Origin of the sequence: Alteromonas confluentis, from assembly GCF_001757105.1 — a bacterium.
GTDB classification, from domain to species: Bacteria; Pseudomonadota; Gammaproteobacteria; order Enterobacterales; family Alteromonadaceae; genus Alteromonas; species Alteromonas confluentis.
This window is the reverse complement of the sequence record NZ_MDHN01000010.1, coordinates 57,672-115,342: the sequence shown is the minus strand read 5'-3', so window position 1 is coordinate 115,342 and position 57,671 is coordinate 57,672. Positions and strand designations below refer to the sequence as shown.

The following is a 57,671-nucleotide window of genomic DNA, read 5'->3' as shown; positions in this document are numbered from 1 at the left end:
ATTATTTAGCTTAGCGAATATGTTCAAGCCGGGTGTGTTCGATATCGATAATCTGGAAACGTTCTCTACCCAAGGCGTGTCGCTGTTTATGATTTTGCCCATTGAAGGGGATGCCCATCAGGTCTTTAACATGATGCATAATGCAGCACGCAAAATTGCCGATGAATTTAACGCGCAAATTCTTGATGGACGGCGAAGTGTACTAACGAAACAAGGGTTACAGCAGTACATGGAGAAAATCCGCGAATTTGAACGTCGGCGAATGATTACCCGCACATGATTTACCCGCTGCCGCATTATTGCGGCAGCTTTTTTTGTAAGAGATCTTTATGTCTGAAAACCCATCTGTTGATAGTCGTATTGCCAGTCTTCGCGATACGATTAACGAATATAACACCCAATATTATGTGCAGGATGCGCCTTCAGTGCCTGACGCTGAATATGATCGCCTGTTCAAAGAATTAAAAGCCCTCGAAGCTGAACATCCCGATCTCATCACCCCGGATTCTCCCACCCAGAAGGTAGGAGGTGCACCGCTTTCTGCTTTCGATCAGGTCACTCATGAAGTGCCTATGCTGTCTTTGGATAACGCATTTGATGAGGCATCTTTAAACGCGTTCGAAAAGCGTATTGGCGATAGACTTAAAGACCATAAAACGCTGACTTATAGCTGTGAGCCAAAACTCGACGGCTTAGCGGTAAGCATATTGTATGAAGACGGCTTATTGGTGCAGGCCGCGACCCGTGGTGACGGGCAGGTGGGCGAGAACATTACCCAGAATGTTAAAACCATTGGAAACGTACCGCTGCGTCTGAAGGGGGATAATATCCCGGCTCGCATTGAGGTACGGGGTGAAGTGTTCATGCCTAAGGCGGGCTTTGATAAATTGAATGAGCGCCAGCGTGCCGAAGGGGGGAAGGTGTTTGCCAATCCGCGTAATGCCGCTGCCGGCAGCCTTCGTCAGCTTGATAGTCGCATTACTGCAAAACGCCCGCTCATGTTCTATTGCTATTCATTAGGTGTCGTGACGCCAGAGGATTTTGCCCTGGCAGAGCTGCATAGCGAACGATTGAAATCGCTGGGCGAGTGGGGGTTACCTTTGTGCCCGGAAGTGTCTGTGGCTGAGGGGGCATCGGGTTGTCTGGATTACTATCATCAGATCCTCGAAAAGCGTGACGCCTTACCTTACGACATCGACGGTGTGGTGTTTAAAGTTGACAACATTGAACTGCAACAAACACTGGGCTTTGTTGCCCGTGCACCGCGTTGGGCTATCGCCCAGAAGTTTCCTGCACAGGAAGAAATCACACGTTTAGTTGATGTGGAGTTTCAGGTAGGCAGAACTGGTGCAATTACGCCTGTTGCGCGTCTGGAGCCCGTTTTCGTTGGTGGGGTGACAGTATCAAACGCCACCTTGCATAATCAGGATGAGATTACCCGTCTCGGCGTGCGTATTGGTGACTTTGTTACCATTCGACGGGCTGGCGATGTGATCCCGCAGGTTGTGGCTGTGGTGGAAAATAAGCGCCCAGACGATACCCGGGAAGTGTCGTTCCCACAAACCTGTCCGGTGTGTGACTCACAGGTAGAAAAACTGGAAGATGAGGCCGTGGCGCGGTGTACTGGTGGTCTTGTTTGTGGTGCACAGCGAAAGCAAGCTCTGAAGCATTTTGCTTCACGTAAAGCGTTTGACGTTGATGGCTTAGGCGATAAGTTGGTAGATCAACTGGTTGATGCGGAACTGGTAAAAAGCCCCGCAGATTTTTTCAATCTTTCATTAGGCGAGTTGGTGGGCCTGGAGCGGATGGCGGAGAAATCTGCTTCAAACCTGCTGACCTCACTTGAAAAAGCGAAAACGACCACGCTCCCGCGTTTTCTCTATGCCTTAGGTATTCGTGAAGTGGGTGAAGCCACAGCGGCCAACCTTGCAAATCACTTCTACACGCTCGATAACCTATACGCTGCCGACATTGAGGCTCTCAAAGCGGTTTCAGATGTAGGGGAAGTGGTAGCAACCCATGTGTATAATTTTATTCATGAAGCGCATAACCGTGAAATTATCGATAACCTGTTAGCGGCGGGCATCAATTGGCCTGAGATTAAACAAGTGGATTCTGCAGAATTGCCATTTGACGGTCAGACTTGCGTGTTGACTGGCACAATGACGGCCATGGGGCGTAATGAAGCCAAAGCGCTACTGCAGCAACTAGGTGCTAAAGTGGCGGGTTCCGTATCGGCAAAAACAGACTTTCTTGTTGCTGGTGAAAAGGCCGGTTCTAAACTGACCAAAGCACAGGATTTAGGTGTTGCGGTTTGGGATGAAGAAAAATTACTCGCCGTATTATCAGAACACGGTTTGTATGAAGGTTAACCGCAATGGTTAACCTTTAAAACGAAGTACTCAGGAAGCGCGATGGCGTCGGGCTTCCTGCCTTGCCCGCCAGCTTTTCTTCACAGAAAAGCGCCAAAGGAAATTCAGGCCAACGTAGCCTAATAAGCCAAACACCACAGAGCAAATTCCACATCCCACCAGAAAAGCAGGACCAATGGTTTCAATGCTTTCTATGATCCATTTCCAACTGAACTGTAATTCAAAGTGTTGCGGTTGCGTGCCGAGTACGGTGGTACCCACTTTATACGCAGCATAAAAAATGGGTGGCATGGTGAATGGGTTTGTTATCCACACCGTTGCTACAGAAAGCGGCAAATTTGCCCGGAAGGGGATGGCTGTCGCAGCAGAAAGCCACATTTGAAATGGCACTGGCCAAAACGCGAAAAACAGGCCGATACCAAAAGCGTGGCTGGCTGAACGTCGGTTCAGGTGCCATAGGTTCGGCTCATGCAAGACGGTACCAAAGATCCGTAGCGCTCGGTTATGCTTTATTGTCTGATGATCTGGTAAAAAACGTCTTATAAATTTTTTTGGCATACATTCATTCAGTTAAAACAAGCACTTCTCAGATGTACCAATATCTCACCGTGTGGACCACGGGATTCAGTCTTTCTGCCATGTCTGCTCGATACTGGCCATTCCTGCCGGGCAAACGCTGGATTGTGCTAACAGCCTGTATTGTGATCATTATCCATATTGCGATACATCGCGATGTATTTAACAAGCACCTTGTCAGGCTAATCAAAAAAAATAGTCGTGTCGCTAATTGGTACGGGCAAACGGCGAAACTGTTTACTGTCGTCTCATTTATGATTAGCGGGATAATGTCAGGAATGATTTGGATGGCAAGTGTAGGGCATTGGTACTTGGCTTGGCAACTCCCTGAAAGCAAAATTCAACAAGATGTCATAGTTTCGGGGCGGATAACCCAGACCCGCGATATTGGGCACGATCAGCAATTGATTTTGGCTGTGCATCAATTCGGTGACAGGACGGTTTTCCCGTCTCCCTCATTGCTGCTTTTTGTAGAAAAGGCAATCGGACGATTCCAACTTCACCAGCACGTTACCCTGAGTGTCAAACTTAAACCTGTATCGGGTATGCTCAATCCCGGCGGCGATAAGCGTAGTTGGTATGTGAGCAAAGCCATTGTGGCTTCTGGTACGGTAAACGCGTCTTACGCCAATCGCATTACAGAACCTGCGTCTAGCTTTCATCACTTTGCTGCTGCAAGAAGCCGTCAGGCTGGTTACTCACGTTGGCTAGTCGCCCTGTTAACCGGCGACCGAAGAGGGCTACAGCAAGCGGATTGGCAGTTAATGCGAGAAACGGGAACGGGTCATCTGTTTTCAATTTCCGGGCTGCACGTTGGCATGGTAGCACTCTGGGCATCAGTATTAGCGAGCGCGATGTATGGCGTGATTTTTTGGTTATGGGGTCTACCGCACAATCGTTGCAATGTGCGTGGTTTTACCTTTATTGTTGTGGTGTTGCTCACCGCGCTTTACGCCACATTAGCCAATTGGCAGGTGCCGGTAGCGCGAGCCTGGTTGTTAGTGTTGATGGTAACCGGTTTGTTCTTTAGCCGGGCGGTCTGGTCGTGGCTGCAACGCTTCATATTAATGATTGCTGCGTGTATTTTACTTTTCCCGTTCGGGATTTTTGGCAGCAGCTTTTATTTAAGTGCAGGGGCGCTGGCGTTGCTGCTATTCATCGGCAGCCGGTTTTCGGTTACGGGCGAAAACAGGCTGAGCAAATTAAAAGTGCTCATCGTGTCGCAATGCGTACTGTCGTTTCTTTTGCTTCCGGTCACGGTGGGCTTTTTCGATGCTGCGTCTTTATTAACGGCGCCGGTTAATCTTCTTGCCATTCCTGTTGTTACTGTCATCGTACCTTTAGGAATGATGGGTCTGGTAATGAACTACTTTACTTTACAGCCAAACTGGCTGTTAGATGTCGCCGATTTCGTGATGAGTATGTTGGTGAGAGGCCTTACTTTCGTAGAACCCTGGATGATTTCAGTGAACCAGCTCAACATTCAGCCTATGGTCGCCATCTTGACCCTATGTGCCATGCTGTTATTGCTTATGCCGCCGTTCCGCTTTCGATGGCTATGTATTGTATTATTTAGCATGCCACTAAGTCTGTCTTTTCTAAAACAGAATCCGGCCCCGTGGATAGTGCATGTTTTTGATGTGGGTCACGGTTCCGCTATCGCTATTGCCCGTGGAGAGAGGGCGGTGCTAATCGATTCAGGTCCTTCTTTTGAACAGGGCAATATGTTGCGCACAGTTGTCGTTCCCACACTTAGGCATCTGAATATTAAGCGCGTCGACCACGTTATCTTCACCCATGGCGACGATGACCATGCGGGCGGTAGAAAGGATATTGGTTTGCTGTCGCAATTAAGTCATGAACCCGTAGCCACTGACGTTCGAGATAACCTGAATGGTTGTCAGCGAGGCGATGCCTGGCAATGGCAGAACATCTCATTTTCGGTGCTATGGCCCAGGCCGGGCAATACCTTAGATAACAACGCCCAATCCTGTGTACTTCGTATAAGCGAAACCGGGCGCTCATTACTTATTGCTGGCGACATCCCCAAATCGTCTGAATATGATTTGCTGTATTTACTCGAAAAAGAAACGGGCATGAAGGTGCAATCTGATTTACTTATCGCCCCTCATCATGGCAGCGACACGTCGTCGTCTCGCGCTTTTGTCAATGCCGTCTCACCCAAAGTAACGGTGTTTACTACCGGCGCATTTCACCGATGGCAATTGCCCGATGAGCAGGTGCAGGCGCGATATCTGGATGTGGGAAGCGAAGTGTACGACACCGGACAGCACGGATACGTGCGGCTCACCATGACTACGGGCAATGTAATCGCACAGCCTTTTAATCGAGCAATCAGTCCACGTTGGTACGATAATCGTGGGCAACATCAAGATTGAATTTACACTGCTTCAGACCCATTTCCAAATGCTGATGAAATAATGCATCGCTCCGCACTATTGGCTAAAACAGCGTCATCATTGGGAATTCTTCCATTTCCAGTTACAATAGCGCCGAGCGATAATTAAGTGATGAGAATACATGCAAAATCCCGATCCAGCGGCAAGTAATCAACGCCGTTTCTTCAGCTATCTGCAACCCTACAAACTGGCCTTTTTTGTTGCAGTCATCGGCATGATTGGCTATTCCGCGGTAGATACTTTTGTCATCTCAAATACGAAAACCCTGATTGATGAATCCCTGGGTGCCGGAGACAGTGATTTCCTGCGTCTTGCTGCTATTTGCATCGTGCCGCTTTTCATTTTACGAGGGTTGTTTAATTTTCTCGGTACTTACACGCTAAGCTGGATTGGCTCCCGGGTGGTCATGACCATGCGACAGCAATTATTTGAAAAGTACATGCATTTGCCGGTGTCATTTCATGATCAGCAAGCGGTGGGCACCCTTATTAGTAAAGTGACCTATGATACCGAGCAGGTTGCTAACGCTGCCAGTAAAGCATTACTTACCATTGTACGTGAAGGCGCGTTCATCATTGGCGTACTTGGCTTTATGCTGTATTACTCCTGGCAGCTGTCGGCGATATTTCTGGTTATTGGCCCGGTGGTTGCTGTTATAGCGTCTTTTGTCAGTAAGCGTTTTCGCAAGGTCAGCCGCAGTATTCAAAAATCCATGGGGAGTGTTACTGAATCCGTGGAGCAGGCCGTGAAGGGCCATAAAGTGATTTTGATGTTCGGCGGCCAGGACTTCGAACGTGAACGCTTTGCAAAGAAAAACAATCATAACCGCCAGCAGACCATGAAGCTGGCGGTAACCCAAATCCTGAGTGTTTCCTCTATTCAGGTTATTGCCTCCATTGCACTTGCCGTGGTGTTATTTATGGCCAGTTTGCCGGAAATTCTTGATGAACTTACTCCCGGTACTTTTATTAATGTGGTGATTTACATGGTGATGTTGCTTAAACCACTTAAGCAACTGACCACCGTAAACAATGAATATCAACGGGGCATGGCCGCCTGCAACAGTATATTTGAAACCCTCGATGAAGAAATTGAAGTCAATACGGGTACAAAAGTGATCGACAGGGCCGAAGGTAATATCGCTTTTGATGAGGTTACGTTCTGCTATCCGGGGAAAGAACGTCCAGCGTTAACCAACATCAGTTTTCAGGCTAAGCCCGGTGAAACTATCGCGCTGGTGGGTAAATCTGGTAGCGGTAAATCAACCATTTCTTCTCTGTTGACCCGATTTTATATTCCGCAGCAGGGCCGGGTGCTGCTTGATGGTGAAAACATCAATAATATTGAATTGCGTGCCCTTCGAAAGCAGTTTGCTTCGGTGTCGCAACATGTCACGTTGTTTAACGATACTATTGCAAATAACATCGCCTATGGGGTAACCGAAAAAGTCAGTCGTGACGAAATTGAACAAGCGGCTGCTATGGCCCATGTTACCGAGTTTGTCGGCATGCTGGGTGATGGCCTCGATACAGTTATTGGTGAAAACGGTCTGATGTTGTCGGGCGGACAACGCCAGCGTATTGCTATAGCCCGGGCTATTCTGACCAAAGCGCCGGTACTCATTCTCGATGAAGCCACCTCTGCACTGGATACCGAATCAGAAAAACTCATTCAGGATGCTCTGGAGAAACTGCAGAAATCCTGTACGTCCTTAGTGGTGGCGCATCGCTTGTCTACCATCGAGAAAGCGGACCAAATCATCGTTGTGGATCAAGGGCGGATTCTCGAGCAAGGCCGTCACGACGAACTGCTGGCGAAAAAAGGCCATTATGCACAACTCCATGCATTGCAGTTTGGTGAGACCCAAAAGTGAACGCTGTGCAGGATCTTTGGTACAAGAAGTCACTAGTAGCTTGGCTGCTGTGGCCGTTGTCTGTTTTATTTTGTTTGATAAGTGGCGTTCGTCGAAGCCTGTTTCGTGCTGGTATCAAAACCAGTTCTAAACCCGATGCGTTTATTATCGTGGTGGGTAATATCACGGTAGGGGGCAACGGAAAAACACCGGTCGTATTGGCAGTGGTCGAGCATTTTAAAACCCAAGGTGTGCTGGTTGGTGTTCTCAGTCGCGGTTACGGGGGCACAATGACAGCGCATCCTCACCTTGTTTCACCAAACGACGAGGCCAGTGTAGTTGGCGATGAACCGAGTTTGATCGCCCGTAGGGCCGGTGTGCCTGTGGTGATCGATCCGATTCGAGCCCGTGGCGCGGCGAAACTCGCCAATGAACTGGGTTGCAAAGTGATTGTCTGTGACGATGGTTTACAGCACTATGCGCTAAAACGTGATCTCGAACTTGTGGTTATGGATAAGCGTTTGCTAGGGAACGGTCATTTGTTACCCATGGGCCCCTTAAGAGAGAAACCCAATCGACTTGCTTCTGCTGACGCGCTGATTCTGAATGGTGATGTTGATTTAACAGCACTGAAGCAAACCGTGAATCTTCCACAAGACTTTGGTTTTACGCTAATTGGTAATGGATTCGTCAATGTACGTAACCATGAGTTGAAACGCGTTAGCACGGATTTTACCGGTAAAAGGGTCTCTGCTTTGGCAGGAATAGGCCATCCGCAACGATTCTTTAAACAGCTTTCCGACATGGGGGTTGATACCGCTCGTTGTCGTGCGTTCGCTGATCACCATCATTTTCAGCCTGAAGATCTGCCTGATGGCACCGTGCTGATGACCGAGAAAGACGCGGTTAAAGTCCGTGAATTTGCTCACGAAGATTGTTGGTATTTGCCTGTTAAGGCAAGTTTTCCGACAACGTTCTATGCATTTCTCCATCGGCATTATGTTAATTACAGTAAGGAAAAATAATGAGCTTCGATGTTAAATTATTAGATGTACTGGCTTGCCCGGTATGTAAAGGCAAGCTGGCAGTGGCTCAGGATAAAAAAGCGTTGCGGTGTCGTTTTGATCGCCTCAGTTATCCTGTTATCGATGGTATTCCGGTGCTGATTGAGGCTAAGGCGAGCCAGTTGTCCTCTGATGAGTTGGAAGCGGCAAGATGAACGACTTTACCGTCATTATTCCCGCTCGTTTTGGTTCTTCCCGCTTTCCGGGAAAACCTCTCGCTGATATCAACGGTAAACCCATGATTCAGCATGTAGTGGAGCGTGCAGAAGAAGCCGGTGCATCCTCCGTTATCGTCGCGACTGACGACCAGCGTATTGCTGATGTTGCTTCTGCGTTCAGTAAGGTGGTGATGACGTCGCCCGATCACGAATCTGGTACCGAACGGCTTTCTGAAGTTATTCGATTACAGGGGATCTCTGACGATACCTTAATTGTAAACGTGCAGGGTGATGAACCCTTTGTGCCAGCCGCCAATATTCGCCAGGTGGTAGAGAACCTTTCCCGTCGCGAAGATGTGGCAATAACCACGCTCGCCACAGAAATGCAGTCATCTGAAGATGTGCTTAACCCCAATATGGTTAAAGTGGTTCGTAACGCAAAGGGAGAAGCGTTATATTTCTCTCGATCAGCCATTCCCTTCGCGCGAGGTTCGATGCTGAGCAATCCGCTAAATAATGATCCTGCGGGCTTCCTTCGCCATATTGGCTTATATGCTTATCGTGCCGGTTACGTGTGTCAGTATGTGGATTACACGCCCAGTGCGCTCGAGCACATTGAATCATTAGAGCAGCTACGGGCACTATGGTACGGCGATAAAATACATGTAGATGTGGCAGTTGAACCACCCCCTGTAGGTATCGATACGCCGGAAGATCTCGACCGATTACTTGCTCACCTGAACCAAGGAAGCTAAATATGACCTTTAAAGGTCTCGTTGCCCGAATTACGCTGACATTCATTGGTGTGACAGGGGGAAGTGGCGCATTTTCACATGCCCATGCGACAAGTGAATTTCATTGGTCCTTGGGGCCGTCATTGCCTTTATCGGTACAGGAAATTTATCCAGCCGTCCATAATAACCAGATTTATGTGGCTGGTGGGCTAACTGCCGGTAAAGATAAATTCTCGGTTTCTGACCAGGTTTTCAGAATTAGCGCCGATGCCGATGGTTGGCAGACGTTGCCGTCTTTTCCTGCGCCAACGCACCATGCTATGTTGGCTTCTGCTGGTGGCAGCTTGTGGGCGTTTGGTGGTTTTACCGAAAGTGAAGACGGGCAGTGGAACAATTCTTCCGCCGTTTATCAGTTTGATGAAAAGCAAGCAGAATGGGTTAAACGAAACCCTATGCCGGTGCGGCTTTCAGAAAGTATCTCTGCGGTTATCAATGGCAAGGTTCACCTCGCTGGTGGACGCACTTCAAAAGATGACAATTACCGCTGGCAACATCATCTCGACTCCGATTGGCACGGAATTTTCGATCCTGACTCGAAAGTTTGGCAGACAGGAGCCCCTTTACCTACGCCTAGAAACAGTGCTTGCAGTGTTGTGTACGACAACAAATGGCATGTCATTGGTGGGCGAACTGTAGAGGGCGGAAATACCAATGTGCATGAAGTTTTCGATGTGAGCACTGATCAATGGAAAACTGAAAAACCGATGCCTGAAGCGGCAGCAGGGATTGCTTGTGCTGTTCTCGATGACAGCATTTTTGTGTTTGGCGGTGAGTACTTTGACGACCAGGGCGGCGGTGTTTTTTACAAAGTATGGCGCTATGAACTAAAGAGAAAACGTTGGTCGGAAGCTGCGGTTATGCCAGTTCCGAGGCATGGCTTAGGTGCGGTGACGTTAGACAATGCTATTTGGTTAATAGGTGGCGCTGCAGAGGCGGGACCGCATGATACCCGCCATACTGTTAGTAAATTTACCTTGATGAAGGCTACGCAGTAGTCTCATCATCCAACGCTTCATCGTCTTCTGGGCTGATAACCCCCCAAACGTCATGCTGATCAGCGTGAATGATTTCTGCCCATACCCGATCACCCGGCTTCACATCGTGGACACCATTCAAATGCACCACGCCGTCAACTTCTGGCGCATCTGCATAAGTACGGCCAACCGCACCTTCGGCGTCTACACTGTCGATGACCACCAGGTATTCTTTACCTATGCGCTGTTTAAGGCGCGCAGCGCTGATTTCACTTTGCACTTCCATAAAACGTGCTAAGCGTTCTTGTTTAATATGTTCAGGCACTGGATCGGGTAAGTCGTTCGCTTTTGCGCCTTCTACCGGGCTGTAAGCAAAGCAGCCAACGCGATCGAGTTGCGCTTCACGAATAAAATCGAGTAACTCTTCAAACTCTTCTTCGGTTTCACCAGGGAAACCCACAATGAACGTCGAGCGGATGATGAGTTCCGGACATGCCTCCCGCCAAGCTTTTACCCGTTCAATGGTACGCTCGGCGCTGCCAGGACGCTTCATTAAACGCAGTATGCGTTTGTTGGCATGTTGGAATGGAATATCTAGGTATGGCAGAACGCGACCTTCATTCATTAGCGGGATAAGATCATCGACGTGAGGGTAGGGATACACATAGTGCAGACGAACCCACATATCCAGCTCGCCCAACTTCTCGCAAAGTTGCTGCATGTGAGCTTTAACCGGCATGCCGTTCCAGAATCCGGTACGGTGTTTAACATCTACACCGTAAGCACTGGTATCTTGTGAAATCACCAGTAGCTCACTTACGCCTGCTGCTTTGAGTCGTTTCGCTTCGTCAAGTACTTCACCCACGGGACGACTAACTAAATCACCACGCATGGAAGGAATAATACAGAACGTGCAACGGTGGTTGCAGCCTTCGGAAATTTTTAAATACGCGTAGTGACGAGGCGTCAGCTTTATGCCGTGATCGGGCACTAAGTGTTCGAAAGGATTATGAACTGGCTTAGGAAGATGCTCGTGCACTCGCTCAACCACAGATTCATATGCGTGAGGGCCTGTGATAGCTAAAACGTTCGGGTGAACTTCGCGAATTTCATCTTCTTTAATGCCCAAACAACCGGTAACGATAACTTTGCCGTTTTCAGCCAGTGCTTCACCAATGGTGTCGAGAGATTCCTGCACTGCGGAGTCAATAAAACCGCAGGTGTTAACAATGACTAATTCGGCATCGTTATAGGTTGGAACAACATCGTAACCTTCAGTGCGTAACTGGGTAAGAATGCGTTCAGAATCCACCAGGTTTTTTGGACAGCCAAGGCTGACAAAGCCTATTTTCGCTGCGGGATTTGAAGAGGTATTTTCGCCAGCCTGCTGACGGCCAGCTTCAAGGACTTTTACCGGTGTTTCCAGCGTGGTGGTCTGGTTCGGTATAAACTTTTCTACGGTCATTTTTTCACATCACAAAACACAATGCAGGGATTATATCATTTTTACAGCGCAGCGCCGTTAAAAACGGCAGCCTGGTTTAAAAACCTGTCTTTGCTACACCGGCAACTGATAGACTAGGTTTCTTTTTTAACGCAACACACTTAAACAAACATTCCATGCTTCTTCCACTTCACTGCTATGACGAAGCGGGCAGGGTAAAACCCCCGCTCTGGCTTTATTGGATGCTAATTCTGTTGTGTTCAGATTGGCTGGCCCTGGTATTCTCGTTGCTTACTTTTGGCAAAACCTCGGAATTGCTGTCTTTATTCTATCCTGACCGTTCGCAATTAGGCATGCGATTACTGGCTACGCTGCCTTTTGTTGTTACCTTGTTACTGCTTGGCAATCGAGAGCGATTATGGAAACGAGGGTGGACGGAATGGAGGAAACTAATTTACCCATTGCTGATGATGGGTGTGGTGATGAGCATACTGGCGCAAGTGCTACCCATGGGGCAAGATCACTGGGCTTTTCACTGGACGCCGGCCGCATTCTTACTGGCTAATCTTATTTTGGCGTTAACCGCATTGCAGAGCATTCATCTAAAAACACTGTATGCTGACTGGCGATATCGGGAGCCAGAATCCGCGAAACTGGCTCAAGCCGATGTTACTGAACCTGCTGGCCAAGGGCCTGTTCAAAATAGAGCGCAGCGCTGATATTGCTGTTATTCACTAGACGTTCATAGCAAATACCTGCGAAAGCATAAGAGCGATCAGCCACATCTAGCACCACGAAAGGGGCTTCAGGGTCGGTGTCGTCATAGCGCCAGTGCCCACCTGCAAGCTTTCTGTAGCATTCACCCAAGTATGCGCCGTAAATGTTGCAAATAGTGAAGACGGCAGAATCTTCCAGGGCGCGATCCTGATATTTATCCAGAAAGGAAAGCAGAATGTCGTCTACTTTGCTGACACTTTCTTTGCTGAAATCCAGCGTAACGTCAAATTCTTGCTCAGCAGTTCGCACAGCATCAACGGAACATTCTTCCATCAGTGTGGCAAGTTCGGCCTGTTTCATTGTGTTCTCCTTTTTCTTTATTGTGCGCGTTATCTGGCGATCTGTCTATTTTGATGTCAAACGATTGATAACAGAAGCAGCTGCAAACATACCAAATGTTGCGGTAACGGTGACAACCGCACCAAATCCGCCGGCGCAATCGAGTCTGGTACCGCCCTCTAAAGCGGATTTGTTATGGCATACAGAGCCATCCGGTTGTGGGTAGCGCAGCTGTTCAGTTGAGTAAATGCATTCCACACCGAAGCGGCGTTTAGGATTTTTGCTGAAATTATAAAATCGGCGTAAATCGCTTCTCACTTTAGCCGCTAACGGGTCCTGAATGGTTTTCGCGAGGTCGCCGCGGGTAATTTGTGTTGGGTCAATCTGCCCACCGGCACCGCCAACGGTCACCACATGGATTTTGTTTCGTTTACAGTGCGCGATGATGGCAGCCTTGGCTTTCACGCTGTCGGTGGCTTCAATCACACTGTGCATATTGGCTGTGAATAATTCTCTTACGTTCTCTGCGGTCACGAAATCTTCAATGGCATTAACGCGACATTCAGGGTTTATTAAAGCTATACGCTGCGCCAGTACCTCAACTTTTGGCTGGCCGACTGTGTTATCGAGAGCGTGAATTTGGCGGTTAATATTGGTTGTACAGACATCATCCAGATCAATCAGGGTGATTTCACCCACCCCTGAGCGAGCGAGTGCTTCAGCGCTCCAGGCACCAACCCCACCAACGCCGATAACACAGACGTGGGCATTGGTTAAAGCGTGAAGTCCATCATTGCCATATAGCCGGGTGATACCACCGAAACGTTGTTTTTCGCTCATAACTTGCCATTTATTTTTGTCAAAAAAACAGCAACGCAGACTGCGCCGCTGCAGGGGGCGCATAGTACCTTTTCTTGGTGTTATTTGCAGTAGTTGCGCTGCAACAATGCTATTTATTCCATCATTGTCCTATTAAAACGAATAATGAATCCGTCATTTGCCAAAATACGTTCAATAACAGGTGTGGTCTAATGCATCTAAGATAAAGTTTAAGGAGTGTCAGATGGGATTACTGGTAGACGGTAAGTGGCAAGATAAGTGGTATGACACCGACAGTAACGACGGTAAATTTCAGCGTCAGAAGTCAGTGTTCAGACATTGGGTAAAAGATGAAGCGGATGCTGATTTTGCACCAGAGAGTGGGCGCTATCATTTATATGTGTCCTTGGCGTGTCCATGGGCGCATCGCACCCTTATTTTTCGCGAATTGAAAGGCTTAACCGATCACATCGATGTATCGGTGGTATCGCCTGAAATGCTGAGTAATGGATGGACGTTCGATGAACAATCCGGCAGCACCGGTGATCACTTGTACGGCTTTAAATTCATGCATCAACTGTATACCAAAGTGGACGATGGGATCACGTCCCGTGTAACAGTGCCTGTTTTATGGGACAAAAAAATGGAGACCATCGTCAGTAATGAATCGGCAGACATCATTCGTATGTTTAATTCTGCTTTTAATGTACTAACGAATAATACACTGGATCTCTACCCGGAAACCTTACATGCAAAAATCGATGAGATTAATGCATTGGTTTACGACAATATTAACAACGGCGTATATAAGTGCGGGTTTGCTACCAGTCAGAAAGCCTATGAAGAGGAGTTTAGCAAACTGGTGAATGCCCTCGACATTGTTGAAGAGATGCTAAGTAAGCAACGTTATCTTTGCGGTGAAACGTTAACCGAATCTGATTGGCGCTTGTTTACCACGCTGATCCGTTTTGACCCGGTGTATTACGGCCACTTCAAATGCAATCACAAACGCATTGTCGACTATCCGAACCTTTATGATTACATGCGAGAGCTCTATCAGTATCCCGGCGTAGCTGAAACAACTGATTTTTCCCATATTAAGCGGCATTACTATTTTAGCCATACGATGATCAATCCTACTCAGGTGGTACCTGTTGGGCCGTTTCAGGATTTATCAGCACCACACACAAGAGATAAAAATTATGAGTAATCGCACCGTTGTGACCCTGCATCAGGGCAAAGCCACTCAAGACGGGGCCGGGGTTTCGTTAACCCGGATTATTGGTCAGCCTACATTGCCGCGACTAGATCCGTTTCTGATGTTGGATTTCTTCGGTTCAGATAACCCCGGAGAATACATAGCGGGCTTTCCACCTCATCCGCATCGCGGCTTTCAAACCGTGACTTACATGTTGGCGGGCAAAATGCGCCATCGTGATTCCGTTGGTAACGAAGGTGTCATTGATGCAGGTGGAATTCAGTGGATGAACGCGGGACGCGGGCTGATCCATGAAGAGATGCCAGAGCAGGAATCGGGTTTACTACAGGGTTTTCAACTGTGGGTAAATCTACCCGCGGCTGACAAGATGTCAGCGCCAGACTACGAAGACATTAAGCCAGACCAGGTGCCATCTGTTGCGATTGGGCAACACAGTATTGCCAAGATATTGGCCGGTGAGCTGAAGGGGCAAAGCGGACCCGTAAAAAGTCATGCCGTTGCGCCGCGATTCCTTGACCTACAAAGCCAAGAGGCCGACCTTGTTAGCATAGAATGCGAGTCTGAACACAATGCTTTTCTGTATTGCTATCAGGGTGGCGCAGAGATTGCTGGTACTTATATTGAAGCAGGAAAGTTAGCCGTGCTGAGTCAAGGTGACAATATTGATATTTCGCTGGATGCGAATTCAAAGTGCATCTTGGTCTCTGGGCAGCCGATAAACGAGCCTATCGCACAGTACGGGCCATTTGTAATGAATACTGAGGCCGAGATCCATCAGGCGATCCAAGATTATCAACGCGGTGAACTCGCCTGATAAATAGGCACTTTTGCGGGGTTTTGTTTCATTTCTGTTAAAAAAGCCCGTTTTATCCACTTTCCTGCATCCTGTAATTGAACCAAAAAAGGTCCTGCCTTAGTATGAGCTAAGGCAGGAAAAAGAATCTAGCTGTAAAACAAACAGGAAAGTCAATGAAACCAGTTATCTTAGCCGGTGGGACAGGAAGCCGTTTATGGCCGAAGTCACGTGCCGCACTTCCAAAACAATTTCTCGCGTTAACTTCTGAGCAGACCATGTTACAAGAAACGGTAACTCGGCTGAAAGGCACGGACTCAGAGGCACCCGTTTTCATTTGTAATGAAGCTCACCGGTTTCTGGTTGCAGAACAGTTACGTGTTCAGAACATAGCGCACGACGGTATTTTACTCGAACCTGTGGGCCGAAACACGGCACCGGCTATTGCCCTGGCGGCGCTGCATGCGACTCAGGGCGGGGAAGACCCAGTCTTACTGGTGCTGGCTGCTGACCACCTGATTAAAGATACCCATGCTTTCCACACCGCCATTGATAAAGCAGAAAAGCTGGCGAAAGCCGGTAAGTTGGTCACGTTTGGTATTGTACCGGACCAGCCACATACCGGTTACGGTTACATTAAAGCCGGCGACGGCATCGACAACGGCTACGTGGTAGATGAGTTTGTTGAAAAGCCTAATATGGATACCGCTGAAAAGTATGTCGCCTCAGGCAAGTATTTCTGGAACAGCGGCATGTTTATGTTTAAAGCCAGCCGTTATCTGGAAGAGCTGGAAAAATACAATCCTGAGATTCTTGCTGTGTGTAAACAGGCCATTGAAACGGAATCACCGGATTTAGATTTTATTCGTGTTGACGCCGACGTATTTGCCGGTTGCCCTGACGATTCTATCGATTATGCCGTGATGGAGAAAACCGACAGTGCTGCCATGGTGCCACTGGATGCAGGTTGGTCCGATGTAGGGAGCTGGTCATCGCTGTGGGAAACCGCTGAAAAAGACACCCGCGGTAACGTGGTAGTGGGTGATGCCATTTTAGAAGGCGTGAACAACAGCTACATCAACGCCGAACAGCGTTTGATTTCCGTTATTGGCCTGGATGACGTGGTGGTGGTCGAAACCAAAGACGCCATCATGGTTGCGCACAAAGACAAAGTGCAGGATATCAAAAACGTGGTTAACCGCCTGAAAGCGGAACAACGTCCTGAATTTGAATTCCACCGCGAAGTATTCCGTCCGTGGGGCAGTTACGATTCCATCGATAATGGTGCCCGTTTCCAGGTGAAACGCATTACGGTGAAGCCAGGTGAAAAACTGTCGGTGCAGATGCACCACCACCGCGCTGAACATTGGATTGTGGTAAGCGGTAGCGCCAATGTTACCATTGGTGAAGAAACCCATTTTGTTACCGAAAACCAGTCTAAGTATATTCCAATTGGTGAAGTTCACGCATTGGAAAACCCGGGTAAAATTCCATTAGAGCTGATTGAAGTACAATCTGGTGGGTATTTGGGTGAAGACGATATCGTCCGCTTCTCCGACCGTTATGGCCGTACTGAGAACAAAGGTGGCAAAGCGTGAGTCAGCCGATTACCTGTTTTAAAGCCTATGATATTCGTGGTGAGCTGAATACCCAGCTCTCCGAGGAAGTCGCTTACCGTATTGGTCGTGGGTTCGCCACCGAACTGAATGCAAAAACCGTGGTTGTAGGGGGCGATGTGCGTCTTACCTCCACGCCATTGAAACTGGCCTTAGCGGCTGGCCTCATTGATGGTGGCGCCACGGTGTTGGATTTGGGTGATACGGGTACCGAAGAGATTTACTTTGCCACTAAGCATCTTGGTGTCGATGGCGGTATTGAAGTAACGGCAAGCCATAACCCGATTAACTACAATGGCATGAAAATGGTGAAAGCCGGTTCTGTGCCCATCAGTGGTGATACGGGCTTAAACGCCATCAAAGACGCCGCGGAAGCGCTGGATGATAGCCTTGTCGCCGAACGACTGGCGTTTTACTGCAACGGCGAAACCATTGATGCTGATGCCTTCTTTAATGGTAAGGCCCATGTTTCAACAGACAAGCTTAACGCCAGTGGTCAGTACGAATTAAAAGACTGCCTCACTGACTATGCTGAACATGTGGTGTCTTACATCGACACAGCAAACCTGACGCCGCTTAAAATAGTGGCAAACTCCGGTAATGGCGCGGCAGGTAAAGCGCTGGATGCCATCGAAGCGGTGTTTAAAGCGAAAGGGGTGCCGGTAGAATTTATCAAAGTACATCATCAGCCCGATGGCACTTTCCCCAATGGCATTCCTAATCCACTGTTACCAGAAAACCGCGATGATACTGCGCAAGCCGTCATCGACAGCAAAGCCGATTTCGGTATTGCCTGGGACGGCGACTTCGACCGTTGCTTCCTGTTTGATGCAAACGGGGTATTTATCGAAGGCTATTACATTGTGGGCTTGCTCGCACAGGCGTTTATCGATAAAGAAGCGGATGCAAAAATCATCTACGACCCGCGGGTGTTCTGGAATACCGAAGATATCGTGAAGTCAGCAGGTGGTATTCCGATTAAATCGAAAACTGGCCATGCGTTCATTAAAGAAAGAATGCGCAAAGAAGATGCGGTGTACGGCGGCGAAATGAGCGCACACCATTACTTCCGTGATTTTGCCTACTGTGATTCAGGGATGATTCCGTGGTTGCTGGTGGCAGAATTGCTGTGTACCAAGCAAATCAGCCTGGCAGATATGGTAAAAGCCCGTATTGAAGCGTTCCCGTCGTCGGGTGAAATCAACAGCAAACTGAAAGATGCTGATGCGGCACTGGCACGTATTAAACAGAAATACGAAGCCGACGCCCTGGTGATTGATGATACCGACGGTATTGGCTATGAATTTGCTGAATGGCGATTCAATTTGCGTAAATCCAATACAGAGCCGGTTATCAGGCTGAATGTGGAATCGAAAGGTGACATTCCACTGATGGAAGCAAAAACTGAAGAATTGATTACGCTTATACGAAGTGAGTAATTGATATATTCAATGGATATAAGCCTCGCCTGTTTGCGAGGCTTTTTTGTTAATTAAAGAATAAAAATCATCCAGCCGTGGCAAAGCACCACAACTGTTGTCAGTATCATTCTTAGCGATATGTAGCTGACGATGGCTTCTTTATCCAGGCTCAACGACTGTTTGTCATACATCAACACCGCCAAGTAGGTAACAGATAATACGCTTAGTATCATGCTTGAACCTGCAAAAACCAGGCATAACCATCCAATAATGGTTGGCAACATTGCAATGTAAACTTGCGGGCCAAAATCTTTTTTAGACAGCGCATCCCACCAGTAAATCCCACCAAAAAAGGAAAGCAGTACGGCTGAATACTGCGTGAAATAGCGTGCACCTTCCGGTAACGGAAGAAGATTCATCACTACAGCTAGCGGTAGCAGCATAAAGGGGAGTAAGCCTGCTGCTCCCAATATAACAACGGAATAGGGCATAGCGGTCCTTATTTCAGATAAAAAAATAGCGCCTTAAGGCGCTATTTTAGTAACAAGCGGTCTTACTTTTCCAGCGGGTTATATTTGCGCTGGCTATAACCGGTATAAAGCTGACGAGGACGACCAATTTTCTGACCTTTGTCGCTCATCATTTCATGCCAGTGTGAGATCCAGCCTACTGTACGAGACAGGGCGAAAATACACGTGAACATGTTGGTAGGAATACCAATTGCTTTCAGTACGATACCTGAATAGAAATCTACGTTAGGGAAGAGTTTCTTCTCTGCGAAGTACGGGTCGCTCAGTGCAATACGCTCAAGTTCCATTGCAACATCAAGCAGTGGATCTTGTACGTTCAGCTCTTTAAGCACTTCGTGACAACTTTCACGCATTACTGTTGCACGAGGATCGTAGTTCTTGTATACGCGGTGACCGAAGCCCATCAGACGGAACGGGTCGTTCTTGTCTTTAGCGCGTTCGATAAACTCAGGAATACGATCTACGCTGCCAATTTCTTCCAGCATGTTCAAACACGCTTCGTTTGCACCGCCGTGAGCAGGTCCCCACAGTGATGCAACACCAGCAGCAATACATGCATAAGGGTTGGCACCAGAAGAACCAGCCAAACGTACAGTAGACGTAGAAGCGTTTTGCTCGTGGTCTGCGTGCAGTGTGAAAATGCGGTCCATTGCGCGTTCAACTGCAGGGCTGATTTTGTATTCTTCAGCAGGTACTGAGAACATCATGTTCAGGAAGTTACCTGCGTAGCTCAGGTCGTTACGTGGATAAACGAACGGCTGACCAACGTTGTACTTGTAGCACATTGCAACCAGAGTAGGCATCTTCGCAATCAAGCGATGTGCACTGCGCATGCGCTCTTCAGGGTTAGATACGTCCAGGTCACTGTGATAGAAAGAAGACATCGCACCTACAGTACCGCACAGCATCGCCATAGGGTGGGCGTCGTTGCGGAAACCATGGAAGAACATGTTAATTTGCTCATGAACCATGGTGTGACGGGTGATAGTTGCACTGAAATCGTCGTACTGTTCTGCGTCTGGTGCTTCACCGTTCAGCAGCATGTAACATACTTCGAGGTATGAAGCATCGCGTGCAAGCTCTTCGATAGGATAACCGCGGTGTAACAATACACCCTTTGCGCCGTCGATATACGTGATGGATGACTCGCAAGAGCCAGTAGCCATGAAGCCAGGGTCAAACGTAAAGTAACCGTTTGCGCCCAGTGAACGTACATCAATTACATCTTGACCTTCGGTTCCGGATAAAATCGGTAGCTCGATTTCTTTATCACCGGCTTTCAGAATGGCCTTCTGATCTGCCATAAATGCTCTCCTCAGAATGGTTCTTTGGCAACGTACTCGCTTAAGAATTAAACGAGTTGGTTGGAAAAAGTGGCGTATTTGTACTTTATTATGCAGCTAAAAGTCAATTTAATTGCAAATTTGTATAATAAATATTCCAACTTATTAAAACTTATATCGAAATTGTATTACAACTTTAATGCTAGTTAAAAGTGCCACCAATGCTGATAAACCACCTGTTAAAAGAGAAAGCGTTAATTAACATGTTTATCAAAAGAATAAATTGAACAGATAATTACATCTGTGTCATCTCTGCATACTGTACTTATGAATGTGGTATATTTTGATGTGACGTTAAAGACTTTAACCGGCACACAGCAAAAAGTATATGGCGATGTGTAATGACTGACGTTAGCCTATCATATATCTCATCGCGCTGTGTTCAGAAGTTATACGACTAAAGTCCTAATAGGGTACAAAAAATTGTAATTGTACAATGCCGTCGATATACTCAGGCGTGCTTGAAAACGAGGCCATAGTGCATTGTTAATAAAGCAATAAACACTTCACAAATTGTTAACAACTCAACGGATGAGACAATTAACAGGTAAATAACCGAATTACTCAGTCAGGACATAAAAACAACGAGTAATTCATATCCCTACGGATTAAACAGGCATAAATTGTGAAAAAGCAAAGACCAGTAAATTTAGATCTCAATACAATTAAATTTCCTCCCTCTGCTGTTTCTTCAATTCTCCACCGCGTCACCGGCGTCGCCATGTTCTTTGCACTCTTATTTGTTATCTGGGCATGGGCCGTTTCCGTGTCGTCTCCAGATGGCTTTGCCAGCGTGCAGTCAATCATGGATGGAGTAATTGGAAAACTGATTGCTATCGGTACAGCTTCAGCGCTGACCTACCACATTCTCGGTGGCGTGCGTCACGTCATTATGGATATGGGTCACCTGGAAGAACTGGAATCTGGTAACAACAGCGCTCGCGCTATCATCGCGCTTTGGGTTGTTCTTACTGTCGTATTGGGAGTTGCACTATGGTAACTAATCACGCATCCATCAAGCGCAATGGTGTTCAAGACTTCGTAACACTGCGCACTACCGCTGCTATTATTACAGCATTTTCTTTGTTCATGGCTTGGTTCTTCATCACCACCGACGAACTGACTTATGAAGTATGGCGTGGCCTATTTACTGGTCTGGGCATGAAAGTGTTCACCTTTGCTACTCTAGTAGCAATTATGTTTCACGTGCGTGTTGGCCTCTGGCAGGTTCTGACAGACTACGTTAAAGCAACCGGTCTACGCGCTGTGATCCAGTTTGTACTGAACCTTGTTGCGTTCGTATACGTTCTGGTTGGTCTGTTTGTTTTGTGGGGTATTTAATATGAGTTTACCAGTTCATGAATTTGACGCCGTCGTAATTGGCGCCGGTGGTGCAGGTATGCGCGCAGCCCTGCAGATTTCTCAATCTGGCAAATCTTGCGCACTATTATCAAAAGTATTTCCTACCCGTTCTCACACTGTATCTGCGCAGGGCGGTATTACCGTAGCGCTGGGTAACTCACACGAAGATAACTGGGAATGGCACATGTACGATACCGTTAAAGGTTCCGATTACATCGGTGACCAAGACGCTATCGAATATATGTGTAAAACAGGTCCTGAAGCCATTATTGAAATGGAAAATATGGGTCTGCCTTTCTCACGTTTTGAGAATGGTAAAATTTATCAGCGTCCTTTCGGTGGCCAGTCAAGAAACTTCGGTGGCGAGCAGGGTGCTCGTACTGCTGCTGCAGCCGACCGTACCGGCCACGCGCTGCTTCACCTTCTGTATCAACAGAACGTGAAAAACAAAACTAAAGTCTTCTCTGAGTGGTACGCACTTGATCTGGTTAAGAACCAAGATGGCGATGTAGTAGGTTGTACTGCTATCGATATCGAAACCGGTGAAGTGGTTTACTTTAAATCACGCGCGGTTGTGCTGGCGACCGGTGGTGCAGGCCGTATTTACGCGTCTACGACTAACGCGCACATCAACACTGGTGATGGTGTTGGTATGGCACTGCGTGCAGGCGTTTCTGTACAAGATATGGAAATGTGGCAATTCCACCCAACAGGTATTGCAGGTGCCGGTACGCTAGTAACGGAAGGTTGTCGTGGTGAGGGTGGTTACCTGCTCAATAAAGACGGCGAACGTTTCATGGAACGTTATGCACCAAACGCGAAAGACCTTGCTGGTCGTGACGTTGTTGCCCGTTCAATGATGACTGAAATCCGTGAAGGGCGTGGTTGTGAAGGCCCTTGGGGTACGCACATTAAACTGAAACTTGATCACCTGGGTAAAGACGTACTCGAGTCTCGTCTGCCTGGTATCCTAGAGCTGTCACGTACATTTGCTCACGTTGATCCAGTTAAAGAACCTATTCCGGTTATTCCAACCTGTCACTACATGATGGGTGGTATTCCTACTAACGTTCACGGTCAGTGTTTGACTGTAGACGAAAACGGTAACGACTCTGTGGTTAACGGTCTGTTCGCCTGTGGTGAGATTGCCTGTGTATCTGTACACGGTGCGAACCGTCTGGGTGGTAACTCGCTGCTTGACCTGGTGGTATTCGGTCGTGCGACCGGTCTGCACCTGGGTGAAAAACTGGCTGAAATCGCGCCTACTCGCGATGCCTCTGAATCTGACCTTGAAGCGGCAATGTCGCGCTTCAACCGTTGGGAATCTTCAGAGAAAGGCAAGGGTGAAGATCCGGTTCAAATTAAAAAGGACCTGCAGCAATGTATGCAGCTTAACTTCTCGGTATTTCGTGAAGGTGATGCAATGGCTGAAGGTTTACAACAACTTAAAGAAATTAGAGAACGCCTGCAATACGCACGTCTTGATGATAAGAGTTCTGACTTCAATACGCAGCGTATTGAGTGTCTGGAACTTGATAACCTCATGGAGACAGCTTTCAGCACTGCGGTGGCTGCGAACTTCCGTACGGAAAGTCGTGGTGCACACAGCCGTTTCGACTTCCCAGATCGTGACGATGAGAACTGGTTATGCCACAGCATCTACCGTCCACAAACTGAGTCTATGTTGAAACGTGACGTCAATATGGCGCCTAAGTTACGGGAAGCATTCCCGCCTAAAGTGCGTTCGTATTAAGAGAGGCAAGTATAATGAAAGTTAATTTTTCAATTTATCGCTACAACCCAGAAGTAGACGACGCGCCTAAAATGCAAGACTACTCACTGGAAGTGGAAGAAGGCCGTGACATGATGGTGCTGGATGCGCTGCTGCTGATTAAAGAGCAGGATCCAACATTGTCTCTGCGTCGCTCATGCCGTGAAGGTGTGTGTGGTTCAGATGGTATGAACATGAACGGCAAGAATGGCCTGGCATGTATTACACCGCTGTCTTCTCTGGGTAAAGGTAAAATCGTTATTCGCCCACTACCCGGTCTTCCTGTAGTGCGTGACCTGGTTGTAGACATGACCCAGTTCTATAATCAGTACGAAAAGATTAAACCGTTCCTGATTAACGACAGTAAGCAACCCCCAGCACGTGAACATCTGCAATCTCCTGAAGATCGCGCGAAGCTTGATGGCCTGTACGAATGTATACTTTGTGCATGTTGTTCAACGTCTTGCCCGTCTTTCTGGTGGAACCCAGACAAGTTTATCGGCCCAGCTGGTCTGCTTCATGCTTACCGTTTCCTTATCGACAGTCGTGACACTGCTACAGAAGAACGACTCAGCGATTTGGATGATGCATTCAGCGTCTTCCGTTGTCACGGTATCATGAACTGTGTCAGTGTATGTCCTAAAGGGTTGAACCCGACGAAAGCTATCGGCCAGATTAAGTCGATGCTTCTGCAGCGGGCTGTTTAGTACTAAAATTTGTCGCTTTTTTAAGCAGCAAGTTCTATTAAGCTAGATAGCCATCCCAAAAGGATGGCTATTTTTTTATCAATACGGGATAAATGGTTGGTTTTTATTCACAATATGATCATAACTATTGGTTCTTATGAAAATAACCGTCATAATATAACACCGTGTTAAAAAATATTTCCTAAACGTAGCAAGGCACAATAATGCAAGAAAGCGTGATGAAAGCGTGGTGGGACTCCTCGCATATGGCAGGCGCCAATGCTGCCTATGTGGAAGAGCAGTACGAGATGTACCTCGACAACCCACAAAGCGTTTCCGATTCATGGCGTCAGGTCTTCGAAACCTTACCGAAAGTTGACGGCGTAGAACTGGAAACTAACCATACAGCTATTCGTAACCAATTCCGACAGCTTGCCGCTCTCGGTCCTACAGCTAGAATGTCCTCATCGGCCGGCAAGGATGGCGCAGCGCCTTCTGATGACCGCCAGGTAAAAGTTCTGCAGTTAATCAACGCTTACCGTTTCCGTGGACACCAGAATGCTAATCTTGATCCGCTGGGTCTCTGGAAACAGCCAAAAGCCCGCGATTTAGATTTATCTCACCATAGTCTTACCGAATCTGACATGGACGCTGTGTTTAACGTTGGCTCTTACGCCATCGGTCAGGACACAATGTCTCTTCGTGACCTGTTCAAATCACTCAACCGCACCTACTGTGAATCTGTTGGTGCCGAGTATATGCACATCACTGATACTGAACAGAAGCGCTGGTTACAACAACGTATTGAGTCAGTAGAAGCTAGTCCGCAAATCTCTAAAGAAGAGAAAGTGTCTATCTTAAAAGCACTGACTGCGGCAGACGGCATGGAAAAGTATCTGGGCGCAAAATTCCCGGGTGCTAAACGCTTCTCACTAGAAGGTGGCGATGCGCTTATTCCTATGCTGAAAGGTCTGATTACAGAAGCTGGCACGGTAGGCACTAAAGAAGTGGTTATCGGTATGGCTCACCGTGGTCGTCTGAATGTACTGATAAACGTACTGGGTAAAAACCCGTCAGTGCTGTTTGACGAATTCTCTGGTAAGCATGACAACACGCTGGGTTCTGGTGACGTTAAGTACCATGCTGGTTTTTCTTCAGACTTTGCGACACCAGGTGGCAATGTTCACCTTGCATTGGCATTTAATCCGTCTCACCTTGAAATTGTTAATCCGGTAGTGATGGGTTCTGTGCGTGCTCGTATCGATCGCCGTAATGACGATTTCAATAAAGTACTGCCAATTACTATTCACGGTGACTCTGCGATTGCAGGTCAGGGCGTTGTGCAGGAAACATTTAACATGTCTCAAACCCGCGGCTTTGCAGTGGGTGGTACAGTACGTATCGTAATCAACAACCAGGTTGGTTTCACAACGTCTAAGACAGAAGATACACGTTCAACACAATACTGTACTGACATCGCTAAGATGGTTCAGGCACCTATCTTCCACGTTAATTCTGATGATCCTGAAGCGGTTATGTTTGTGACTAAACTGGCGCTTGAGTATCGTAATAAGTTCAAGAAAGACGTGGTTATCGATTTGGTTTGCTATCGTCGTCATGGACACAACGAATCTGACGAGCCAAATGCAACGCAGCCGTTGATGTACCAAAAAATCAAAAAGCACCCTGTTCCTCGCCAACTGTATGCTGACCAATTGGTTGCAGAAGGCAGTTTGGAACAACGCGACGCAGACCGCTTTATCGAAGAATATCGTGCGGCGCTGGATCACGGCGCGTGTGTTGTTGAAGAATGGCGTCCAATGACAGAGCACTCTGTTGACTGGTCTCCTTTCATTGGCCACGATTGGGACACGCCTTACGATGGCGCAATTGCCATTGATAAGCTGAAACAACTGGCAGAGTCTGTAAGTAGCTATCCTGAAGAATTCAAACTTCATTCTCGCGTTAATAAAGTTTATCAAGATCGAAAAGCCATGGCTGCCGGTGAGAAATTACTCGACTGGGGTATGGCTGAGAACCTCGCGTATGCGTCTATCGTAGATAGCGGTAGCAGCATCCGTATGACTGGTCAGGATTCAGGTCGTGGTACCTTCTTCCACCGTCATGCTGTTCTGCACAACCAAACTGATGCAAGCACGTTTATGCCGCTTCAAAACATCAGCAAAGATCAGGGCGAAATTGAAATTTTTGACTCTGTATTGTCTGAAGAAGCGGTAATGGCGTTTGAATACGGTTTCGCAACAGCGGAACCTACTACCATGACAATCTGGGAAGCTCAGTTCGGTGACTTTGCTAACGGTGCACAGGTGGTGTTCGACCAGTTCTTAAGTTCTGGTGAAGCTAAGTGGGGCCGACTGTGTGGTCTGACTGTACTGTTACCACACGGTTACGAAGGACAGGGCCCAGAGCACAGTTCAGCCCGTCTTGAGCGTTTCCTGCAGCTTTGTGCAGACCACAACTGGCAAGTGTGCGTACCTTCTACACCTGCGCAGGTGTTCAACATGCTGCGTCGTCAGATGGTCCGCCCAATGCGTAAGCCACTCATTGTAATGTCTCCGAAGTCATTGCTGCGTCACCCGCTAGCGGTTTCTTCGTTAGAAGAACTGTCTGAAGGTGTGTTTAAAAACGTAATCGGTGAGGTTGACGAAATCGATCCAGCCGGCGTTAAACGCGTTGTAATGTGTTCAGGCAAGGTATATTACGACCTGCTTGACCAGCGTCGTAAGAATGAACAGACCGATGTGGCAATTATCCGTCTTGAGCAGTTGTATCCGTTCCCTCAGGAAGAAGCAGCGAAAATCGTTGCCGAGTACAGCCATGTGAAAGACTGGGTTTGGTGTCAGGAAGAGCCTCAAAATCAGGGCGCCTGGTACAGCAGTCAGCATCACTTCTGGCAAGCCATTCCCGATGGCGCAAAATTAACATATGCTGGACGTGAAGCATCGGCTTCGCCTGCAGTAGGCTATCTATCCGTTCACAACCAGCAACAGAAAGCACTGGTTGAAGACGCACTCACGATTAAATAAAGGAACAGTGATGACAATTGAGATAAAAGTTCCGGTTCTGCCTGAATCAGTTGCCGATGCGACCATTGCAACTTGGCATGTAAAAGCCGGTGATGCAGTTAAGCGCGATCAAAACCTGGTTGATATTGAAACCGATAAAGTCGTTCTGGAAGTGGTAGCACCTGCTGACGGTGTTATTGGCGAAATCCTGAATGAAGAAGGCGCAACTGTATTAGGTGAGCAAGTAATTGCGAAGCTGAGCGAAGGCGGTGAAGCCCCAGCTAAATCAGAAAGCAAATCTTCTGAAGCGAAAGCAGAATCTAAAGATGCAGCGCCAGCTGCTTCGGGCAAATCAAGCGACGTTAAAGTACCTGTACTGCCAGAATCAGTTGCAGACGCAACCATCGCTACCTGGCACGTTGCTGTAGGCGAGCAAGTAAGCCGCGATCAGAATCTGGTTGATATTGAAACCGATAAAGTGGTTCTGGAAGTAGTAGCGCCGGCTGACGGTTCTCTGGCAGAAATTCTGGCAGAAGAAGGTGCAACGGTAACAGCTGAAGAAGTGATTGCTAAGTTTGTTGAAGGTGCGTCATCAGGTGCATCTGCGCCAGCGGCGGCTGAAGAAGCTGACGACAGTGATGATGGCGATGCATTAAGCCCGTCTGTTCGTCGTTTACTTGCTGAAAAAGGCGTTGATGCGTCTAAAGTAAAAGGTACCGGCAAAAACGGTCGTATCACCAAAGAAGATGTTGAACAGTATCTGAAAGGTGGTAGTGCGGCACCTAAAGCAGCACCTGCAGCTTCAGAGCCTGCGGCAAATCTGCCTACCGGCGACCGCAGCGAAAAACGTGTTCCTATGACCCGCCTGCGTAAAACTATCGCAACGCGTCTGCTGGAAGCGAAAAACTCGACTGCCATGCTGACTACGTTCAACGAAGTGAACATGAAGCCAATCATGGACCTGCGTAAGCAATACCAAGAAGGCTTCGAGAAGCGTCACGGTATTCGTCTTGGTTTCATGTCTTTCTACGTGAAAGCGGTTACCGAAGCGCTGAAACGTTTCCCTGAAGTAAATGCATCACTTGATGGCGATGACATTTGCTACCACAACTATTTTGATATCTCTATCGCGGTTTCTACGCCGCGTGGTCTGGTGACGCCAGTGCTGAAAGACACTGACAACCTGGGCATGGCAGGTATCGAGAAAGGCATCAAAGAACTGGCTCTGAAAGGTCGTGACGGTAAACTGTCTATGGCTGACCTGCAGGGTGGTAACTTCACTATCACTAACGGTGGTGTGTTCGGTTCTCTGCTGTCTACGCCAATTATCAACCCGCCACAAAGCGCGATTTTGGGTATGCATAAAATCCAGGAACGCCCAATGGCAGTGAATGGCAAAGTAGAAATTCTTCCTATGATGTACCTGGCCCTGTCTTACGACCACCGTATTATCGATGGTAAAGAGTCAGTTGGCTTCCTGGTTACTGTGAAGGAAATGCTTGAAGATCCAACACGTCTGTTACTGGACGTTTAAGTTTTCAGGTAGTCATTGTGTGCAGGTAACAATTCGTTGTTGCCTGTCACAGCGCTGGTTTCGAAGAATGAGGCCGGTCATACTAATCAAGTCGCATAAGCGACTTTTGTCTTACTAAAAATCGGATAGAAACACCATGAATTTGCATGAATACCAAGGTAAGCAGCTATTCAAAGAATACGGTTTACCTGTTTCTGAAGGATACGCATCAGACACACCAGAAGGTGCTGTAGAAGCGGCCGACCGCATCGGCGGTGACGAGTGGGTTGTGAAATGTCAGGTACATGCCGGTGGTCGCGGTAAAGCGGGCGGCGTTAAACTTGTAAAAGATAAAGAAGACATTCGCGCATTTGCAGAGAAGTGGCTTGGCAAGAACCTGGTAACTTTCCAAACTGATGAGAAAGGTCAGCCAGTAAGTAAAATCTTAGTTGAATCTTGCACTGATATCGCAAACGAATTGTACTTAGGCGCGGTTGTTGACCGTGGTACACGTCGCGTTGTTTTCATGGCATCAACTGAAGGCGGTGTTGAAATTGAAACCGTTGCAGAAGAAACGCCTGAGAAAATCCTGAAAGCTGAAATCGACCCAATTGTTGGTCCTCAGCCTTATCAGGCACGTGAAATGGCATTTAAACTGGGTCTGGAAGGCGTACAAGTAAAACAGTTTACGCAAATCTTCCTGGGTCTGGCGAAGATGTTCGAAGATCTTGACCTGGCGCTGATCGAAATCAACCCGCTGGTAATCAAAACTGACGGTAACCTGCACTGCCTTGACGCTAAATTGGGCGTAGACGGCAACGCACTGTATCGTCAGAAGAAAGTTAAAGAGATGCACGATCCTTCACAGGAAGATGCCCGTGAAGCTCACGCTGCTTCTTTCGAGCTGAACTACGTTGCACTTGACGGTAACGTTGGCTGTATGGTTAACGGTGCAGGCCTGGCCATGGGTACCATGGACATCGTAAACCTGCACGGCGGTAAGCCTGCAAACTTCCTGGATGTTGGTGGTGGCGCGACGAAAGAGCGTGTTGCTGAAGCATTCAAAATCATTCTGTCTGACAGCAATGTTAAAGCAGTACTGGTTAACATCTTCGGTGGTATCGTGCGTTGTGACATGATCGCTGAAGGTATCATCGGCGCAGTAAAAGAAGTAGGCGTTGAAGTACCAGTTGTTGTACGTCTTGAAGGTACAAATGCTGATCTTGGCCGTGACGTTCTGGCGAACTCAGGTCTGGATATCATCGCTGCTGAATCGCTGACTGATGCAGCAGAAAAAGTTGTTGCTGCAGCGGAGGGCAAATAATGTCAGTTTTAATTAATAAAGATACCAAAGTAATCTGTCAGGGTTTCACTGGTGGTCAGGGTACTTTCCACTCTGAACAGGCAATCGCTTACGGTACGCAAATGGTTGGCGGTGTAACGCCAGGCAAAGGCGGTACTGAGCACTTAGGTCTGCCAGTATTCAACACTGTACGTGACGCGGTAGAAGCGACAGGCGCAACGGCATCTGTTATCTACGTACCAGCCCCTTTCTGTAAAGATTCAATCGTTGAAGCGGCTGATGCTGGCATCGAGCTGATCGTTTGTATCACTGAAGGTATCCCTACGCTTGATATGCTTTACGTTAAAGAGTACGTAAATGCAAAAGGCGTTCGTATGATTGGTCCTAACTGTCCGGGTGTTATCACTCCGGGTGAATGTAAGATTGGTATCATGCCTGGTCACATCCACAAGCCTGGTAAAGTAGGTATTGTTTCTCGCTCTGGTACACTGACGTACGAAGCGGTTAAACAAACTACAGACGAAGGTTTCGGCCAGTCTACCTGTGTTGGTATCGGTGGTGACCCAATCCCAGGTTCTAACTTCATCGACATCCTGAAAATGTTCCAGGACGACCCACAGACTGAAGCGATTGTTATGATCGGTGAAATCGGTGGTACTGCTGAAGAAGAAGCGGCTGCGTTTATCAAAGAAAACGTAACTAAGCCGGTTGTTTCTTATATCGCAGGTGTTACTGCTCCTCCAGGTAAGCGCATGGGCCACGCCGGTGCAATTATCGCAGGTGGTAAAGGTACTGCTGACGATAAATTTGCAGCCCTTGAAGCAGCAGGCGTTAAGACTGTTCGTTCACTGGCTGACATCGGTAAAGCACTGCGCGAGCAGACTGGCTGGTAAGCCTCGCTTTTCGATAATTATAAAGCCCGCTAATAGCGGGCTTTTTTATTCGAAATTATTGTTTTTACGCGTAATCCTGTTTAGTGAACTATAGTTAATTGCAGACTGTTCCTAATACTAAATCATAAAGGATTACGAATGTTCTTTGGCAAGAAAAAAGTCCGGGCCGAAAGTCCAATCACAGATCGGTTAACACTCTCCAAAAGCATATCAAGCAGTCAGATTTCCACTGAGAATCTGGCAGAGATGAACTTCTCATCCGGTACGGCACTGGTCATCGCGTTCGTATCACCTCACCTAGATTTTAATCGCATTAGCCAACAACTTACCGCCGCCATTCCTTATTGTAAGCATATTATTTCCATTATGACGTCAGGCGAACTAGGGGGTCAGGTAAACCTTTATCATCCTACATCAGAGAGTTGGGATAATATCGTTATCCATGCTTTTTCAGCTGCCATGATTAAAGATGTGTCGGTGTCTGCAGTCCCCTTGTTTAGCGAAGACATAAAAAGTGGTTCACCCAAACTTTCGCCGGAAGAGCGGGTAAACAGGATTTCCCGTGAGCTTGAAAACGTTCGAGTGCCTTTTGATATCGGTAGCCGAGATACTTTTGCGCTAACTTACTTTGATGGAATAACGGCGAGCGAGGATTTCTTTACTCAAGCATTATACAAAGCGAAGAAATTTCCTTGTTTCTTTGTCGGCGGGAGTGCTGGCGGAAAGTTAGATTTTCAACGGGCAGATGTGGCCTATAATGGTGAAGTAAAATCTAATCAGGTTTTGCTGGCATTCTGCAAAATGGATCGTCGCTATCGTTATGGATTACTCAAAAGCCATAACTTTGTTGCCACGGGTACGGGGTTCACCGTGGCGAAATTCGATCCGCTTTCCCGTACGCTTCATTCTGTATTAAACAGCAATATGGAATTGGAAACGCCGGTGTCTGCATTAAGCCGACATTTTAATTGTCAGCCCTCCGAACTTGAACAAAAACTCACCAGTCATTCATTCGGTATCACCATAGAAGGCAGTATTTACGTGCGCTCTGTGGCTGCCATCAATGATGATGGTACCATTCGTTTTTTCAGCGACATGTCATTTGGTGAATACCTTGAACTGGTTAAAGCGACGGATTTCAAACAGTCACTTCAACGCGATTTCGATGCTTTCCTCAGAGGGAAATCCGGTAAGCCAGTGGCACTCATTGCCAATGACTGCATATTGCGGCGTTTGAACAATCCTAACAGTCTTAGTGGGATCGGTACCTTCGATAATGTGATGGTGTCGGGGTTTTCAACCTTTGGGGAGTACCTCGGTCTTCATCAAAATCAAACTGTTACCGCAATAGGTTTTTTTGAGCATGATGACAAGCAATCCTATCACGATGAGTATGTGACCAATTTCCCATTTCATCTGGCATCATTTACCAATTACCATCTGCAAGCGAAGCTCATTAGTATGGGTAATATTAAAGAGCTGCAAAGTCGGTTAATAGAACAAACTGAGAAGTTTCATCCCTTGCTTAAAGAATCTACTGAGCAGTTGAAATATGTGGCATCGCAAGCCAGTGATTCTGCGGGTCGACAAATTGATTTGGGCAAGCAATTTGAGTCATTCCTTCAACAAATCGCGCGTCAGGAAAAGCAAAGAGGGGAATTGTCTGACGGCATGATGCGGTTAAAAGAAAGTGCAGAGCGTATTGTCAGTATCATACAGTCTATCAGCGGTATTGCTGAGCAAACCAATTTGCTGGCCTTAAATGCCGCGATTGAGGCTGCGAGAGCAGGGGAAGCCGGTAGAGGTTTTGCCGTCGTCGCTGACGAGGTGAGGGCTCTCAGTCAACGCACGCAATCGAGTTTGCAGGAAACCGGTGACACAATTAACGAAGTATCGGCATCCATTGATGGAATTTCTTCTGCCATCGACAGTATTAATGGCCTACTGCAAGAAATCGAATCGGGTTCGGTAAGCTTGAGCGCTGAGCTTAGCGAATTATCTACTGCCTCTAGCGATGCCAGTCAGCGGGCTGAGCAGGGCATTAGTCGAGCCGATCATGCTTTTGTTCAGATGCAGGAAATCGAGAAAGAAACCTTGATCATAGAAAAGCTCAATCAACTCGCTAAATCTTGAGTAATTCCAACATGCTGGTAGTGTTTTGCTACCAGCATCAATTCCTTTTCTCGCCACTTTTTCGCCATTTGGCTATTTAACAGTTTATTAAATTTCCTTCTTATTCTTTGTTAACTTAGCGTTACTTTTACGCGTGTCACTTCTTTGATTTTCTTGACGAAACTCCAGCCAGGGCTTGTTGAATAACAAGTTTAAAGCAAAGCGGATTTGCTCCTGCGTGTTAACTGATTGTTTTATTTGTTTTATGAATACGTATGCAGATCATTGAGCAAATTTTACCAACTGGTTAGGATGCTCGCGACGATAAACATTGTCATTAAACAGCAATAAAAATATTGATGACAACTCATCAAAGCTGCCTCTGGATGCGCCCCATTTCAGCAAACCGATTAGTCCCATTCTTCGGTGCGCACCATCCAGAGGAGCAGCTTCTCGGTTCACATTAGGGAATATTAATGACACATTTCAAACCGAACTTAATCAAGATGGCTTTTATCGCGACAGGATTTGCCATCACCGCTGTACCCGCTTTCGCACAATCCGATGAAACTGAATCTGCAGACGACGTTGAAGTTATTCAAGTCTCCGGTATTCGAGGTAGTTTGCAACGGGCACAAGCCATTAAGATGGATAGCACGTCCATCGTTGAGGCGTTGTCTGCAGAAGACATCGGAAAATTACCCGACACCAGTATTGCAGAATCACTTTCCCGTCTTCCAGGTCTGGCCGGTGAGCGACGAAATGGCCGTACGAGCGGTATTTCTGTTCGCGGATTTAACGAAAACTACGTAGGCACCACGCTGAACGGCCGTGAATTGCTCGGTATGGGTGACAACCGCGGCGTCGAATTCGACTTATATCCAACGGAAATTATCTCTAATATTCTGGTTTACAAAACGCCTGAAGCTGGCATGACCACACAGAACATTGGTGGCTCTATTGATTTGCAAACAGTGAAACCACTGACTGCGGAATCTACCATGACCATCAATGGTACGCTGGAAAAAAACAAAGAAGATGCGGCCAACCCTGATTTTGACAATCAAGGGCATCGTCTTTCGTTCAACTTTGTCGATCAATTTCTTGACGACACCTTAGGGGTTGCGTTGACCGTTGCAACCATGGAATCGCCACGTCAGGAAAATCAATTCCGCGGTTGGGGTTATGCTACAGCAAATCCTGACAACGCTGCTGAAGGTGTGACGGTTCCTGAAGATACACTGATCCTGGGTGGTCACGACTCATTCGCCCGTTCAGCAATGATGAACCGGGATTCAGTGGCCGCGGTTGTTCAGTGGGCACCCACAGATACGCTGAATTTGCAATTCGATGCGCTTTATATCGACTTCCTTGAAGATGATGCCCGACGCGGTGTTGAAGAAGGTGGTGCTGAATGGGGTACTGGCGACTACACGATTACCGGCGTAGAAGATGGCCTGGTAACGTCGGGATACTATGACGGCTTTTATAGCGTGGTACGCAATGACGTTCGCCGTCAGGATGCAGAACTGAAAACATTTGGCTTGAACGTAGAATACATCCTTAACAATGACTGGAGCGTTACGGCTGACGTTTCAACCGGTAAAGTGGATAAAACCATCACCGATATTGAAAGTTACTCAGGTGTTGGCCGAGCCGGCACAGATGGTCGCCCGTTGACAGCACGTTCATGGGAAATGACCTCTACCGGCGCGATTTACACATCGCATCCGTCTATGGCCGATGTGGATCTTACTGATCCAAGTCTGATTCGTCTTGCTGGGCCGCAAACATGGGGAGCGCCTATCGTTGGTGGTGATGCACAAGACGGTTTCGTAAACCAACCCATCTTTGAAGAAAGTCTCGATTCATTCCGTTTGCAGACGGAAGGATTTATTGAATGGGGCGTATTCAGTGGTGTAGAAATTGGTGTTATTTACTCCGATCGCGAAAAGAGCAAAATCAATAATGGTGCTTATCTGACTGCACCGACTTATCCTGGTGATGATGCGATTCCTGACGTGCTTGGTGTTGTACCGTTGGACTTTGTGGGTATTGGTGGTGTACTGGCTTACGATGCCCTTGGACTTTATAACAGTGGGTACTATCAGGCTACCGACGCACAGTTGGTTGATGCTGGACGCTTAGGCGATACCTATGTAGTAAACGAAAAGCTGACGACCCTATACGGAAAACTCGACATAGATACCGCCATTGATGATATCTACATTCGCGGTAATCTGGGTCTGCAAGTGGTACATGCTGATCAAAGTTCAACCGGTTTTAGCACTGCCATGACCTCTGATGGTTTTGTTGAGGCAATTCCTGTGGCCGGTGGTACAGATTACACTGATGTGCTGCCCACTCTGAACCTGAGTGCGGAGTTTGCCGAAGGCCAATTTTTCCGCCTTGGTTTAAGCAAAGTGCTGAGCCGTCCACGTATGGATGATATGCGCCCGAATAATCAGGTCACGTTCTCATTTAACAATACCAACATTCTTTCGAACAGCTTGGAAAATGGCCCATGGGGTGGAAGCTCAGGTAACCCTGACTTGAAACCTTATGAAGCGAATCAACTGGACTTGGCTTATGAAAATTATTTTGCTGATACCGGTTACATTGCGCTGTCTTACTTCTTTAAAGACATTAAGAACTGGCACCGTGAAAATGGCTTGTTAGCTGACTTTACACCATACTACTTGCCAGAAATTCACCATACTCAAGATGATGCTGCATTACCACCAGTGTTGTTCGAAGGGTATAACACGGCGCCACAAGATGGATTCGAAGGATTTGTTCGCGGTTACGAAATTCAAGCGAGTTTGCCTGGTGAACTGATCGCTGACGCGCTGCAAGGTTTCGGTGTGTTTGCAAGCGCGACCTTCATGGACGGCAGCGCTGATGCAGCTGCAGAGGGCGGAGAAACGCGTATTCCAGGTCTTTCTGATGAAAACTACAGCTTGACTGTGTTCTATGAAAGTCATGGTTTTGAAATTCGTATTGCTGGTACTAAGCGTTCTTCATACCTTACCGAGGCGCGTGGCCTGAGTCTGGCATTATCTGATACCACCAACCAAGGCGGCACCTTCTGGGACGCACAACTTGGTTATGACTTCAGTGAGTCCGGTATCGACTATCTCGAAGGACTTCGCGTAACACTGCAAGCACAGAATATTACCGACCAAGACGATGTACAAACCTCTGGCACCGATAGCCGTCAGGTATTGCTCTATCAATCTTACGGCGCAAACTATCTGCTTGGCTTTAATTACGCATTCTAATAGCGTCAAGCAAATCAGTAGTTGAAAGGTAAAATTTTCATTAGCCTGTAAAAACCGCCCTAGTGCAGGACGCGCTGGGGCGGTTTTTTATGCACTAAGCACTATCATTGTGCTTATTTTTCACATGAACACTCGTCCTTATCCCGCGTTTATCGCGGTCTACATTGCCTTTACCGTTAAATCGTAGCTCTGCCACACTGCCATTTCATTTTGGTACAAATCATGCTGGTCTTACCAGAGAAAAGTTAGAACAGGCAACGTTAAGGACAGGCGATATGAAATCTGCGTTGGTAGTTGAGGGCGGTGCAATGCGAGGTATTTTTGCCGCCGGTGTGTTAGATAAATTTATGGAAGAGGACTATTACCCCTTCGATTTCGCTATTGGCGTATCTGCAGGCGCAACAAATTTATCGACGTACGTTTGTGGGGCCCATGGTTTGAGCAAAACCATCATTACTGATTTTGCGACCCGTAGCGAATTTTTCAGCCCGCTGCGGTTTATCAAGGGTGGGCATATGACAGATGTGCATTGGTTGTGGCATCAGGCAAAGGCAATTCTGAAGGCACCTGACGCGAGTATTCCTTTGTATGTTGGCATTACGAACACACAAACTGGTGACAGTGAGTACCATCGCGTTACCCGAGATACGGTTGACCAATTAATGGTCGCATCCTGTGCGATCCCTACAGCTTATCGAACACAGCCTGTCATTAATGGTGTGCCTTATGTTGATGGTGGAGTAGGGGATTCTATTCCTGTTCGCCAAGCTTATGAGATGGGGGCGCGTGATATTACTGTGATTCTTTCCCAGGCCCGTGGCTTTACAAAACCAGAATTGAAAAGTAACTGGCTATTACACAGAATGTACGGTCAACAGCCTGGTTTATTAAATGCCATGCTTCGTCGGGCGGCGACTTACAACCAAACGTTGGAATTCTTGAACTCACCGCCTTCTGATTGCAAGTTAACGGTGATTGCACCCGATCAGGCGTTCTGTGTTAAACGTCTCACTATGGACAAATACAAGTTACTTAAAGGGTATGCGCAAGGGCGAAGGATGGCACGGCGTGCGCTTTATGCAAATGCGGCATAATCTGCAGAAAGGATTTGGCTATTAATTTCAGATTTGCGATACTGCCGCCCCTTTTTTAAGCAGCAGTAGAAGTACACTCGTAAAATGGTATACACGCAATCAGCAATAGGTTTAGTTAACCCTAAAAACCCCGTTAACGTTGCATCTGTTTTGCGCGCCGCGGGATGCTACCAGGCATCTGCAGTATTCTATACTGGCGAGCGCTACGAGCGAGCGAAGGAATTTTATGCAGACACCAAAGCAATGCATAAAGTGATTAACACGTCTGCTGTTACCGATTTGCAACAGGCTGTGCCGGACGGCGCTAAAACCGTTGTTATTGAACTCGTTGAAGGGGCGATACCCTTGCCGGATTTCGTTCATCCGGACAATGCTTTTTATGTGTTTGGTCCAGAGGACGGGTCTGTACCGGCATCAGTGCTGGCGTGGGCTGACGAGGTTGTATATATTCCAACCAAAGGTTGTATGAATCTTGCTGCTACAGTAAATGTGGTGCTTTACGATCGACTGGCGAAAGGGGATTTTGATCGCAGTGATGATGTGATTAGGGCTTCCCGAGACACCAATAATCAGCATCGTATACCTAAAAATAACAGCTCGTCTTAGACCTGTTCCTGTTTTGCAACACCATTACTAAGAATAGTAAAAAAGTGTCAGGATATTTTACGATCTAATCGTTTGATCTGATCGATCGAGAGTAGTGATCATAAAAATTTTCCAATTAATTTGAAAAACCGGTAAAAACTGCTAGCGATATTTTTACCAACATATCATGCAGTTAGCATGAATAATATACAGTTTTGCAGCTGTTAAATTCACTTTAAATCAATAGGTTATAATTTTAATACGTTAAATGACGTATTTTTTATCGTAAATTTTTAGTAATTCTTCAACTTTCATAAAGCAATACTTCATTTTATATTTTTAAATATCTTTAGATCCGCACAAAGTTGGTCTGAATATTGTTTAATATTTCTGGGAAAAGTACGTTTAGTATAAAAATAAATTGTAGTAACGCTGTAAGAATGCATTTGAGTTGTGGCATTTATTTAAATCCGTTATTCAAACTGATCTCGCAGGGTGACCCCCGCATCGCAAGGTGTGGGCTGTTTGGGAAGTCACGGAAGCACCAAGTAAGACTTATTAATAGAATAAAAAATCCTCTTTCGAATCGTTGGGAGTCAGAGTGAAACGTCGCTTGTTAAATGCTTTTAAAAAAGTCCATCAGGTCCCTGGTGTTAAGCACATCGTAAAACCGCTAGTAAAGCGGAAAATGAACAAAGCCATTGATGCGGCTGCCAGTCATTTCTTCGAACACTTTACGCTTGTTGTCGCCCACGAAGAGAGAGACCAACGTGCGTGTTTCCGAACCCGACATCAAGTATATTGTGAAGAGATGGCCTTCGAAGACACAAGGCCAAACAAAATGGAAGTCGATGAATTCGACGAGTATGCAATCAGTTGTTATATAAAGCACAAAGCCACAGGTGACTGTGCAGGCACCATCCGCGTGGTTATGCCGCAACATAATGGTCAAATGCTTCCCATCGAGCAAAATTGTGCAGAGGCTATCCGTATGGATGAAAACAGCCCGGCGCGACTTCCTCGACATTCTGTTTGTGAAATTTCCCGTCTTGCCATACCCAAACGCTTTCGCCGTCGCGAAACAGATACAAACCTTTCTCCAGTGACTGGCAAATCACTCGACAAAGGTTTCAAGAAAACCAAACCAGACCGAAATTTCCCGTATCTCACATTAGCGCTCTATTTCTTTGCGGCAACGATCTGCGTATTGCGCGATGTAGAAAATGTCTACGTGATGATGGAGCCTAAGCTCGCCAGAAGCCTACGGATGCTCGGTATTGAATTTAACCAGTTAGGGCAGGTGATTGATTATCATGGTAAGCGTGCTGCTTATCAGCTGTCTCCAGAAGAGTTCTTCCAACAAATATCACCTTCTCTGCACCGTTTTTACCGCAAGATCATGAAAGAACTGGAAGATGTGCCTAATTTTGGCTCAATTCACAAGCCGAATCCGTCAATGCTAACAACAAAAGATCAGAAAACACGCGCAGCATAGCACTGAATACGTATGTTTATTGTTTAAAGGAACCGAGCCTGTATGCTCGGTTTTTTTATAACAAAAATAATCAACGGAAGGTCTATGCTTACCAGGCAAATACACCGCATCGTATCCCTCACTATCACGGTAGTGATGGTTATGGGATGTCAGCAATCACCGGAGCAGAATGTGACAACGCCTACTCGTGATGCAGAACAAAACGCGCAGCAGAATAAGGTGATTATTTATCAAGTGTTCACCCGTCTGTTTGGCAACACCAATACAACCAATAAGCCTTGGGGCACCATTGAAGAGAATGGTGTGGGTAAGTTTGCAGATTTTTCGCCAAAAGCATTGAATGAAATCCGCAAATTGGGGGTATCGCATGTGTGGTATACCGGTGTACCTCATCATGCTTCCGTCACAGACTATAGTGCGTTTGGTATTCAGCCTGACGATCCTGATGTGGTAAAGGGGCGTGCAGGTTCACCTTATGCAGTACGAGACTATTATAATGTTGACCCAGACTTAGCCGTAGATCCTACTCGTCGATTGGCGGAATTTGAGGCACTTATTCAACGTACTCATGATGCTGGCCTGAAAGTGATCATTGACATTGTGCCAAATCACGTTGCCCGCCGGTACGAGTCTCTTACCCGTCCGGAAACGACGTTTGGGATACATGACGACACTACGGTAACCTACCACAAGAACAATAATTTCTATTACCTGCCGGGTGAAAAATTTGAAATCCCCGACTTTACTTCACAAACCGAGCCCTTAGGTGGTGAAGCCCATCCGCTTGTTGATGGTGAATTCGATGAATTTCCCGCACGTTGGACGGGTAACGGTGCGAGCAAGGCTAAGCCTGACGTTAACGATTGGTATGAGACCGTAAAAATAAATTATGGCGTTTCACCCGGTAGCGTAAACGCATTTCCCGCGTTTCCCGACTCACTTTCTTCTGACGCCACATTGCAGCAGCACGCCAATTTCTGGCGTGGAAAAACAGTGCCTGATTCGTGGATTAAGTTTCGCGATATTGCGCTGTACTGGCTGGACAAAGGCGTAGATGGCTTCCGATACGATATGGCTGAGATGGTGCCTGTGGCCTTCTGGTCTTATCTTAATAGCGCGATAAAACAGGTAAATCCAGACGCATTGCTGTTGGCAGAAGTCTATCAACCTGCGCTGTACCGAGATTACATTCACTTGGGCAAAATGGACTATTTGTATGACAAGGTAGATTTTTATGATTCATTAAAACGCATCATGCAGGGAAACGGGAATGTATCTGCACTTGATAATATTCAGCAGCAGTATGCCGATATTGCTCCTCACATGTTGCACTTTCTTGAGAACCACGATGAACAGCGTATTGCTAGTCAAAACTTTGCTGGCGACCCGTTGAAAGGGAAGCCGGCTTTGGTGGTATCAGCGCTTATTAGCGCATCGCCCATGCTTATTTATTTTGGTCAGGAAGTCGGCGAAGATGGCAGTGAAGCGCTAGGTTTTGGGCAGCCAACCCGAACTTCTATTTTCGATTACGGTGGTGTGCCCGCCCATCAGCGTTGGATGAACAATGGGGCATTTGATGGCGGCGCGTTGTCTGAAGATGAAGCCGCATTGCGAGACTACTATTTCCGCGTATTGAATATCGCGAGAACACATCCTGTGGCCAGCTCGGGTGAATATCGTTCATTGCAATGTACTATGTTGGTTGATGGTATGAGCGACGACCCATTTGTTTTTGCTTTTCAGCGCCACACAGAATCAGCGCAGCTAATAAGTGTCAGTAATTTTTACAGTGAAAAGGCTGTCGAGGTTACGCTTACCGTTCCTGACATCACGCAGTTAGATGACAGCCAACGCGGGGCTGCCATCTTTACGGATTTATTGTCTGACACCACTCACGCATCACATAAAATTGGTGGCAAACGGATAATCCAACTAAAACTCGAACCACTTCAATCGGTTATATTGTCCCGGTAATAAGCGCCATAAGGTTATGCGTAACCAAGTTGGGTGATTTACTACTGTTTCGATTCGGCGGAAAGTGCAGCAAAATGCAAGGCTGCGCCACCGCCGGGTTGTAGTTTTAGTAATACGCTTTCGCCACCAACAATCTCGGTGGTTGTTATTCGGTAACTGGCCGGATTGCGCTCCCAGTGTGCATTTCCCACAATATCCCCATGTATTTACCGGGTTTGATATAGCTGATGTCGATGTTTTCCTCAGCAGGCGCGTTAAGATTAAGCATGATATCGCTATTGAGGAGATCGACGGCTGAGGTTCCTGCCTGAATGACACGCCAGGGACTAATAAACGGCGTATTGATATACGCTTTATCACCGTTCGCCCAGGGCACCAGATCTGCAGTAAAGATGATCTGATTATCGTTAATACTTTTCAGCGTCATTGATGGGTAGTCCAACAACGCGGCTTCGTGCACCGCCATGATAATGCCGTCGTCTTCTAAGGTGATTGGCGTATGGGCGATATCGACACTGCTTAATGCCGAATTTGCATATTGATACTCATAGCGTTGGTTTTTATATGCGGGGATCCACCATGCCTGAAAATTTCGGTTAAAGGAAAAGCGAGTGAGTTCTTCGGTAACCGTCAGTCTGTTGAGCTCAGGTTGTTGTGGAATGGCATAACGAAATGCGATGCCGTCATTATAAGCCCGAAATATTAGCGAAAAACGACGGTGCTGTGTTGTGGTTTCCTGCAAATCGATTTGGAGCTGCTCGTAGTTGTCGACAACCGTTTTTCGCTCTCCCCATACGGTGTCCCAGGAATCACGATGATGCTTCTGGCGAGTATTTGTTACTTCAAGATTGTTTGATAGTGGCTCTTGGTGTTTAAATCGAAAACCCAGCGCGGAAGGGCGAATAAGCAGCTTGTCACCCAAACTGACCGAATAGGTTGGACTGCCGTCATTGACTACAAAGGTGACGGACAAATTACCATCAGGAGAATGGAGTACGTGTTTTTAAGCCCGGCTATTCGTATCCATTGCTTGTGCGTCTATGGCGCCGCAAAGCAACAAAAGAAAAACTACCGTTAAAAGAGTTGAATTGCGCATGTGTTACATCCAGAGATATTACCGTTGTAGGTAATCTTGTTGAGTAGGAAAATTAAGTAAACAGCCACGGAAAAACGCATCGAGATCTTTCTCTACGAATAAATCGCCTAATCCAGGTTGATTCTTGGCTAGCGGGGGAAAGCAACCGTAGCCGGCAAGCAAACAGTGCCATGATGTGGTGCCGAAATGGTGATGCAGATTTTGCCGTTGGATCTCGGCGGGCAAATCTCCCTTTCGATACCACACATCAAGGAGTTGAAGCAGCGACTCCGACAGCGCCATGTTGTTACGGTTCTCTCGCCAATAGTCAGTATCGTCTCGGGTATTCAGTTTGTAGTGGGCCACAATATAGTCGCGAACCCGATTAAATCGCTCGCTAATGTGAGCGTTGAAGGTGTCTTGGTGAGCTGAACCGAAATGACCTTTCTCATAATGTTCAATGAAGAATTCTGTGGAAAGTTGTACCAGGTGAAGCGCAGTGGCTTCCAGGGGCTCGATGAATCCCTGCGCCAGGCCTAGTGCAAGACAATTTCGATGCCAGTGCTTGTGAGCCTGTCCGACTTTCATAGAAAGAAAGCGGGCCTCACCGTCATTATCAGCTAAACCAAGGTGCTGTCGTAGTTCTGTTTCAGCCTGATCGTGACTGATATGCGCTGACGAAAAGACATAGCCATTTCCGGTGCGGTGGCTAAGCGGAATAGACCAGGCCCAGCCTGCGGATAACGCTGTTGAAACGGTTTCAACAGGTAGCTGCCCAGCAGCAGGTGTAGGCAACACAACGGCGCTGTCATTAAATAAATTGTCACTGAAAGACGTAAACCCTACCTCGAGCGCCTGTTGTAATAAAAGAGAGCGGAAGCCGGTGCAGTCGATAAAAAAGTCACCTTCCACAAAACTGCCGTCTGCCATTTGAAGCCCGCGAATATCGCCATTGGCATGTTTTAGAACCTGCGCAATATTTCCTTCTTTACGCATGACTCCCAGCGTAGTTGCATGCTTTGTAAGAAAGCGGCCGAGCAGGGCGGAATCAAAGTGATATCCATACTCGATTCTAAAAGGAAAATTAGGCGGTGTTTTAGGGGCTCGGTGCGCTTTTGCAAGCCAGCCGTTGAGCAGAAAGTCGTCTGGCTGGGTGTTTACATCAAGACCTAATCGGCGAGTATGGCAGTTCACATGAAATGCCCGTTCTGTGAATGTATCAGGCTGACTAATGAACGGGTGTGAATATTCTTTAATGCCTGAACCTGGACTCCAATTGCGAAAGCGAATATTGACTTTATAGGTCGCATTGCAGGCTGGCATCCAGTCTTGCTCTGCAATACCGAGATCACTGAAAAAGCGTTTTAATGTAGGGGTCGACCCTTCACCCACACCCACGGTAGGAATATCAGCGGATTCAACCAGGGTGACCGAAACGGGTTTATCCCGCCAGGCATGTGCGATGAGATTGGCGGCCATCCAACCTGCCGTACCACCTCCTGCGATAACGATGTTATGCAAACGCATCAGTTCGCCGTGATCTTGCGAAGAAAATCATCATGTGCCACAAGACTGCCCAAAGGCTGCAGTTTGGCGGCTTCTATTTTCTGCATGATCGCGAGGATCTCTTGATCAGAGAAGTTATTGGCAGAAGGATGGTAGCTTTGCGGCATTATCCCTTGGCCGAGCATCACCTCAACCCATGAAGCATCGCGAAATATATCGTTCTGTTCATTATGCAGCGTCGCGGTGTCGCGAAAGGCATCTATTTTGGTGGCAAGTCTTTCAGGAAGTGCGAGTTTTTGCATGTCTCGCCAAAACTCAGAGTCATCACGTTCAGTCACGTTATAGTGCAAAATGATAAAGTCTCGAATCGTTTCAAATTCTTCTTTTGATTCGGCGTTGTACAGCGCTTCCATGCTGGGGGTGATGGCATGATTTGGAAACATTTTAAGCAAGCGGACAATACCACTTTGAATAAGATGTATGCTGGTGGATTCCAGGGGTTCCAGAAATCCGCTGGAAAGCCCGATTCCAATGACATTCTTGTGCCATTGTTTAACGGTACGTCCGGTTCGAAAGGTGATCTTTCGCGGCGTATCTAAGGGGGCGGTGTCCAGATTAGACATCAGGGTTTGTTCAGCGGTGTCGTCATCCATATAACGGGAACTGTAAACCAGCCCATTGCCATTTCGATGTGTTAGCGGAATTCGCCACTGCCACCCACTCTCGTGGGCGATGCTGCGAGTGAACGGAGCGGTTTTCTCATGGCGCTGGGAAGGTACGGCAAGGGCTGAATCTGCACACAACCACTTTGACCAGTCTTCGTATTCGACGCCGAGTGTTTTTTGTAGCAGTAGACCACGCATACCGGTGCAGTCGAGAAACAGGTCGCCGTGGATTTGTTTACCGCTGGTAAGTTGCAACGCCTCCACAAACCCGGTTTCTGGGTTTGTTTTTACATGTTCAATTTTACCTTCGGTTCTCACCACGCCTGATTTTTCAGCCAATCGTCTTAAAAACTGACCATACAAAGTGGCATCAAAATGGTAAGCGTAGGGGAGTTGATATACTGGATTGTCGGTTTGGATTTTATTGAATGTACCTGCTTTACACGCCAAATAATTGAGGTCGTAATCCCAGAATGATTTGTTCAGGCCCGCTTTCATTGCCCGTAACCAATAATGCTGGAAGCCAACAAAGCCGACCGTCGCACCCGGGGCACCGAAAGTGTGGTAATAGCTGCTGCCTTTTTGTTTCCAGTTTTCGAAGCGGATAGCGAGTTTGATTGACGCGTTGGTTTCGCTCAGGAAAGCTTTTTCATCTAACCCAAGGAATTGGTTGTATGTTTGAATAGGTGGGATGGTGGCTTCACCTACGCCAACGATGCCAATATCTTGAGATTCAACCAGCTCGATTTCCAGGTGACCAAGTACTTTTTTTAGCAGTGCGGCTGCCATCCAGCCAGCGGTGCCGCCGCCAGCGACAACAAGTTTGCGAATGTGAGCGCTCATACGCGAATCCATTTATTAGCTATGTAAAAAAGTATATTAAGAGTTTTTGCAAGTGAGTAAATGAAAGAAGGGGAATTTGCCTGCGCAATATGGAAAGTAAATTCCCCGACGATGAACCAGGCACCGGTTAAAACCGGTGCCAATGGTTAACGACTTAGTAGAAAGAATAGTTGAAGTTCAGCATGTATGAAGGACCAAATTCACGACGCAGGGTTACGATACCGTTGCTGTCGCGGGTTTCTTCTTTTTCATCGGTCAGGTTGGTACCTTGTAAAGAAACGCGTAAGCCTTCCAGATACTGAATACCACTGTCTTCGAAGTCGTAGCTGATTTGTGCATCGACCTGAGTGATACCGTCACGGGTAGCGGCTTCAATTTTGTTTGAGCCCCCACGTTGATAAGTCAGGAACTCACCACGGTCTGTTGCAGCAACACGTACTTCAAAGCCGTTCTTTTCATAATAAGCGGTGAGAGACATGGTTCTGTCAGACTGTCCCGGAATGGCGGTACCGTCGTTTAACTCAGCATCGATGTAGGTGTAAGAGGCAGCCACACCAAAACCATCTAATACGTCAGTGACCATGCGCAGTGGAACTTGCGCTGTTACTTCAGCCCCTTTCACGCTTCCTGTCAGGCCATCTTCGAAGAACGAGAATGTACCTGTGTCAGGGGGCGTTAAAATTGTACCCTGAGCGTAGAAAGTACCATCAGGACCCACCAAGCCTTCTTCGGCGATCACTTCCTTGTTGTGGAAGCTTGGAATGTAATAATTCGCGCCACCGTTTGTTTCATCGTTGGTGAAGTCGATAGTCAGGTTACCGTCACGTGTCCAGTTAACCAGGTCTTTGTAGAACATGGCTACAGCAATATAACCTTCGTCTTCGAAGTAGTTCTCGAACGAAATATCAAAGTTGTTCGCTTCCAGCGGACGTAATCGCGGATTACCCTGGAATTTAGACCATGGTGTACCGTACTGGTCTACTGCAGCCTGGTTGTTAGGGATCGCGACCAGGTTAAGGTTTTGATCGTACTTCACAAAGCCTGAAGCTTTCATCTGGTCAATACGCGCACGACTGATGGTTTTCGTTGCTGCAAAGCGTAAGAACTGGTTGTCGCCCACTTCAACCGTCACATTCAGACTTGGCAGGAAGTGTGAGTAGTCGTCAGAAATATCCTGAATACAATCGGCGTCGATAACGTTGTTGTTGTCAGCGTCACATACTTTGAAGTTCTCGCCAACAATACCGATGTACCCGGTAGAGCGTTGATCGGTTTGCACATATTGCGCACCGAAGTTACCCATTACAGGGAAACCACCGACTTCGGTCTCAAAGTCAAACTTGGCAAAAAGGCTTGTCACTTCTTCATAGATTTTAAACGTGTCACCCAGACGATCTGGTTCCAGTAAGCCTGCATCGTTCAGCGTATATTCGCCATCGTTGTAAGGGGCGAAACCGTTATAAGCTACAACCTGACCAAGACCTGCCCATGTGAGGTCGGCTAAGCCGTCGTATAAATATTCACTTGGAATGGCTTCCGAATCAGGGAAGCTAGAGGCTGTAGCAAAGAAACCGCGGTTGTCTTTCATTTTGTAGCGATCGCTGTATGCCACCCCTACATTAACTTTATTGACGATACCCCATTCAACCAGACCTTCAGTTTCAAGACGTACCGTGGTTAATTCTTCTTCGAAATCCGCGTAGTTCAGGAAGCCGTCTTGCGCGTTTTCGAAACTGCCACCCAATGCCGTAAATTCATCAGCAAGGGCTGCCATACCGCCACCCCAGGTTTGCGGGCCGGTAAGTTGTAACAGACTCGGGTCGGAAAAAGCACCAAGTCCTGTTGAACCGGTAAAGAAAATTCCGTCTGAGCTCATCTCGAAGTTACGTGTACGAGAAGCACCATCGCCAATGTCAGAGCCACTTCTGGCAATACCGGCATAAGACTCACCGCGCAAATCGCGTTTCTCGGAGCTGCTATCTGCAACGTCTAATGTAACTGACCATTCATCATTCAGGTGATAGTTAACGTTAAGACCAAAGGTAGTCAGTTCACCGTCTTTCTGCGCAGGGTCGGTACGTAAAACAGGATTGGCGGCACGTTGCACACCGGTTGTATTTACGCCTGAACCATTTTGCGCCGCTTCATCCAGCTCGAACGGTTCGATAAATCCACGAATCACACCTGAGTCTGAATAATCAATGCTAAGCGCATCTACCACAATGTCTAAATCGTCAGTAGGACGCCATTGGAAAATACCCGAGAAGGTGTCGCGTTCCAGAACGCGGCTAATTGCTTGCGTATCAAGACCTGAAGGAACGATGGCACCGGTATTTTCGTTTTCACCGTAGCCCCAAACACCGTATTTTCTTTCGTTACGCGGTGATTCTGTCGTTGCCACAGCAACCGCGATACCCATGGTGTCGTCGGCGAATTTTTCAACGAAAGACAAGGCGTAGCGCTTACCGGTGTTGTCGAACTCCGGGTTATCAGAGTCGTTGCCACCCATTTCATAAACGCCAGTGAGAGTAAGCGTCTCCTGGGCTGCAAGAGGGCGCACGGTTTGCAGGTCTACCGTACCACCAATACCCTGAACTAACAGGGAGGCATCGGCGGTTTTATAAATGGTTGCACCAGTCATGATTTCTGATGGATACAAATCGTATTCCACACCACGGTTGTCACCGATACCGATAAGTTCACGACCATTCAATGAAGTACCGGTGAAGTCTTCTTTAAAACCACGAACTGAAACACCGGAAGTACGACCACCTACGCGTTCACCGGCCATACCAGGCAATCGTGCCAGTGATTCAGCGATAGAGGAGTCTGGCAGTTTACCGATATCTTCAGCAGAAATTGCTTCAACAATGGATGAGTTATCCATCTTAACGGCCTGAGCCCGCATCAGCGAGCCTCGAATACCTTTAACAGCAATGACTTCCACGTCTTTAGCATCAGCATTTTCTGTTTGTTGTGCGCTGATTACGCCAGAGTAGAGCGCTGAGCTGACAGCCAGCGTCAGGACAGCGGGTTTAAAAAATTGTGTTTTCTTCATTTTGTAGTGCCCTTTTGTGCTTTTACATGATGTGCATTGCTGCAACATTGCATTAACAATAGGCGTTGTTTTTATAATTCGCAAGAAGTTTTTTGTTTTTTCTTAATTGATTAAGTTTTTATAATTCCATGATGTATATGCATTGTGGGTATTTTTTCCATTTATGGCTTAATTGATTCAGAATTGAGGTGTTTTGTGTAAGGGGGTTGTAATGTTGCATTTGTGTAAAAAACCCAAGAGATTCAAACGCTTCTCAAATATTTATATAGTCACGAAAGACGCATCTGTCTAATTTCTTTGAATACGTATGCAGGGGTTTGGTGCGCTTTGGCAGTACAAGGTAGTATCTCCTAGCAATTAACGTATCGTTAACAGCATGTAAAAACAAAAGCTGTAGTCAGGAACCCCAAGTATGAAAATCAGCCGCTTAACCTCAAGCATTTTAACCAGTGCCTTCTTTTTGTCAGCATCGCAGGCTGCCACGATTTCGCCTCCCATGTGGTGGGTTGGCATGCAAGAAAGTCATTTGCAGTTGCTGATTGAAGAAGAGGGAGTGGGAGACGGTACTGTTACAACAAATTTTCCGGGGGTTGTTGTTAAAGGCATCGTCCCTTCTTCCAATGACAATACCTTATTTGTCGACTTGGAAATCAGTGACGATGCTAAACCGGGTAAGGTGTCACTCACTATCGAAAAGAAATCCGGTGACACGATCACGCTGGATTATGCGTTGCATGCGCGGCAAACGGGTTCTGCCAACCGACAAGGGTTCGATAGTAAAGATACAATTTATTTATTAACGCCAGATCGATTTTCAAATGGCGACACCCAAAATGATGATGTTGATGGTTATAAAGATGCACTCGACAGAGAAAATAAAGGCGGGCGTCATGGCGGCGACATTCAAGGAATAATTAATCACCTTGATTACCTGAGCAAAATGGGATTTACCCAAATTTGGTCAATGCCTTTGCTTGAAAATGCCATGGACAGCTACTCCTATCATGGCTATGCGATTACAGACTACTACAACATTGATCCCCGGTATGGCAGTAATGCTGACTACAAAAAATTAAGTGTTGCGGCCAAAGAGCAGGGTATTGGTCTCATCATGGATATGGTGCTTAACCATATTGGGGGCAATCATCCGTGGATGAACACTGCACCGGATGAAAACTGGATACATCACGATGGGGAATTTTCCGCGACCACGCATATTCGCGAAACCATGCACGACATTCATGGAACCCAATTCGATAAAGCCGCCTTTAACGATGGCTGGTTTGTGCCCTCGATGCCAGATTTAAACCAGAGCAATCCTAAGCTTGCCACGTACCTCATTCAAAATGCCGTTTGGTGGGTTGAATATGCGGGATTAAGCGGCATCCGTGTAGACACGTATTCCTATTCAGACAAGGCCTTTTTGTCGGCCTGGACCCATCGATTAATGACCGAATATCCCCAATTAAATATCGTCGGTGAGGAATGGTCTGTTAATCCTGTTATTACCTCCTATTGGCAGCACGGCACCTTGCGTAAAGACGGTTATAAATCCTGGTTGCCAGGGGTGATGGATTTTCCGCTTCAAGCCGCTTTGGTTACCGCGCTTAATGAAGATGAGGGCTGGGGAACTGGGTTGAAAAAGCTCTTTGAAGTGCTGGCAGGCGACTTTATTTATGGTGATCCGTCTAAATTGGTCATATTTGCCGATAATCATGATATGAGTCGTATTTACACCCAACTTGGCCATGATATTGATAAGTGGAAAATGGCCATGACAACCATTCTGACTACCCGAGGGATACCGCAGATTTTCTATGGTACAGAACTGTTAATGCAAAATCCGGGTACGGAAGACCACGGGATCATTCGTAGCAATTTTCCGGGTGGCTGGAAGGGCGATAGCAGCAACGGATTTACGGGGCAGGGATTAACCCCCGAACAGACAAATGCACAACAGTTTATTCGTAATTTGTTGCAATTGCGTCAATCTTATCCAACATTATTTAGCGGGGAAATGACGCATTTCGTTCCGTTCGACGGTACTTACGTGTATTTTCGTCACGACGCAGAAACCCAGCAACAACTCATGGTCGTGCTTAACAAGGGCGACGAGAAAGCCCTCGATATATATCGTTTTGATGAGCGCCTGTCGACATTCTCACAAATTCAGCGTGTCGACGCGAAAGGCTTTGCCACCAAGGCGCTAGACAGCACGCTTGAGGTGCCTGCGAACCAGGCAACCGTGTGGCTGATCAGCAAATAATTATAATTAGAGAATAAAATGAATAAAACACAACCTACCTTACCTTTCTGGCAAATATGGAATGTCAGTTTTGGCTTCCTCGGTGTGCAGTTTGGGTTTGCCCTGCAAAATGCCAATGTCAGTCGCATTCTTTCTGATCTCGGGGCAGACTTACACTCACTGGCATTATTTTGGTTGGTGGCGCCTATTATGGGGCTGATCATTCAACCTATTGTTGGCTCTGCATCAGACCGAACCTGGAACCGGTTAGGTCGTAGACGCCCCTTTATTCTCGCCGGCGCCATCGCCGCGGCTATTGGCATGTTGCTAATGCCAAATGCGCCACTCTTCGTTACGTTAATGGCTCCGATGCTGTTTGGCGCAATGATGTTGGCGCTTATGGACGCTTCTTTTAACGTTTGTTTTCAACCCTTCCGCTCACTGGTTTCCGACATGGTACCCGCGTCACAGCGTAATGCCGGTTACTCTGTACAAGCGCTACTGATTAATATTGGTGCCGTTATCGGTTCCTTATTGCCTTTCATTCTAACCAACGTGGTTGGCTTGGATAATACGGCTGCGTTAGGTGAGGTGGCACCTTCTGTGGTGTGGGCATTTTATATTGGCGCCACTGTCTTATTGGGAACGGTGATTTGGACTGTTATTCGAACCAAAGAGTACGCACCAGAAGATTATGCCCGTTACAAAGGGCTGAATGTTGACGATGCAACGCAGGCAGAGAAAACCCCATTCTGGACACTGGTAAAAACCATGCCTGACACCATGAAGCAGTTGGCGGTGGTGCAGTTTTTTTCCTGGTTTGCGCTTTATATCATGTGGGTCTATACCATGCCCGCCATCACCCAGCACATATGGAATATAGACAAACAATGGTTCGATCCTGCCTATATTGCGTCGGTAGGTAGCATGCCCGAGTTTGTTGTTGCTGCAAAAGGGGCTGCCGGTGATTGGGTGGGGATATTGTTTGCGGCCTACAGTGTATTTGCGGCCGTGTTCTCAGTATTTCTGGCTCGCTTAGCCGATGGTTTTGGCCGTAAAACCATTTATGCCGGTTCACTGTTGTTAGGTGGCATTGGTTACATCAGTTTTCTCTTTTTCCAGGATCTGGAAGCCGTACACGTTAATTTGCTTATCACCGAAGTCACGGTGCCCCAAGGGGCTGTCAATTTAGTGATACCGATGATTGGTGTGGGTATCGCCTGGGCAGCAATCCTTGCCATGCCTTATGCCATGCTCGCAGGCTCATTACCTGCAGAAAAAACCGGTGTGTATATGGGGATCTTCAATTTTACCGTTGCCATTCCGCAAATTGTGGCCGGACTCACTGCCGGTTGGATTTTAAGCAGCCTGTTTGACAACACCGCGATCAATATCATTCTGGTCGCTGGTGTATCGATGATCTGCGGCGCGATTGCTGTTTTGTTTGTTCGCGAGAACGAACTCAATAGTCAGCAGGCGGTAGACAAGGAACTATGATGAAACTATCAAAACTTACCCAATGTATGCTGCTGGCCACTGCAGCGGGTTTATCAGCGTGTAAAAGCACATCCACAGAATCTGCGGCAGCGCAGGCTATAACAAATCCCCCAGTTTTACAGGGAACCAATGAGCCGTTTAGCGCAGAGGCTATTTACTTCATTATGACTGACCGTTTTGTCGACGGTGACCCAACAAACAATTATGAAACCCAGGGTGGCGAGCATCCTACCTGGGAACTGCGACTCGATGGACCGGACGGTCAATACGCTAACGTGGGCTACATGGGAGGAGACTTACAAGGTGTGGTCGACAATATCGATTTCATTAAAGCAATGGGATTCACTGCGGTGTGGTTAACCCCGGTCGTTGATAACCCGAACCAGGCTTTTACCGGTAGTGAACAAATCACCTATGGCGGTCAGTTTAAAGACGGTGGGAAAACCGGTTATCACGGTTATTGGGCGACGAATTTTTACAAAGCGGATGAGCACTTGGTCAGCGATTCCCTCAGTGTGAAAGACTACACCAGTGCCATGCATGATGCCGGACTCAAAACAGTATTCGACATTGTGGCAAATCACGGTTCGCCCAGCTTTACTATGCCGGTGGATCAACCTGGCTTTGGTGAAATCTATGATGCTAGCGGCAAGCTGGTGGCTGACCATGGCAACCTTCATCCTACAGAACTCGACCCCTCCAATCCGCTGCAGGCTTTCTTTCATCCTTTTCCTGATTTAGTGGAGCTGTCGAACCTGGATGAGTCGAATGCGGACGTGCAGGATTATCTGATTAATTCTTATTTATACTGGATAGAGCAGGGCGCAGACGCGTTTAGAATTGATACTATACGACACGTACCGCACAGCTTCTGGCGGGTGATGTCAGATCGCATTCGTGAGCAACATCCGGGCTTCTATATGTTTGGTGAAAGTTTCCAATATGATGCGAACTTTATTGCTCAGCATACGTTGCCTAAGAACGGCAATATCAGTGTGCTGGATTTCCCTATGCAAAAAGCGATGGTGTCGGTTTTCGGAACGGAAGCAAAGGGCTTTGAGGCGTTAGGCGACGCGCTTTATCTCACCCATGGGCCGTATCATAACCCCTACGATCTCACCACGTTTTACGATAACCACGATATGCCAAGAATGAATGCAACCGACCATGGGTTCATCGATGCGCATAACTGGTTGTTTACGTCCCGCGGCATTCCGGTGGTATATATGGGCTCTGAAACCGGCTTCATGCGCGGTACCGCTGAGCACAGTGGTAACCGTAATTATTATGGTCAGGACAAGGTAGATAGCGCACCTGACCATGACATTTATAAAGCGTTGGTGCCCATCGCTCACGTACGACAGAAAACGCCTGCTTTGCAGCGAGGGTTGCAGTACATGCTTGAGCTGGAAGGCGACCGAGCGGCATTTTATCGCGTGGTACAAGATGAAGATGCAGCGCAAACGGCCTTGGTGTTGCTCAACAAGGGCGATGCCCCGGCAAACTTTGCGATTACAAGCGTGATGCAACAAGGCGAATGGACAGAGCAAATAAGTAACCAATCGGTTACGGTTGATGGCAATCCGCTTACATCAACTGTAGCAGCTCACGGGGTACAGGTTTGGGTACGCAACGGTGAAGTGTCTAATCCGGTTTTATTAGACGCTTTGCTTGATCAAATGAACAATCAGTAAATAAGTCTTCATGACCAATGCAAAGAAAAAAGCAGTCAGCATTGACTGCTTTTTGTTTTGGGACTCGTGACTAGATTACGCTTGATGCTGCGAAGCGCCGCAGGATTCGCGAATAATGAGTTCACCAGGCATCAGGTAATCTTCAACGGCTTGTTTATTGATGGCTTTAAGTAAACTGGATACCAATAACTCGCCAGCAAGCCGGGTATCTTGTTGCACGGTGGTCAGTGCTGGCGTGGTAAAGGCGGAAATTGAAATATTGTCATACCCGGTTACCACCACATCTTCCGGTACCCGATAGCCGTTTTCTTTCAAGGCTTGTAACACGCCGGTGGCGATGAGATCAGAGGCGCACACAATGGCTTCGGGCAGCGGACTGCTTGTGTTTAACAAGGTCTGCGTAGCGTTATAGCCTGCTTCGTCGGTGGAGTTGGCGTCGAGTCGTAGAAATGTATCTACAGCAATTCCGTGGTCGACCAATGCCTGGCGATATCCTTGATAGCGGGCTAAAAATTCGGGGGCGTGGCCGCCAGCGTCACCGATAAACGCGCAGGTCTTTTTACCTAGTTGAATAAGGTGTCGGGTGAGATCGTAACCGCCTTGATAATTATCACAGCCGATGCTGATACCGGGATGGTCGTTGTCTTTGGCTCCCCATCGGACAAAGTGCGTGCCTTGCTCTTCGAGCTGGGCCAGTTTATCGCGATATGCCGTGTAGTCGCCGTATCCGAGTAGAATGATGCCATCCGCTTTTTTGGAATCTTCAAATTCGGCGTGCCAGTCGTCATCCAGATTCTGGAACGACACCAATAAGTCATAACCCGCTGCCGCACTGGCGCGGGTAATACTACCTAACATATTTAGAAAAAAGGGGTTGATCAAAGAATCGTCGGTGGTGGGATCTTCAAACAACAATAAAGCAATGGTATTGCTTTTCTGCTTTCGCAAGTTGCTGGCGTTTTTATCCACTTTGTAATTGAGTTGCTTGGCGATACGCTGAACGCGCTCGCGGGTTTCTTTATTTACCAGCGGGCTATTACTCAGCGCTCTGGACACGGTTGATTGCGAAACACCGGCCATATGTGCAATATCAAAAGACGTGGCTTTTTCTTTCATGCCTGGAAAACGTAAAGTGACGAAAGTCGCATTCTACCACAGATGTTGTAAGGAATCGCTTGAGTTAATCGCCCCTTATCCTGTATTCGATGGTATTTTAGCCGCTTGTTTACGACAAGTTTAATTAATCATAGAGCCCTGTCTGGCAACGGGTTATACTCAATTACATAACTTGCAAAAACACTTTTCAATAAAGGGGAAACGGCGAATGGCGGAAACGGAACATCATCCGAGCAACTTTATCCGGCAGATCATTGATAAAGATCTTGCGGCGGGTGTACATGATTCTATCAAAACACGCTTTCCACCGGAGCCTAACGGCTTTCTGCACATAGGTCATGCGAAGTCCATTTGCTTGAATTTTGGTATCGCGCGCGACTATCAAGGGTCATGCAACCTGCGTTTCGACGATACGAATCCGGCAAAAGAAGATATTGAATACGTTAATTCTATTAAAGAAGACGTTCATTGGTTGGGCTTTGACTGGAATGGTGAGGCTTGCTATTCATCAGATTATTTCGAGCGTCTGCACGGCTACGCCCTCGAACTCATCGATAAAGGTTTAGCGTATGTTGATTTCTCTTCTCAGGAAACCATGCGGGAATTGCGCGGTACATTAACCGAGCCAGGCAAAAATAGCCCATATCGCGACACCGACGCAGCAACAAACCGCGCCGAATTTGAAAAAATGACGGCGGGTGAATACGCCGAAGGTCAGTGCTCGTTGCGCGCAAAAATTGACATGACATCACCGTTCATGTGCATGCGCGATCCGGTCATCTACCGTGTGAAGTTTGCCCATCACCATCAAACGGGTGATAAATGGTGCGTGTACCCAATGTATGACTTTACGCACTGTATTTCAGATGCCATCGAAGGGATCACACATTCACTGTGTACTCTGGAGTTCCAGGATAACCGTCGTCTTTACGATTGGGTCATTGAAAACATCTCCATAGAATGTACGCCTAAACAGTACGAATTTTCACGTTTGAATCTTGAATATACGGTGTTGAGCAAACGTCGTCTTATTCAATTGGTCGAAGAAAATCATGTCAATGGTTGGGACGACCCGCGTATGCCCACTATCGCTGGTTTACGTCGTCGTGGCTACACGCCGGCATCGGTGCGCGAGTTCTGTAAACGCATTGGTGTAACCAAAATGGATAACATGGTGGAAATGGGCATGCTTGAAGCCTGTATCCGCGATGATTTAAACGTGAACGCACCACGTGCAATGGCGGTATTGGAGCCGGTTAAGCTGGTGATTGAGAACTATCCTGCCGGTGAAAGTGAACAGCTCAAAGCGCCGAATCATCCGAATGACGAAAGTATGGGTAACCGTACTATTCCGTTTAGTGGTGAAGTGTGGATCGAAGCGGAAGATTTCCGCGAGGAAGCGAACAAGAAATTCAAGCGTTTGGTACTTGGCAAAGAAGTGCGATTACGTAATGCCTATGTAGTGAAAGCTGAGCGTGTTGAAAAAGACGCGGAAGGAAACATCACTACCATTTTCTGTACATACGATGCCGAAACCTTGGGTAAAGATCCGGCCGATGGCCGAAAAGTGAAAGGCGTTATTCACTGGGTTGATGCCAAAGCGGCAGATAAAGCGGAATTCCGTTTGTATGACCGTTTGTTTAATGTGCCTAATCCTGCTGCTGAAGAGAACTTTGTCGACGCCATTAATCCAGAATCGTTAGTGGTTAAGTCTGGCTTTGTAGAACCAGGTTTGAGCGAGAATCCTGCCGCTGGTGGCTGGCAGTTTGAGCGCACCGGTTACTTCTGTTTAGACAAAGACAGTAGCGACAGCGTAAAAGTATTTAATCAAACAGTGGGTTTACGTGACTCCTGGGCGAAAATTGCTGATTAATTACTGATCATAAACTGACCATTAGTTTCTGATTTTAAACCGCAGCATCGCTGCGGTTTTTTATGCGTATTTCTGATTGATGCCGGCTGCAGGGTTGCGTAATCTGGTAAAAAACGTTGATAACAGGGAACATCATGAAACGCGGAATTCTGGCCATCACCACACTTTTATCTTTTTCAGCGGTATCAGCAACCTTTCCGGTGTACTTTTTAGGCGGTCAATCAAACATGGAGGGCTATGGCAAGAGCAAAGATCTTGAGCCATTACATAGCAAGCCTGCAGAGCATGTGTTTTTATTCACTGGCAATGCAGTGTCAGATGATGATACCAGCGGCGGAAAAGGCGTGTGGGCGCCGTTGCAGCCAGGTACGGGCACCGGATTTAAATCCAATGGCCGGGTAAGTCTCTACAGTGATACGTTTGGTCCAGAAGTCTCATTTGGCCATCAACTCTATTCTGTAAACGGCAATCAACCTGTAGCCATTATCAAGTATGCTAAAGGTGGTTCTGGCATTGCCGAGGGTGTGGGTCACGGCAGCTGGTTTCCTTTTTA

At 47.2% G+C, this 57,671-nt stretch carries 42 protein-coding genes and 2 pseudogenes (2 of these 44 cut by a window edge); 32 read left to right on the top strand and 12 right to left on the bottom strand.

Going from position 1 to position 57,671, the window contains the following annotated elements:
- On the top strand, positions 1-280 hold the 3' portion of the coding sequence (zipA, locus tag BFC18_RS05000; RefSeq protein WP_070124100.1) for a cell division protein ZipA. 917 nt of this gene lie to the left of the window's left edge; only the last 280 of its 1,197 coding nucleotides appear in the window; the start codon falls outside the window, past its left edge; the stop codon is at positions 278-280.
- Positions 281-329: 49 nt separating this feature from the next.
- On the top strand, positions 330-2,372 hold the full coding sequence (ligA, locus tag BFC18_RS04995) for an NAD-dependent DNA ligase LigA (protein WP_070124099.1): 2,043 nt from the start codon (positions 330-332) through the stop codon (positions 2,370-2,372).
- A gap of 30 nt (positions 2,373-2,402) precedes the next feature.
- On the opposite strand, the gene BFC18_RS04990 is transcribed toward ligA, so the two are convergent.
- Positions 2,403-2,930 (bottom strand): DUF2062 domain-containing protein, encoded by a 528-nt coding sequence (locus BFC18_RS04990; RefSeq protein WP_070124098.1) that lies wholly within the window; start codon positions 2,928-2,930, stop codon positions 2,403-2,405.
- A gap of 32 nt (positions 2,931-2,962) precedes the next feature.
- Between BFC18_RS04990 and BFC18_RS04985 the strand changes: the two genes are divergently transcribed.
- The 6 genes from BFC18_RS04985 to BFC18_RS04960 all read left to right on the top strand — a co-directional run bounded on the left by BFC18_RS04985 (position 2,963) and on the right by BFC18_RS04960 (position 10,231).
- Positions 2,963-5,347: a DNA internalization-related competence protein ComEC/Rec2 gene (locus tag BFC18_RS04985; protein WP_083272927.1), complete on the top strand. Its 2,385-nt coding sequence runs from the start codon at positions 2,963-2,965 to the stop codon at positions 5,345-5,347.
- A gap of 142 nt (positions 5,348-5,489) precedes the next feature.
- Entirely contained in the window at positions 5,490-7,241 is a 1,752-nt protein-coding gene (gene msbA / locus BFC18_RS04980) for a lipid A export permease/ATP-binding protein MsbA (protein ID WP_070124096.1), read from the top strand.
- Complete coding sequence (lpxK, locus tag BFC18_RS04975; RefSeq protein ID WP_070124095.1) at positions 7,238-8,245, top strand: tetraacyldisaccharide 4'-kinase; 1,008 nt, start codon at positions 7,238-7,240, stop codon at positions 8,243-8,245. The genes msbA and lpxK overlap by 4 nt, the downstream gene beginning before the upstream one ends.
- The gene (locus tag BFC18_RS04970; RefSeq protein ID WP_070124094.1) at positions 8,245-8,439 is read left to right on the top strand and encodes a Trm112 family protein; all 195 of its coding nucleotides are present in this window, start codon (positions 8,245-8,247) and stop codon (positions 8,437-8,439) included. Before lpxK ends, BFC18_RS04970 begins: the two co-directional genes overlap by 1 nt.
- Positions 8,436-9,197, top strand: coding sequence for a 3-deoxy-manno-octulosonate cytidylyltransferase (gene kdsB / locus BFC18_RS04965; RefSeq protein ID WP_070124093.1), 762 nt, complete (start codon positions 8,436-8,438; stop codon positions 9,195-9,197). Before BFC18_RS04970 ends, kdsB begins: the two co-directional genes overlap by 4 nt.
- A 2-nt stretch (positions 9,198-9,199) precedes the next feature.
- On the top strand, positions 9,200-10,231 hold the full coding sequence (locus tag BFC18_RS04960) for a Kelch repeat-containing protein (RefSeq protein WP_083272926.1): 1,032 nt from the start codon (positions 9,200-9,202) through the stop codon (positions 10,229-10,231).
- On the opposite strand, the gene rimO is transcribed toward BFC18_RS04960, so the two are convergent.
- Positions 10,221-11,675, bottom strand: coding sequence for a 30S ribosomal protein S12 methylthiotransferase RimO (gene rimO / locus BFC18_RS04955; protein WP_070124092.1), 1,455 nt, complete (start codon positions 11,673-11,675; stop codon positions 10,221-10,223). The two genes, BFC18_RS04960 and rimO, sit on opposite strands and share 11 nt — an antisense overlap.
- A gap of 155 nt (positions 11,676-11,830) precedes the next feature.
- On the opposite strand from rimO, the gene BFC18_RS04950 reads away from it, so the two are divergent.
- Positions 11,831-12,373, top strand: coding sequence for a DUF2919 family protein (locus BFC18_RS04950; RefSeq protein WP_083272925.1), 543 nt, complete (start codon positions 11,831-11,833; stop codon positions 12,371-12,373).
- On the opposite strand, the gene BFC18_RS04945 is transcribed toward BFC18_RS04950, so the two are convergent.
- Both BFC18_RS04945 and tcdA read right to left on the bottom strand, forming a co-directional pair.
- Positions 12,324-12,731, bottom strand: a complete 408-nt coding sequence (locus BFC18_RS04945; RefSeq protein ID WP_070124090.1) for a hypothetical protein — start codon at positions 12,729-12,731, stop codon at positions 12,324-12,326. The genes BFC18_RS04950 and BFC18_RS04945 overlap by 50 nt on opposite strands.
- Positions 12,732-12,776: 45 nt before the next feature.
- Entirely contained in the window at positions 12,777-13,550 is a 774-nt protein-coding gene (gene tcdA / locus BFC18_RS04940; RefSeq protein ID WP_070124282.1) for a tRNA cyclic N6-threonylcarbamoyladenosine(37) synthase TcdA, read from the bottom strand.
- Positions 13,551-13,773: 223 nt separating this feature from the next.
- Here tcdA and BFC18_RS04935 point away from each other — a divergent pair, with 223 nt between their 5' ends.
- The 4 genes from BFC18_RS04935 (at position 13,774) to BFC18_RS04920 (ending at position 18,596) form a co-directional block, all read left to right on the top strand.
- On the top strand, positions 13,774-14,739 hold the full coding sequence (locus BFC18_RS04935; protein ID WP_070124089.1) for a glutathione S-transferase family protein: 966 nt from the start codon (positions 13,774-13,776) through the stop codon (positions 14,737-14,739).
- A complete protein-coding gene (locus BFC18_RS04930) occupies positions 14,732-15,562 on the top strand; it encodes a pirin family protein (RefSeq protein WP_070124088.1) in 831 nt (276 codons plus the stop codon). The genes BFC18_RS04935 and BFC18_RS04930 overlap by 8 nt, the downstream gene beginning before the upstream one ends.
- Positions 15,563-15,717: 155 nt before the next feature.
- On the top strand, positions 15,718-17,139 hold the full coding sequence (locus BFC18_RS04925; protein WP_070124087.1) for a mannose-1-phosphate guanylyltransferase/mannose-6-phosphate isomerase: 1,422 nt from the start codon (positions 15,718-15,720) through the stop codon (positions 17,137-17,139).
- A complete protein-coding gene (locus BFC18_RS04920; protein WP_070124086.1) occupies positions 17,136-18,596 on the top strand; it encodes a phosphohexomutase domain-containing protein in 1,461 nt (486 codons plus the stop codon). Before BFC18_RS04925 ends, BFC18_RS04920 begins: the two co-directional genes overlap by 4 nt.
- A 53-nt stretch (positions 18,597-18,649) precedes the next feature.
- Here the strand turns inward: BFC18_RS04920 and BFC18_RS04915 are convergent, their stop codons facing one another.
- Both BFC18_RS04915 and BFC18_RS04910 read right to left on the bottom strand, forming a co-directional pair.
- Positions 18,650-19,069, bottom strand: coding sequence for a DUF3429 domain-containing protein (locus BFC18_RS04915; RefSeq protein ID WP_070124085.1), 420 nt, complete (start codon positions 19,067-19,069; stop codon positions 18,650-18,652).
- A gap of 62 nt (positions 19,070-19,131) precedes the next feature.
- The gene (locus tag BFC18_RS04910; protein ID WP_070124084.1) at positions 19,132-20,412 is read right to left on the bottom strand and encodes a citrate synthase; all 1,281 of its coding nucleotides are present in this window, start codon (positions 20,410-20,412) and stop codon (positions 19,132-19,134) included.
- 664 nt (positions 20,413-21,076) lie between these two features.
- Here BFC18_RS04910 and sdhC point away from each other — a divergent pair.
- The 9 genes and pseudogenes from sdhC to BFC18_RS04865 all read left to right on the top strand — a co-directional run.
- Positions 21,077-21,451: a succinate dehydrogenase, cytochrome b556 subunit gene (gene sdhC, locus BFC18_RS04905; protein ID WP_070124083.1), complete on the top strand. Its 375-nt coding sequence runs from the start codon at positions 21,077-21,079 to the stop codon at positions 21,449-21,451.
- On the top strand, positions 21,445-21,792 hold the full coding sequence (gene sdhD, locus BFC18_RS04900) for a succinate dehydrogenase, hydrophobic membrane anchor protein (protein ID WP_070124082.1): 348 nt from the start codon (positions 21,445-21,447) through the stop codon (positions 21,790-21,792). Before sdhC ends, sdhD begins: the two co-directional genes overlap by 7 nt.
- 1 nt (position 21,793) lies before the next feature.
- Positions 21,794-23,566 carry a succinate dehydrogenase flavoprotein subunit gene (gene sdhA / locus BFC18_RS04895; protein WP_070124081.1) on the top strand — a complete coding sequence of 591 codons (1,773 nt, stop codon included), beginning with the start codon at positions 21,794-21,796 and terminating at the stop codon, positions 23,564-23,566.
- Between the two features lie 14 nt (positions 23,567-23,580).
- Complete coding sequence (locus tag BFC18_RS04890; protein WP_070124080.1) at positions 23,581-24,291, top strand: succinate dehydrogenase iron-sulfur subunit; 711 nt, start codon at positions 23,581-23,583, stop codon at positions 24,289-24,291.
- A gap of 203 nt (positions 24,292-24,494) precedes the next feature.
- Positions 24,495-27,317 (top strand): 2-oxoglutarate dehydrogenase E1 component, encoded by a 2,823-nt coding sequence (locus tag BFC18_RS04885; protein ID WP_070124079.1) that lies wholly within the window; start codon positions 24,495-24,497, stop codon positions 27,315-27,317.
- Between the two features lie 10 nt (positions 27,318-27,327).
- A complete protein-coding gene (odhB, locus tag BFC18_RS04880) occupies positions 27,328-28,830 on the top strand; it encodes a 2-oxoglutarate dehydrogenase complex dihydrolipoyllysine-residue succinyltransferase (protein ID WP_070124078.1) in 1,503 nt (500 codons plus the stop codon).
- A 136-nt stretch (positions 28,831-28,966) separates the two neighbouring features.
- Positions 28,967-30,133: an ADP-forming succinate--CoA ligase subunit beta gene (gene sucC, locus BFC18_RS04875; protein ID WP_070124077.1), complete on the top strand. Its 1,167-nt coding sequence runs from the start codon at positions 28,967-28,969 to the stop codon at positions 30,131-30,133.
- A complete protein-coding gene (gene sucD / locus BFC18_RS04870) occupies positions 30,133-31,005 on the top strand; it encodes a succinate--CoA ligase subunit alpha (protein WP_070124076.1) in 873 nt (290 codons plus the stop codon). The genes sucC and sucD overlap by 1 nt, the downstream gene beginning before the upstream one ends.
- Before the next feature lie 138 nt (positions 31,006-31,143).
- A pseudogene (locus BFC18_RS04865) lies at positions 31,144-32,958 on the top strand (methyl-accepting chemotaxis protein); the annotation flags it as partial.
- Between the two features lie 441 nt (positions 32,959-33,399).
- Here BFC18_RS04865 and BFC18_RS21580 read toward each other — a convergent pair.
- Positions 33,400-33,600 (bottom strand): hypothetical protein, encoded by a 201-nt coding sequence (locus BFC18_RS21580; RefSeq protein ID WP_139138954.1) that lies wholly within the window; start codon positions 33,598-33,600, stop codon positions 33,400-33,402.
- Between BFC18_RS21580 and BFC18_RS04860 the strand changes: the two genes are divergently transcribed.
- The 5 genes from BFC18_RS04860 (at position 33,594) to BFC18_RS04840 (ending at position 41,546) form a co-directional block, all read left to right on the top strand.
- Complete coding sequence (locus tag BFC18_RS04860) at positions 33,594-36,398, top strand: TonB-dependent receptor (protein ID WP_070124074.1); 2,805 nt, start codon at positions 33,594-33,596, stop codon at positions 36,396-36,398. The genes BFC18_RS21580 and BFC18_RS04860 overlap by 7 nt on opposite strands.
- 275 nt (positions 36,399-36,673) lie before the next feature.
- Positions 36,674-37,492, top strand: coding sequence for a patatin-like phospholipase family protein (locus BFC18_RS04855; RefSeq protein ID WP_070124073.1), 819 nt, complete (start codon positions 36,674-36,676; stop codon positions 37,490-37,492).
- A gap of 84 nt (positions 37,493-37,576) precedes the next feature.
- The gene (locus tag BFC18_RS04850) at positions 37,577-38,098 is read left to right on the top strand and encodes an RNA methyltransferase (protein WP_070124072.1); all 522 of its coding nucleotides are present in this window, start codon (positions 37,577-37,579) and stop codon (positions 38,096-38,098) included.
- A gap of 667 nt (positions 38,099-38,765) precedes the next feature.
- Positions 38,766-39,572 carry a PEP-CTERM/exosortase system-associated acyltransferase gene (locus BFC18_RS04845; protein ID WP_083272924.1) on the top strand — a complete coding sequence of 269 codons (807 nt, stop codon included), beginning with the start codon at positions 38,766-38,768 and terminating at the stop codon, positions 39,570-39,572.
- 84 nt (positions 39,573-39,656) lie between these two features.
- Positions 39,657-41,546: an alpha-amylase family protein gene (locus tag BFC18_RS04840; protein WP_070124070.1), complete on the top strand. Its 1,890-nt coding sequence runs from the start codon at positions 39,657-39,659 to the stop codon at positions 41,544-41,546.
- A gap of 145 nt (positions 41,547-41,691) precedes the next feature.
- Here BFC18_RS04840 and BFC18_RS04835 read toward each other — a convergent pair.
- From BFC18_RS04835 to BFC18_RS04820, 4 genes and pseudogenes are all read right to left on the bottom strand, one after another.
- Positions 41,692-42,528: pseudogene (locus BFC18_RS04835) on the bottom strand (glycoside hydrolase family 97 N-terminal domain-containing protein); the annotation flags it as partial.
- Between the two features lie 132 nt (positions 42,529-42,660).
- Positions 42,661-44,148: a tryptophan halogenase family protein gene (locus tag BFC18_RS04830; RefSeq protein ID WP_170826565.1), complete on the bottom strand. Its 1,488-nt coding sequence runs from the start codon at positions 44,146-44,148 to the stop codon at positions 42,661-42,663.
- The gene (locus BFC18_RS04825; RefSeq protein WP_083272922.1) at positions 44,148-45,635 is read right to left on the bottom strand and encodes a tryptophan halogenase family protein; all 1,488 of its coding nucleotides are present in this window, start codon (positions 45,633-45,635) and stop codon (positions 44,148-44,150) included. The genes BFC18_RS04830 and BFC18_RS04825 overlap by 1 nt, the downstream gene beginning before the upstream one ends.
- Positions 45,636-45,789: 154 nt before the next feature.
- Positions 45,790-48,693 carry a TonB-dependent receptor gene (locus BFC18_RS04820; protein ID WP_070124066.1) on the bottom strand — a complete coding sequence of 968 codons (2,904 nt, stop codon included), beginning with the start codon at positions 48,691-48,693 and terminating at the stop codon, positions 45,790-45,792.
- Between the two features lie 412 nt (positions 48,694-49,105).
- On the opposite strand from BFC18_RS04820, the gene BFC18_RS04815 reads away from it, so the two are divergent.
- Genes BFC18_RS04815 through BFC18_RS04805 form a run of 3 tightly spaced genes read left to right on the top strand, consistent with a single transcriptional unit; the run spans position 49,106 to position 54,129 of the window.
- The gene (locus tag BFC18_RS04815) at positions 49,106-50,959 is read left to right on the top strand and encodes a glycoside hydrolase family 13 protein (protein WP_070124065.1); all 1,854 of its coding nucleotides are present in this window, start codon (positions 49,106-49,108) and stop codon (positions 50,957-50,959) included.
- 18 nt (positions 50,960-50,977) lie between these two features.
- Complete coding sequence (locus tag BFC18_RS04810; RefSeq protein ID WP_070124064.1) at positions 50,978-52,435, top strand: MFS transporter; 1,458 nt, start codon at positions 50,978-50,980, stop codon at positions 52,433-52,435.
- Positions 52,435-54,129: an alpha-amylase family glycosyl hydrolase gene (locus tag BFC18_RS04805; protein ID WP_070124063.1), complete on the top strand. Its 1,695-nt coding sequence runs from the start codon at positions 52,435-52,437 to the stop codon at positions 54,127-54,129. Before BFC18_RS04810 ends, BFC18_RS04805 begins: the two co-directional genes overlap by 1 nt.
- A 75-nt stretch (positions 54,130-54,204) precedes the next feature.
- Here the strand turns inward: BFC18_RS04805 and BFC18_RS04800 are convergent, their stop codons facing one another.
- A complete protein-coding gene (locus tag BFC18_RS04800) occupies positions 54,205-55,245 on the bottom strand; it encodes a LacI family DNA-binding transcriptional regulator (protein WP_070124062.1) in 1,041 nt (346 codons plus the stop codon).
- A gap of 208 nt (positions 55,246-55,453) precedes the next feature.
- Between BFC18_RS04800 and glnS the strand changes: the two genes are divergently transcribed.
- Both glnS and BFC18_RS04790 read left to right on the top strand, forming a co-directional pair.
- Positions 55,454-57,118 (top strand): glutamine--tRNA ligase, encoded by a 1,665-nt coding sequence (gene glnS, locus BFC18_RS04795; RefSeq protein ID WP_070124061.1) that lies wholly within the window; start codon positions 55,454-55,456, stop codon positions 57,116-57,118.
- A 134-nt stretch (positions 57,119-57,252) separates the two neighbouring features.
- Positions 57,253-57,671, top strand: the 5' end (the start) of a protein-coding gene (locus BFC18_RS04790) for a sialate O-acetylesterase (protein WP_070124060.1). It continues 496 nt past the right edge of the window; 419 of the gene's 915 nt are visible here — the first part of the coding sequence; it begins with the start codon at positions 57,253-57,255; its stop codon lies off the right edge, out of view.

Excerpts from the sequence above, each read along its gene's own strand:
- ligA (WP_070124099.1), top strand. The coding sequence starts at position 330 with ATGTCTGAAAACCCATCTGTTGATAGTCGTATTGCCAGTCTTCGCGAT.
- BFC18_RS04990 (WP_070124098.1), bottom strand. The coding sequence starts at position 2,930 with ATGCCAAAAAAATTTATAAGACGTTTTTTACCAGATCATCAGACAATA.
- BFC18_RS04985 (WP_083272927.1), top strand. The coding sequence starts at position 2,963 with ATGTACCAATATCTCACCGTGTGGACCACGGGATTCAGTCTTTCTGCC.
- msbA (WP_070124096.1), top strand. The coding sequence starts at position 5,490 with ATGCAAAATCCCGATCCAGCGGCAAGTAATCAACGCCGTTTCTTCAGC.
- BFC18_RS04970 (WP_070124094.1), top strand. The coding sequence starts at position 8,245 with ATGAGCTTCGATGTTAAATTATTAGATGTACTGGCTTGCCCGGTATGT.
- kdsB (WP_070124093.1), top strand. The coding sequence starts at position 8,436 with ATGAACGACTTTACCGTCATTATTCCCGCTCGTTTTGGTTCTTCCCGC.
- BFC18_RS04960 (WP_083272926.1), top strand. The coding sequence starts at position 9,200 with ATGACCTTTAAAGGTCTCGTTGCCCGAATTACGCTGACATTCATTGGT.
- rimO (WP_070124092.1), bottom strand. The coding sequence starts at position 11,675 with ATGACCGTAGAAAAGTTTATACCGAACCAGACCACCACGCTGGAAACA.
- BFC18_RS04950 (WP_083272925.1), top strand. The coding sequence starts at position 11,831 with ATGCTTCTTCCACTTCACTGCTATGACGAAGCGGGCAGGGTAAAACCC.
- BFC18_RS04945 (WP_070124090.1), bottom strand. The coding sequence starts at position 12,731 with ATGAAACAGGCCGAACTTGCCACACTGATGGAAGAATGTTCCGTTGAT.
- tcdA (WP_070124282.1), bottom strand. The coding sequence starts at position 13,550 with ATGAGCGAAAAACAACGTTTCGGTGGTATCACCCGGCTATATGGCAAT.
- BFC18_RS04935 (WP_070124089.1), top strand. The coding sequence starts at position 13,774 with ATGGGATTACTGGTAGACGGTAAGTGGCAAGATAAGTGGTATGACACC.
- BFC18_RS04930 (WP_070124088.1), top strand. The coding sequence starts at position 14,732 with ATGAGTAATCGCACCGTTGTGACCCTGCATCAGGGCAAAGCCACTCAA.
- BFC18_RS04925 (WP_070124087.1), top strand. The coding sequence starts at position 15,718 with ATGAAACCAGTTATCTTAGCCGGTGGGACAGGAAGCCGTTTATGGCCG.
- BFC18_RS04915 (WP_070124085.1), bottom strand. The coding sequence starts at position 19,069 with ATGCCCTATTCCGTTGTTATATTGGGAGCAGCAGGCTTACTCCCCTTT.
- BFC18_RS04910 (WP_070124084.1), bottom strand. The coding sequence starts at position 20,412 with ATGGCAGATCAGAAGGCCATTCTGAAAGCCGGTGATAAAGAAATCGAG.
- sdhD (WP_070124082.1), top strand. The coding sequence starts at position 21,445 with ATGGTAACTAATCACGCATCCATCAAGCGCAATGGTGTTCAAGACTTC.
- sdhA (WP_070124081.1), top strand. The coding sequence starts at position 21,794 with ATGAGTTTACCAGTTCATGAATTTGACGCCGTCGTAATTGGCGCCGGT.
- BFC18_RS04890 (WP_070124080.1), top strand. The coding sequence starts at position 23,581 with ATGAAAGTTAATTTTTCAATTTATCGCTACAACCCAGAAGTAGACGAC.
- BFC18_RS04885 (WP_070124079.1), top strand. The coding sequence starts at position 24,495 with ATGCAAGAAAGCGTGATGAAAGCGTGGTGGGACTCCTCGCATATGGCA.
- odhB (WP_070124078.1), top strand. The coding sequence starts at position 27,328 with ATGACAATTGAGATAAAAGTTCCGGTTCTGCCTGAATCAGTTGCCGAT.
- sucC (WP_070124077.1), top strand. The coding sequence starts at position 28,967 with ATGAATTTGCATGAATACCAAGGTAAGCAGCTATTCAAAGAATACGGT.
- sucD (WP_070124076.1), top strand. The coding sequence starts at position 30,133 with ATGTCAGTTTTAATTAATAAAGATACCAAAGTAATCTGTCAGGGTTTC.
- BFC18_RS04860 (WP_070124074.1), top strand. The coding sequence starts at position 33,594 with ATGACACATTTCAAACCGAACTTAATCAAGATGGCTTTTATCGCGACA.
- BFC18_RS04855 (WP_070124073.1), top strand. The coding sequence starts at position 36,674 with ATGAAATCTGCGTTGGTAGTTGAGGGCGGTGCAATGCGAGGTATTTTT.
- BFC18_RS04850 (WP_070124072.1), top strand. The coding sequence starts at position 37,577 with ATGGTATACACGCAATCAGCAATAGGTTTAGTTAACCCTAAAAACCCC.
- BFC18_RS04845 (WP_083272924.1), top strand. The coding sequence starts at position 38,766 with ATGAACAAAGCCATTGATGCGGCTGCCAGTCATTTCTTCGAACACTTT.
- BFC18_RS04840 (WP_070124070.1), top strand. The coding sequence starts at position 39,657 with ATGCTTACCAGGCAAATACACCGCATCGTATCCCTCACTATCACGGTA.
- BFC18_RS04830 (WP_170826565.1), bottom strand. The coding sequence starts at position 44,148 with ATGCGTTTGCATAACATCGTTATCGCAGGAGGTGGTACGGCAGGTTGG.
- BFC18_RS04825 (WP_083272922.1), bottom strand. The coding sequence starts at position 45,635 with ATGAGCGCTCACATTCGCAAACTTGTTGTCGCTGGCGGCGGCACCGCT.
- BFC18_RS04820 (WP_070124066.1), bottom strand. The coding sequence starts at position 48,693 with ATGAAGAAAACACAATTTTTTAAACCCGCTGTCCTGACGCTGGCTGTC.
- BFC18_RS04815 (WP_070124065.1), top strand. The coding sequence starts at position 49,106 with ATGAAAATCAGCCGCTTAACCTCAAGCATTTTAACCAGTGCCTTCTTT.
- BFC18_RS04810 (WP_070124064.1), top strand. The coding sequence starts at position 50,978 with ATGAATAAAACACAACCTACCTTACCTTTCTGGCAAATATGGAATGTC.
- BFC18_RS04805 (WP_070124063.1), top strand. The coding sequence starts at position 52,435 with ATGAAACTATCAAAACTTACCCAATGTATGCTGCTGGCCACTGCAGCG.
- BFC18_RS04800 (WP_070124062.1), bottom strand. The coding sequence starts at position 55,245 with ATGAAAGAAAAAGCCACGTCTTTTGATATTGCACATATGGCCGGTGTT.
- glnS (WP_070124061.1), top strand. The coding sequence starts at position 55,454 with ATGGCGGAAACGGAACATCATCCGAGCAACTTTATCCGGCAGATCATT.